41 protein-coding genes (2 of these 41 cut by a window edge) are annotated in these 57,671 nt (G+C 71.5%); 17 read left to right on the top strand and 24 right to left on the bottom strand.

The annotated features are described in order from the left end of the window. The 3 genes from pyk to pta all read right to left on the bottom strand — a co-directional run. Nucleotides 1–773, bottom strand: the 5' portion of a protein-coding gene (pyk, locus tag OG456_RS11700) for a pyruvate kinase (RefSeq protein WP_266559954.1). 658 nt of this gene lie to the left of the window's left edge; the window shows 773 of its 1,431 coding nt (coding positions 1–773); its start codon is at nt 771–773; its stop codon lies off the left edge, out of view. A gap of 73 nt (nt 774–846) precedes the next feature. Beyond that, nucleotides 847–2,079 (bottom strand): acetate kinase, encoded by a 1,233-nt coding sequence (locus OG456_RS11695; protein ID WP_266559952.1) that lies wholly within the window; start codon nt 2,077–2,079, stop codon nt 847–849. Between the two features lie 23 nt (nt 2,080–2,102). Beyond that, nucleotides 2,103–4,178: a phosphate acetyltransferase gene (pta, locus tag OG456_RS11690; RefSeq protein WP_266559950.1), complete on the bottom strand. Its 2,076-nt coding sequence runs from the start codon at nt 4,176–4,178 to the stop codon at nt 2,103–2,105. A gap of 284 nt (nt 4,179–4,462) precedes the next feature. On the opposite strand from pta, the gene OG456_RS11685 reads away from it, so the two are divergent. Next, complete coding sequence (locus OG456_RS11685; protein ID WP_100595810.1) at nt 4,463–5,488, top strand: ATP-dependent 6-phosphofructokinase; 1,026 nt, start codon at nt 4,463–4,465, stop codon at nt 5,486–5,488. Nucleotides 5,489–5,510: 22 nt separating this feature from the next. Here OG456_RS11685 and OG456_RS11680 read toward each other — a convergent pair whose 3' ends face one another. Next, nucleotides 5,511–6,200, bottom strand: a complete 690-nt coding sequence (locus OG456_RS11680) for a helix-turn-helix transcriptional regulator (protein WP_266559946.1) — start codon at nt 6,198–6,200, stop codon at nt 5,511–5,513. 135 nt (nt 6,201–6,335) lie between these two features. Here OG456_RS11680 and OG456_RS11675 point away from each other — a divergent pair, with 135 nt between their 5' ends. Then, nucleotides 6,336–6,962: a GntR family transcriptional regulator gene (locus OG456_RS11675; RefSeq protein WP_266559944.1), complete on the top strand. Its 627-nt coding sequence runs from the start codon at nt 6,336–6,338 to the stop codon at nt 6,960–6,962. Nucleotides 6,963–6,989: 27 nt separating this feature from the next. On the opposite strand, the gene OG456_RS11670 is transcribed toward OG456_RS11675, so the two are convergent. Together OG456_RS11670 and OG456_RS11665 are read right to left on the bottom strand one after the other, a co-directional pair. After that, nucleotides 6,990–7,781 (bottom strand): carbon-nitrogen hydrolase family protein, encoded by a 792-nt coding sequence (locus tag OG456_RS11670; RefSeq protein WP_266559942.1) that lies wholly within the window; start codon nt 7,779–7,781, stop codon nt 6,990–6,992. Nucleotides 7,782–7,828: 47 nt separating this feature from the next. Beyond that, complete coding sequence (locus tag OG456_RS11665; RefSeq protein ID WP_266559940.1) at nt 7,829–9,184, bottom strand: MFS transporter; 1,356 nt, start codon at nt 9,182–9,184, stop codon at nt 7,829–7,831. Nucleotides 9,185–9,319: 135 nt separating this feature from the next. Here OG456_RS11665 and OG456_RS11660 point away from each other — a divergent pair, with 135 nt between their 5' ends. Continuing rightward, entirely contained in the window at nt 9,320–10,006 is a 687-nt protein-coding gene (locus OG456_RS11660; protein WP_266559938.1) for a DUF2848 domain-containing protein, read from the top strand. Between the two features lie 64 nt (nt 10,007–10,070). On the opposite strand, the gene OG456_RS11655 is transcribed toward OG456_RS11660, so the two are convergent. From OG456_RS11655 to OG456_RS11635, 5 genes are all read right to left on the bottom strand, one after another. Further along, on the bottom strand, nt 10,071–10,901 hold the full coding sequence (locus OG456_RS11655) for a carbohydrate ABC transporter permease (protein ID WP_116509760.1): 831 nt from the start codon (nt 10,899–10,901) through the stop codon (nt 10,071–10,073). Then, entirely contained in the window at nt 10,902–11,780 is an 879-nt protein-coding gene (locus tag OG456_RS11650) for a carbohydrate ABC transporter permease (RefSeq protein ID WP_266559935.1), read from the bottom strand. Next, entirely contained in the window at nt 11,777–13,144 is a 1,368-nt protein-coding gene (locus OG456_RS11645; protein ID WP_266559933.1) for an extracellular solute-binding protein, read from the bottom strand. The genes OG456_RS11650 and OG456_RS11645 overlap by 4 nt, the downstream gene beginning before the upstream one ends. Before the next feature lie 120 nt (nt 13,145–13,264). Beyond that, a complete protein-coding gene (locus tag OG456_RS11640; RefSeq protein WP_266559931.1) occupies nt 13,265–13,963 on the bottom strand; it encodes a response regulator in 699 nt (232 codons plus the stop codon). Beyond that, nucleotides 13,960–15,591 (bottom strand): sensor histidine kinase, encoded by a 1,632-nt coding sequence (locus tag OG456_RS11635; RefSeq protein ID WP_266559929.1) that lies wholly within the window; start codon nt 15,589–15,591, stop codon nt 13,960–13,962. The genes OG456_RS11640 and OG456_RS11635 overlap by 4 nt, the downstream gene beginning before the upstream one ends. A 179-nt stretch (nt 15,592–15,770) precedes the next feature. On the opposite strand from OG456_RS11635, the gene OG456_RS11630 reads away from it, so the two are divergent. Next, a complete protein-coding gene (locus OG456_RS11630) occupies nt 15,771–17,147 on the top strand; it encodes a cation:dicarboxylase symporter family transporter (protein WP_266559927.1) in 1,377 nt (458 codons plus the stop codon). Nucleotides 17,148–17,153: 6 nt separating this feature from the next. Here OG456_RS11630 and OG456_RS11625 read toward each other — a convergent pair whose 3' ends face one another. Beyond that, nucleotides 17,154–17,750, bottom strand: coding sequence for a TetR/AcrR family transcriptional regulator (locus OG456_RS11625; RefSeq protein WP_266559925.1), 597 nt, complete (start codon nt 17,748–17,750; stop codon nt 17,154–17,156). A 169-nt stretch (nt 17,751–17,919) separates the two neighbouring features. Here OG456_RS11625 and OG456_RS11620 point away from each other — a divergent pair, with 169 nt between their 5' ends. Genes OG456_RS11620 through trxA form a run of 3 tightly spaced genes read left to right on the top strand, consistent with a single transcriptional unit; the run spans nt 17,920 to nt 20,458 of the window. Next, on the top strand, nt 17,920–19,683 hold the full coding sequence (locus tag OG456_RS11620; RefSeq protein ID WP_266569153.1) for an MFS transporter: 1,764 nt from the start codon (nt 17,920–17,922) through the stop codon (nt 19,681–19,683). A 42-nt stretch (nt 19,684–19,725) separates the two neighbouring features. Continuing rightward, nucleotides 19,726–20,130: a MerR family transcriptional regulator gene (locus OG456_RS11615; RefSeq protein WP_266559923.1), complete on the top strand. Its 405-nt coding sequence runs from the start codon at nt 19,726–19,728 to the stop codon at nt 20,128–20,130. 1 nt (nt 20,131) lies between these two features. Then, nucleotides 20,132–20,458: a thioredoxin gene (trxA, locus tag OG456_RS11610; protein WP_323136314.1), complete on the top strand. Its 327-nt coding sequence runs from the start codon at nt 20,132–20,134 to the stop codon at nt 20,456–20,458. Nucleotides 20,459–20,634: 176 nt separating this feature from the next. Here the strand turns inward: trxA and OG456_RS11605 are convergent, their stop codons facing one another. Together OG456_RS11605 and OG456_RS11600 are read right to left on the bottom strand one after the other, a co-directional pair. Next, nucleotides 20,635–21,573 (bottom strand): sigma-70 family RNA polymerase sigma factor, encoded by a 939-nt coding sequence (locus OG456_RS11605; protein ID WP_266559921.1) that lies wholly within the window; start codon nt 21,571–21,573, stop codon nt 20,635–20,637. A gap of 10 nt (nt 21,574–21,583) precedes the next feature. After that, nucleotides 21,584–22,783 (bottom strand): NAD(P)/FAD-dependent oxidoreductase, encoded by a 1,200-nt coding sequence (locus OG456_RS11600; protein ID WP_266559919.1) that lies wholly within the window; start codon nt 22,781–22,783, stop codon nt 21,584–21,586. 349 nt (nt 22,784–23,132) lie between these two features. On the opposite strand from OG456_RS11600, the gene OG456_RS11595 reads away from it, so the two are divergent. Then, the gene (locus OG456_RS11595) at nt 23,133–25,376 is read left to right on the top strand and encodes an AAA family ATPase (RefSeq protein WP_266559918.1); all 2,244 of its coding nucleotides are present in this window, start codon (nt 23,133–23,135) and stop codon (nt 25,374–25,376) included. On the opposite strand, the gene glgB is transcribed toward OG456_RS11595, so the two are convergent. The 5 genes from glgB to OG456_RS11570 all read right to left on the bottom strand — a co-directional run bounded on the left by glgB (nt 25,363) and on the right by OG456_RS11570 (nt 34,417). Further along, on the bottom strand, nt 25,363–27,600 hold the full coding sequence (gene glgB / locus OG456_RS11590) for a 1,4-alpha-glucan branching enzyme (protein ID WP_266559916.1): 2,238 nt from the start codon (nt 27,598–27,600) through the stop codon (nt 25,363–25,365). The genes OG456_RS11595 and glgB overlap by 14 nt on opposite strands. Next, nucleotides 27,597–29,018: a maltokinase gene (locus tag OG456_RS11585; protein ID WP_266559914.1), complete on the bottom strand. Its 1,422-nt coding sequence runs from the start codon at nt 29,016–29,018 to the stop codon at nt 27,597–27,599. Before OG456_RS11585 ends, glgB begins: the two co-directional genes overlap by 4 nt. Before the next feature lie 152 nt (nt 29,019–29,170). Then, nucleotides 29,171–30,868 carry a maltose alpha-D-glucosyltransferase gene (gene treS / locus OG456_RS11580; protein WP_266559912.1) on the bottom strand — a complete coding sequence of 566 codons (1,698 nt, stop codon included), beginning with the start codon at nt 30,866–30,868 and terminating at the stop codon, nt 29,171–29,173. After that, nucleotides 30,865–32,994 (bottom strand): alpha-1,4-glucan--maltose-1-phosphate maltosyltransferase, encoded by a 2,130-nt coding sequence (locus OG456_RS11575; protein WP_266559910.1) that lies wholly within the window; start codon nt 32,992–32,994, stop codon nt 30,865–30,867. The genes treS and OG456_RS11575 overlap by 4 nt, the downstream gene beginning before the upstream one ends. A gap of 217 nt (nt 32,995–33,211) precedes the next feature. Continuing rightward, entirely contained in the window at nt 33,212–34,417 is a 1,206-nt protein-coding gene (locus OG456_RS11570) for a S8 family peptidase (protein WP_266559908.1), read from the bottom strand. Nucleotides 34,418–34,794: 377 nt separating this feature from the next. Between OG456_RS11570 and OG456_RS11565 the strand changes: the two genes are divergently transcribed. The 4 genes from OG456_RS11565 to OG456_RS11550 all read left to right on the top strand — a co-directional run bounded on the left by OG456_RS11565 (nt 34,795) and on the right by OG456_RS11550 (nt 43,056). Beyond that, nucleotides 34,795–37,305 carry a protein kinase gene (locus OG456_RS11565; RefSeq protein WP_266559906.1) on the top strand — a complete coding sequence of 837 codons (2,511 nt, stop codon included), beginning with the start codon at nt 34,795–34,797 and terminating at the stop codon, nt 37,303–37,305. Nucleotides 37,306–37,331: 26 nt separating this feature from the next. Further along, the gene (locus tag OG456_RS11560) at nt 37,332–39,650 is read left to right on the top strand and encodes a protein kinase (protein ID WP_266559904.1); all 2,319 of its coding nucleotides are present in this window, start codon (nt 37,332–37,334) and stop codon (nt 39,648–39,650) included. 198 nt (nt 39,651–39,848) lie between these two features. Next, a complete protein-coding gene (gene glgP, locus OG456_RS11555; protein ID WP_266559902.1) occupies nt 39,849–42,461 on the top strand; it encodes an alpha-glucan family phosphorylase in 2,613 nt (870 codons plus the stop codon). 73 nt (nt 42,462–42,534) lie between these two features. After that, complete coding sequence (locus OG456_RS11550; protein ID WP_266559899.1) at nt 42,535–43,056, top strand: GNAT family N-acetyltransferase; 522 nt, start codon at nt 42,535–42,537, stop codon at nt 43,054–43,056. Between the two features lie 57 nt (nt 43,057–43,113). Here the strand turns inward: OG456_RS11550 and OG456_RS11545 are convergent, their stop codons facing one another. The 4 genes from OG456_RS11545 to OG456_RS11530 form a co-directional block, all read right to left on the bottom strand. Then, entirely contained in the window at nt 43,114–44,697 is a 1,584-nt protein-coding gene (locus OG456_RS11545) for a M4 family metallopeptidase (RefSeq protein WP_266559897.1), read from the bottom strand. 292 nt (nt 44,698–44,989) lie between these two features. Then, nucleotides 44,990–47,050 (bottom strand): M4 family metallopeptidase, encoded by a 2,061-nt coding sequence (locus OG456_RS11540; RefSeq protein ID WP_266559895.1) that lies wholly within the window; start codon nt 47,048–47,050, stop codon nt 44,990–44,992. Nucleotides 47,051–47,422: 372 nt separating this feature from the next. Next, nucleotides 47,423–49,297: an ABC transporter ATP-binding protein gene (locus OG456_RS11535; protein ID WP_266559893.1), complete on the bottom strand. Its 1,875-nt coding sequence runs from the start codon at nt 49,295–49,297 to the stop codon at nt 47,423–47,425. Beyond that, nucleotides 49,294–51,141 carry an ABC transporter ATP-binding protein gene (locus OG456_RS11530; protein ID WP_266559891.1) on the bottom strand — a complete coding sequence of 616 codons (1,848 nt, stop codon included), beginning with the start codon at nt 51,139–51,141 and terminating at the stop codon, nt 49,294–49,296. The genes OG456_RS11535 and OG456_RS11530 overlap by 4 nt, the downstream gene beginning before the upstream one ends. Before the next feature lie 174 nt (nt 51,142–51,315). Here OG456_RS11530 and OG456_RS11525 point away from each other — a divergent pair, with 174 nt between their 5' ends. Genes OG456_RS11525 through OG456_RS11510 form a run of 4 tightly spaced genes read left to right on the top strand, consistent with a single transcriptional unit; the run spans nt 51,316 to nt 54,971 of the window. Further along, complete coding sequence (locus OG456_RS11525) at nt 51,316–52,254, top strand: ABC transporter ATP-binding protein (RefSeq protein ID WP_266559889.1); 939 nt, start codon at nt 51,316–51,318, stop codon at nt 52,252–52,254. Further along, entirely contained in the window at nt 52,251–53,024 is a 774-nt protein-coding gene (locus tag OG456_RS11520) for an ABC transporter permease (protein ID WP_266559887.1), read from the top strand. The genes OG456_RS11525 and OG456_RS11520 overlap by 4 nt, the downstream gene beginning before the upstream one ends. 35 nt (nt 53,025–53,059) lie before the next feature. Beyond that, nucleotides 53,060–54,337 carry a sensor histidine kinase gene (locus OG456_RS11515; RefSeq protein WP_266559885.1) on the top strand — a complete coding sequence of 426 codons (1,278 nt, stop codon included), beginning with the start codon at nt 53,060–53,062 and terminating at the stop codon, nt 54,335–54,337. Further along, nucleotides 54,327–54,971, top strand: coding sequence for a response regulator transcription factor (locus OG456_RS11510; protein ID WP_266559883.1), 645 nt, complete (start codon nt 54,327–54,329; stop codon nt 54,969–54,971). The genes OG456_RS11515 and OG456_RS11510 overlap by 11 nt, the downstream gene beginning before the upstream one ends. A gap of 4 nt (nt 54,972–54,975) precedes the next feature. Here OG456_RS11510 and glgX read toward each other — a convergent pair whose 3' ends face one another. Next, nucleotides 54,976–57,276, bottom strand: a complete 2,301-nt coding sequence (glgX, locus tag OG456_RS11505) for a glycogen debranching protein GlgX (protein WP_266559881.1) — start codon at nt 57,274–57,276, stop codon at nt 54,976–54,978. Between the two features lie 174 nt (nt 57,277–57,450). On the opposite strand from glgX, the gene OG456_RS11500 reads away from it, so the two are divergent. After that, nucleotides 57,451–57,671, top strand: the 5' portion of a protein-coding gene (locus OG456_RS11500) for an Ig-like domain-containing protein (RefSeq protein WP_266559879.1). It continues 973 nt past the right edge of the window; 221 of the gene's 1,194 nt are visible here — the first part of the coding sequence; its start codon is at nt 57,451–57,453; the stop codon falls past the right edge of the window.

The raw sequence follows: 57,671 nt of genomic DNA, 5'->3' as shown, positions 1-57,671 counted from the left end.
TTCTGCACCAGCGGGACCTTCTCGAGCGGGTACTCGACGGCGAGGTCGCCGCGGGCCACCATCACGGCGTCGAACGCCGCGACGACGCCCTCCATGTTGTCGACGGCCTGCGGCTTCTCCACCTTGGCGATGACGGGGACCCGGCGGCCCTCCTCGTCCATCACCTTGTGGACGTCCTGGACGTCGTCGGCGTTGCGCACGAAGGACAGGGCGACCATGTCGCAGCCCATCCGCAGGGCGAAGCGCAGGTCGTCGACGTCCTTCTCGGACAGCGCGGGCACGTTCACCGCCGCGCCGGGCAGGTTGATGCCCTTGTGGTCGGAGATGACACCGCCCTCGACGACGATCGACTTCACGCGCGGCCCGTCGACCTCGACGACGCGCAGCTCGACGTTGCCGTCGTTGATGAGGATCTGGTCGCCCTTGGAGACATCGCCGGGCAGACCCTTGTAGGTCGTGCCGCAGATCGACTTGTCGCCCGGCACATCGTCGGTGGTGATGGTGAACTCGTCACCGCGCACCAGCTCGACGGGGCCTTCGGCGAAGGTCTCGAGACGGATCTTGGGGCCCTGGAGGTCCGCGAGGACGCCGACGGCGCGGCCGGTGCTCTCCGCGGCGGCCCGGACACGGTCGTACCGCCCCTGGTGCTCGGCGTGCGTGCCATGGCTGAAGTTGAAGCGGGCCACATTCATGCCGGCTTCGATCAGCGCAACGAGCTGCTCTTCGGAGTCGACGGCGGGGCCCAGCGTGCAGACGATTTTGGAACGGCGCATGGGGCGATCCTATCGGTTTGTTTCGCTACGGAATATTCCGTCTGGTGGAATCTACAAATGGGCGGTGGTGCGCTCAGTCGTTGCGCGACGCGGAGTCGTGCAGGAGGGCGTAGGTCTGCCGCGCGATCTCCAGTTCCTCGTCGGTCGGGACGACGGCGACCGCCACCCGCGCGTACTCCGGCGAGATCAGCCGCGGTTCGTCCGAACGTACGGAATTGAGCTCGCCGTCGACCGCGAGGCCCAGCTCCTCCAGCCCCGCGACGGCAGCTTCGCGCACCGGCGCCGCGTTCTCGCCGACCCCCGCCGTGAACACCACCGCATCCACCCGGCCGAGCACCGCGTAGTAGGCGCCGATGTACTTCTTCAGGCGGTGGATGTAGATGTCGAAGGCGAGCCGCGCCTCCTCGTCGTCCTCGTCGATACGACGGCGGATCTCCCGCATGTCGTTGTCGCCGCAGAGACCGACAAGACCGCTCTTCTGGTTGAGCAGTACGTCGATCTCGTCGGCGGACATGTTGCCCACCCGCATCAAATGGAAGATGACGGCCGGGTCCACATCGCCCGAACGTGTCCCCATCACCAGGCCCTCCAAGGGCGTCAGGCCCATGGACGTGTCCACGCACCGGCCGCCGCGCACCGCCGACGCCGAGGCGCCGTTGCCCAGGTGCAGCACGATGACGTTGACCTCCTCGGGGGCCTTGCCGAGGAGCTCGGCCGCCTTGCGGGACACGTACGCGTGCGACGTGCCGTGGAAGCCGTAGCGGCGGATGCGGTGCTCGTCGGCGGTCTTCACGTCGATCGCATAGCGCGCCGCCGGCTCCGGCATCGTCGTGTGGAACGCCGTGTCGAAGACGGCGACCTGCGGCAGGTCCGGGCGCAGGGACATCGCGGTGCGGACGCCCGTGAGGTTGGCCGGGTTGTGCAGCGGCGCGACCGGGATCAGCCGCTCGATCTCCGCGAGCACCGCGTCGTCGATGACGGTGGGCTCGGTGAAGAACATGCCGCCGTGCACCACCCGGTGGCCGATCGCGGCGAGCTCGGGGGAGTCCAGGCCCATCCCGTCGCGGGCCAGCTCCCCCGCGACCGCCTTCAGGGCCGTGTCGTGGTCGGCGATCGGGCCGTTCACCTCGCGCGCCTCGCCGCCGCCCGCGGTCAGCGGCGTGTGCTTGAGGCGGGACGTCTCCTCGCCGATGCGCTCGACCAGGCCCACGGCGAGCCGGACGCCGCTCTCCATGTCGAGCAGCTGGTACTTCAGCGACGAGGAACCGGAGTTGAGGACGAGAACTCGGCTGGGCGTGGCGGTCACAGGTGCTTACCTCTTCGTAGGGGTCAGGAGGCCGGCGTCTGGGCCTGGATCGCCGTGATGGCGACCGTGTTGACGATGTCCTGCACGAGCGCGCCGCGCGAGAGGTCGTTGACCGGCTTGCGCAGACCCTGCAGGACCGGACCGACGGCGATGGCGCGGGCCGAGCGTTGCACGGCCTTGTATGTGTTGTTGCCGGTGTTCAGGTCGGGGAAGATCAGCACGCTGGCCTGGCCCGCGACCTCCGAGCCCGGAAGCTTGGTCGCCGCCACCGACGGCTCGACCGCCGCGTCGTACTGGATGGGGCCCTCGATCTTCAGGTCGGAGCGCCGCTCGCGCACCAGCTCCGTGGCCTTGCGTACCTTGTCGACGTCCGCGCCCGAGCCCGACGTGCCCGTCGAGTACGACAGCATCGCGATCCGCGGGTCCACGCCGAACTGCTCGGCGGTGGCGGCCGCCTGGACGGCGATGTCGGCGAGCTGCTGCGCGTCCGGGTCCGGGTTCACCGCGCAGTCCCCGTACACGAGGACCTTGTCGGCGAGGCACATGAAGAAGACGGACGACACGATGGCGGCGTCCGGCTTCGTCTTGATGATCTCGAAGGCGGGGCGGATCGTCGCGGCCGTCGAGTGCACGGAACCCGACACCATGCCGTCCGCGAGACCGCCCTGCACCATCAGCGTCCCGAAGTAGTTCACGTCCGCCACCACGTCGTACGCGAGCTCGACCGTGACGCCCTTGTGGGCGCGCAGCTGCGCGTACTGGGCGGCGAACCGGTCCCGCAGCCCGGACGTGACCGGGTCGATGAGCTGCGAGTCCACCAGGTCGACGCCCAGGTCGGCGGCCTTCTTGCGGATCTGCTCCACCGGGCCGAGCAGCGTCAGGTCGCACACCCCGCGGCGCAGCAGGACGTCCGCCGCGCGCAGGACGCGCTCCTCGGTCCCCTCGGGCAGCACGACGCGACGCTTGTCGGCGCGGGCCCGCTCCAGGAGCTTGTGCTCGAACATCATCGGGGTCACGCGGTCGCTGCTCGGCGCCGAGACGCGCTCCAGCAGGCCGGTCGTGTCGACCCACCGTTCGAAGAGGCCGAGCGCCGTCTCCGCCTTGCGGGGCGTCGCCGCGTTCAACTTGCCTTCCATGGCGAAGAGTTCACCTGCGGTGGGGAAGGAACCGCCCTTCACCGCCACCACCGGCGTGCCGGGCGCGAGGCGGTCGGAGAGCGTCAGGATCTCCTCGCCGGGCCGCTCGTCGAGGGTCAGCAGGACGCCCGCTATCGGCGGGGTGCCGGCGCTGTGCGCGGCGAGCGAACCCACCACGAGGTCCGCGCGGTCCCCGGGTGTCACGACCAGACAGCCCGGCGTCAGCGCCTTGATGAACGCCGGCAGCATGGCGCCGCCGAACACGAAGTCCAGCGCGTCGCGCGCGAGGCCCGCGTCGTCGCCGAGCAGCACCTCGCCGCCGAGCGCCTGCGCGATCTGGGAGACCGTCGGCGCGGACAGGGCGGGCTCGTCCGGCAGTACGTAGGTGGGGACCGGGAGATGGGCCGTCAGGCTCTCGCGTATCTCCTCGCGGTCCTGCGCCGCCACCCGGTTCACGACCATCGCGAGCACGTCGCAGCCGAGGACCTCGTACGCGCGGTACGCGTTGCGGGTCTCGGCGTGCACGGACTCCGGGGTCTGCTTGCGGCCGCCGACCACGGGGATGACGGACGCTCCGAACTCGTTGGCGAGGCGGGCGTTGACGGCCAGCTCGTCGGGGAGCTGCGTGTCGGCGAAGTCCGTGCCGAGGACGAGGACGACCTCGTAGTCGCGGGCGACCTGGTGGAAGCGTTCCACGAGGCGTGAGACCAGTTCGTCGGTGCCCTGTTCGGCCTGCACGGCGGACGCCTCGTGGTAGTCGAGGCCGTAGACCGTCGCCGGGTCCTGGGAGAGGCGGTAGCGCGCCCGCAGCAGATCGAAGAGCCGGTCGGGACCGTCGTGGACGAGCGGGCGGAAGACTCCCACCCGGTCGACCTGCCGGGTCAGGAGCTCCATGACTCCCAGTTCCACGACCTGCCGGCCGTCACCCCGGTCGATGCCGGTCACGTACACGCTGCGCGTCACGCGTGCTCTCCCTTTCGCTGGACGGGCCGCAGAGAAGGGGCCTCTGCCGCAGAGATTCGGCCGCTGAACCGGCCTCTGATGAAAGTCGTAGCCGTGCCCTCTTGACAATACCTCCGGGGGTGGCTAAGTCGCCCGCCGGACAAAGGCCCTGGTCCGGGGGCCGAAAGAGCCCCGGAACACCCGCCTCACGGGCCCCGCGCCCGGCGGTGTCCCGCATCGCCCCCACGGCCGTGAAAGAATCGGAACGGCTCACAAGTCTCAACAGCGAGCAGGAGACACGCACGATGCGTATCGGAGTTCTCACCGCCGGCGGTGACTGTCCTGGCCTGAACGCAGTGATCCGGTCGGTCGTGCACCGCGCCGTCACGCACCACGGCGACGAGGTGATCGGCTTCGAGGACGGATACGCGGGACTGCTCGACGGGCGCTACCGCACCCTCGACCTGAACGCCGTGAGCGGCATCCTCGCCCGTGGCGGCACCATCCTCGGCTCCTCCCGGCTCGAGCGCGACCGTTTCCGCGCCGCCTGCGAGAACGCCAAGGAACTCGCCACCGAGATCGGCTTCGACGTCCTCATCCCCATCGGCGGCGAGGGCACGCTGACCGCGGCCCGGATGCTCGCCGACGCGGGCCTGCCCGTGGTCGGCGTCCCGAAGACCATCGACAACGACATCTCCGCAACGGACCGCACCTTCGGCTTCGACACCGCCGTCGGCGTCGCCACGGAGGCCATGGACCGGCTGAAGACCACCGCCGAGTCCCACCAGCGCGTCATGGTCGTCGAGGTGATGGGCCGGCACGCGGGCTGGATCGCCCTGGAGTCCGGCATGGCGGGCGGCGCGCACGGCATCTGCCTGCCCGAGCGCCCCTTCGACCCGGCCGACCTGGTCAAGATGGTCGAGGAACGCTTCGCGCGCGGCAAGAAGTTCGCCGTCATCTGCGTGGCCGAGGGCGCGCACCCCGCCGAGGGAACGATGGACTACCAGACCGGCGCGATCGACCGCTTCGGCCACGAGCGCTTCCAGGGCATCGGCACGGCTCTCGCGTTCGAGCTGGAGCGCCGCCTCGGCAAGGAGGCGAAGCCGGTCATTCTCGGCCACGTCCAGCGCGGCGGCACCCCGACCGCGTACGACCGGGTCCTGGCCACGCGCTTCGGCTGGCACGCCGTCGAGGCCGCGCACCGGGGCGTCTCCGGCCGCATGACGGCGCTGCGCGGCACGGAGATCGAGATGGTCCCCCTCGCCGAGGCCGTCGCCGAACTGAAGACGGTACCGAAGGACCGCATGGACGAGGCGGAATCGGTCTTCTAGAGCTCCACGGTCCGGCTACCGCCTACGACGTGTGCATCCTCGACCAGAACTCGTCGAGGATCCCTTCGAGGAACTCCCGCCCGGCCTCGCCCGACTCGCGCCCCGGCCCGCCGCCCCAGCTGAGCGTCGCGGCCATCAGTGCCTGGTACTCGAGCTGCATCTCCTGGAGCGCTGCCTCCAGTTGTCCCTTGTGCACGGGGACGAGCTTGGTGATCGGGCGCGTGTACGCCTGCCAGCGCGTGGTCACCGCGCTGCGCAGGAAGTCCGCCAGCTGCTCGTTGCGGCCCGTGACGGTCGCGAAGTCCGGCGGCGCGAGGCCGAGCACCTCGGCGAGGGTGGCCGACTGGCGCTCGTTGCCGCGCCACTCGCCGGTCTCCTCCATCCGCAGATACGAATGGATCTCCACCCCCACCGTGCGCGCCACGTCCTCCGGCGCGATCCCGCGGGCCATCCGGTGCTCGCGCAGCGTCCGCGCCGCGCCTATGAGATCACCCGGCGAGCACCACAGGGCACCCGCGAGCGCGGTGAGCTCCGCCGATGTCGGCGAGGTGAGCCCACGCTCCCAGGCCATGATCGTGTCGGGCGTGACGTGATGCTGGCCGTACGAGGCGCGCATGCCGTAGGCGACATGCCCGGGCGCCATCCCGAGGGCCTCACGGAGGCGTCGGGCGGCCGGAGCGTTGAACGGCGGGGCGGAGTCGCTTGGGTGCACGGGCACACGGTAGGTGTGGGAATTGCCGGTGGCTACGGTCTGTTCGCACCGGGTTACTTGTCGTAGGAACCTACGGAGACGGGACTCCCGGTAACCAGATCCGTATACTCCTTGTATGCAACTCTGGGGGCGGTCGTGACGTCGGGACGGGACAAGGCATACGCGTTTCTCAAGGAGAACGTGCTCGCGGACCCGGACAGACAAGGAGAGTTCCTCTCCGAGCAGGAGCTCGCCGACCGGATCGGCGTCTCCCGCACCCCGATCCGCGAAGCGCTCCTGCTGCTCGCCGCCGAGGACCTCGTACGGCTGGTCCCCAAGCGCGGGGCGCAGGTCGTGCCGCTGTCGGGGCGGGAGATCACCGAGCTGATGGAGCTGCGCGGCATTGTCGAGCGGTACTCCGCGGAGCGGGTCATCGCCGGGGGCAGGGCCCCCGTGCCCGAGCTGACCGCCCTGCTCGACCGCCAGCGCGCGCTCAGCGGGGCCGAGCACGCCAAGGAGTTCATCGCGGTGGATCACCTCTTTCACGCGACGATCGTGGCGGCGGCGGGCAACGCCCTGCTCGACCGCCACTACGACGGGCTCCGCAGCCGCCAGATCCGGGCCGGGGTGGTGGCGCTGTTCAATCAGCACGGCCGGCAGGAGTCCGTGCTCCATGAGCACGAGGCGATCCTCGACGCGATCGCCTCCGGGGACCGGCAGGCCGCGTGCACCGCGATCGACAGCCACCTGGAGTCGACGCTCAAGGTGCTGCTCGCGGGATAGCCGGCCTGCCGTACGTCCGGCTTGTCGTCAAAGGCGGCGGTTGGCCAGTACCGGAATGGAGCGGCGGACGGAGGCGACCTCGTCGAGGTCCAGGTCCGCGATGAGCAGCCCCGGTCCCTCGTCGAGGTGCTTGCGCACGGTTCCGTCCGGGCCGACGACGGCGCTGTGGCCGATGCCGGTGGGGGCGTTCGACGCGGCGGGGACGCCGGAGGCCGCCGGGTCCGCCTGGTCCACGGCGGCGAGCCAGAGCGTGGCGTCGAGCGCGCGGGCGCGGATCAGCAGTTCCCACTGCTCCCGCTTGCCCGGGCCCGCGCCCCACGAGGCGGGGAGTACGGACACGACCGCGCCCGCGTCGGCGTGGGCCCTGAACAGCTCGGGGAAGCGGATGTCGTAGCAGGTCGCGAGGCCGATGCGGGTGCCGTCGACGTCGAAGGTGACGACCTCGGACCCGGGTGCCACCGTGTCGGACTCGGCGAAGCCGAAGGCGTCGTAGAGGTGGATCTTGTCGTACGCCGCCTCGACGCCGGGGCCGGTGGCGAGCAGGGTGTTCGCCACCTTTCCGTCCGGGGCGGGCGTGAACATACCCGCGACGACGACGAGTTCGGCCTCCTTGGCGATCTGGCGCACCGCCGTGGCCCAGGGGCCGTCGAGCGGTTCGGCCAGCGGCGCCAGCGGGGTCCCGAAGCAGGCCATCGCGGCCTCCGGGAAGACGACGACGCGGGCGCCCGCGTCCGCCGCGAGCCGGGCCTGCTCGCGCAGGAGCGTGAGGTTCCCCTCGGGGCGGGGGCCGGTGGTGATCTGGCTCAGCGCGATACGCATGAGACGTTCCTCCTCGGGTGGGGGTTCGGGAATGCGTGGTCCGGGGGTCAGGATGCCGTCGACGCGGCGGGGGAGCGGGCCGGTTCACCGCTCAGCGGCTCCTCGTCGCTCCGGTCGCCGTCGCGGCCCAGGCACAGCCCGGCGATGGTGACGATCGCGGTGCCCGCGACGTAGAGGGCCAGCGGGATCCACGAGTCGTACGCGTCGAGCAGCGCCGTGAACAGCAGGGGCGCGACGGCGCCGCCGATGACACCGGCCAGCGTGTACGCGAGCGAGGAGCCGGTGTAGCGCAGCCGCGGGGAGAACTGCTCGGCGATGAAGGCCGCCTGCGGCCCGTACATCGCGGAGTGGAAGACAAGGGCCACCACGACGCCGAGTGCGAGCAGCGGCCAGCTCCCGCCGCCGATCATCGGGAAGAACAGGAACGGCCACACACCGGCGGCCGCGGCCGAGGCGCCGTACAGGACGCGGCGGTTGACGCGGTCGGACAGGGCGCCGGCCAGCGGGATCAGGAAGACCTGGAGGGAGGAGCCGATGAGGACGGCGGCCAGCGCGGAGCCGCGGGACATGCCGAGCTCGCCGGTCGCGTAGGTCAGGACGAAGACGGTGAACAGCGCGTACAGGACGTCCGGGGCCACGCGGCTGAGGATCGCGGCCGCCAGGGCGCGCGGGTGCGTCGTGAAGACCTCGCGGATCGGGGCCTCGGGGCGCTTCTGCTCGGCCTCCATCGCCTTGAAGACGGGGGTCTCCTCGAGCTTCGCGCGGATCCACAGGCCGAAGAAGACGAGCACGCCGGAGAGCAGGAACGCCACGCGCCAGCCCCAGGACGTGAACTGAGCCTCCGTCAGGAGAGCGCCGAGGGCGGCGAGTACACCGTTGGCGAGCAGGTTGCCGACCGGCGGGCCGATCTGGGCGGCCGAGGCGTAGAAGCCGCGCCGGCGCGGATCGCCGAACTCGCTGGACAGCAGCACCGCCCCGCCCCACTCGCCGCCGACACCGACGCCCTGGGCGAAGCGGAGTATCACGAGGGTGAGCGGAGCGGCGACGCCGATCGTGGCGTAGGAGGGCAGCAGGCCGATCGCGAGGGTGGCGGCCCCGATCAGGACGAGGGTCGCGATCAGGACCTTCTTGCGGCCGAGCTTGTCGCCGAGGCGGCCGAAGACGAAACCGCCGAGCGGGCGCGACACGTAGCCGACGGCGTACGTGGAGAACGCCAGCAGGGTGCCGGTGGCGGGGTCCTCCGAGGGGAAGAAGACGTCGCCGAAGACGAGCGCCGCCGCGACGGAGTAGATGGCGAAGTCGTACCACTCCAGTGCGGTTCCGGTCAGGCTGGCGAAGAAGGCGCGGCGGACCGCGGACCCGCCGAGCGGGGTCTTTTCCGTGCTCGTGCTGGTGTGGTTCACGACGTCCGTCCCTGAGGTTCCTTGGGTGAGGTTAACTGTCGACCTTCCGGCATACTTCTTGTATACAGGTCGTATGCGCAAGCCTTCCGCGCAAAGTTAACCTCGCCGATACCGCGAACGATGTGGAGAAACCCCATGGCGCTGCTGACCTTCGAACTGCCCGACGGCACCACCCGCAAGGTCGATGTCGTGCAGGTGCTCAACGCCGGATACGCCGGGCGCAGCCAGGACGACGTCGCCGCCCACGTGGCGGAACTCGCCGAGCTGGGGGTGCCCGCGCCGTCCGTGACCCCCGCGCTCTACCCCGTCTCCCCCTACCTCGCCCAGCACACCGACCAGGTCCGCGTCCAGCACGGGCGCACCTCCGGCGAGGCCGAGTGGGCGCTGGTCGTCGACCAGGACGGCGACCTGCTCCTGACGGCCGCCTGCGACCACACCGACCGCGAGCTGGAGGTGCACGGCGTGGCCTGGAGCAAGAACGCGAGCCCCGACGTCCTCGCCCGCCGCGCCTGGCGCCTCGCCGACGTGCAGGAGCGCCTCGACGACCTGACCCTGCGCGCCTGGGTGACCCACGACGGTGAGGAGACCCTGATCCAGGACGGCACCCTGGCCGAGCTGCTCACGCCCGCCTACTGGGCCGACGTCCTGCGCGAACGCGGCGACCTGGTGCCCGGCACGGTCCTGATCTCCGGCACGATCCCGATGGCCGAGGGCGTCGACCAGTTCGCCCCCCACTGGCGCGTGGAACTGACCGACCCGGCCACGGGCGAGACGATCGACCTGGCGTACGACGTGGTGAGGATGCCGGTGCCGATCGGCTGAGGGGGCGGCCGGGCGGCCCGTCGATCAGTGCGGGGCGCGAGGGTGCGGTATGCGGCTCGGCCGGTCAGCCCTTGACCGCACCCCCCAGCGCGAACCCCCCGCCGAAGCGCCGGGCCACCAGGACGTACAGCAGGATCACCGGCGTCGAGTAGATGATCGAGAAGGCTGCCAGCTGACCGTAGACGACTGTGCCCCGGTTGCCGAAGAAGTCGTTGATGCTCACCGAGGCCGGCATCTGTTCGGGAGTGAGCAGGAGCATGAAGGGGACGAAGAAGTTGCCCCACATCATGACGAACGAGAAGACCGTGACCACTGATATGCCGGGTCCCATCAAGGGGAGCACTATGCGGATCAGGGACTGGAACGAGGACGCTCCGTCCGTCCAGGCCGCTTCCTCCAGCTCCTTCGGGACGCCGTCCATGAAGTTCTTCATCAGCCAGATGGCGAACGGGAGTTGGGACGCCGCGAAGAAGAAGATCGTGCCCTGCATCGTGTCGATCAGATTGACCTGCACGAAGAGCGCGTAGACCGGGACCATGATCGCCGTGATGGGGAGGCACGTCGCGAACAGGACCGTCGCCAGGAACGGGTTGTTGAAGCGGGAGCGGTAGCGGGACAGCGGGTACGCCGCGAGGGCCGCGCTCGCCACCGTCAGGAGGGTCGCGCCGCCGCACAGCAGCAGGCTGTTGAGGAGCGGCGTGAAGGTGATGTCGGGGGTCAGGACCGCGTCGAAGTTGTCCAGGGTGACGCCGTCGGGGATCTTCACCTGGAGGTTCGCGTGCGCGTCGAGGGCGGAGAGGACCACCCACGCCAGCGGCAGCACGAACGCCGCGGCGACGATCAGGAGTCCGGCGTCGGCCGCGAGGCGGTGGCGGACGGTGCGGGGTGAGGACACTCAGGCCTCCGAGCGCAGCAGGCGCATATAGACCAGCGAGAAGAGCGAGCCGACGACCAGGAGGAGCAGGGCGACCGCCGTGCCGTAGCCGATCATGCTCTTCTGGAAGGCCTGCTCGTACATGAACAGGGGCAGGGTCTGGCTGCGGTTTCCGGGCCCGCCTCGCGTCATCACCCAGATCAGACCGAAGACGGACAGCGTCTGCAGGGTGTTCAGCATGAGGTTCGTGCCGATGGAGCGGCGGATCATCGGCAGCGTGATGTGCCACATGCGGCGCCAGCCGCCCGCGCCGTCCATCTCCGCCGCCTCGGTGATCTCCTTGGGTATCTCGCCGAGCGCCGCCGAGTAGACAAGCATGGAGAACGCCGTCCCGCGCCACACGTTCGCGAAGGACACCGCGAGGATCGGCAGTGTGAACAGCCAGTTCTGGGTGGGCAGATGGAGCCAGTCCAGGATCGCGTTGAGCGTGCCCTCGCGGCGGAAGAACGCGTAGAGGAGGAAGCCGGCGACGACTTCCGGCAGGACCCACGCGCAGATCACGACCGCGCCCGTGACCGTGCGGACCGGCTTCGACGCGCGCTGCATCAGCGCGGCGAGGGCGAGGCCCAGCGTGTTCTGGCCGATGAGCGAGGACAGGACCGTGAAGACGAGGGTGAGCCAGACCGCGTTCAGGAACGCGTCGTCCTTGAACGCGGCCGTGAAGTTGTCGAAGCCCACGAAGGAGGAGTGGGCCTGGCCCGTCAACTGCAGGTCCGTGAAGGCGATGTACGCGCAGTACGCGATCGGGCCGGCGAGGAAGAGCAGCAGCAGGACCAGGGAAGGGGCCAGGGGCAGGGCGCGTGTCAGGGGGCGGCGTGCACCGCCCCGCCCCACCTTCACTTGGTGATCACCTTGCCGTCCGTCGCCGTCTTGAGTTGCTCGTCATACGTACTCGCCGCCTTCTCGACCGAGCTGTCGCCGGTCGTGACCGACTCCATCGCCTCCTGGATCGCCGTGGAGACCTTCGGGTACGCCGGGTACGCGGGCCGGTAGTGGGTCGACGCCACCAGGTCCGTGAAGAACTTGATGCCGGGCTGCGCCTTCACGTACGCCGGGTCGGCCGCGACGTCCTTGCGCACCGCGATGCCCGAGTTGGCGATGTACCACTTCTGGGCGTTGGCCTTGGTCTGCATGGTCTTGATGAACTCGAAGGCCAGGTCGGGGTTGGACGCCTTCGACGGGACCGACCACGTCCAGCCGCCCGACATGCTGACCTTGCCCGGCGCCTGGCCGTCCTGTGTCGGCATGTGCGCGAGGCCCAGCTTCTGCGACCACTCGGGCCACTCGTGGCCGCTGCCCTTCAGCCAGTCCTGCGGGAGCCAGGAGCCGTCGAGGTTGATCGCCAGCTTGCTCTTGGGGAGCAGCTCGCCGCGGACCCGGGTGCCGATGTTCGGGTCGAGGGCGTCGGAGACGTCGGGGCCGAGCTTCTCGCCGTAGACCGTCTTCACGAAGCTCAGCGCGTCCTTGAACGGCTTGCCCGCGGTGATCCACTTGTTGGACGACCTGTCGTACAGCGGATCCGCCGTGCCCGGCCCCGTCCCGTACAGGAGCATCTCGAAGCCCTGCATCGCGGACTGCTCGCCGCCGGGCTTGCCCGTGTAGACGTTGAGCGGGGTGACGGAGGGGACCTTCTTCTTGATCGTGCGGGCCGTGTCGAGGACGTCGTCCCAGGTCTTCGGCTGCCAGGGGGTCTTGATGCCGGCCTTCGCGAAGATGCCCTTGTCGTACCAGAGTCCGCGGGTGTCCGTGCCGTCCGGGACGCCGTACGTCTTGCCGTCCTGGGCCTTGGCCGCGTTCTTCGCCGTGTCGATGAACTGGTTCCAGTCGGGCCACTTGGCGAGATACGTGTCGAGGGGCTTCAGGTAGCCGCTGGTGATGTCCGAGTTGATGAGGAACGTGTCCTCGTAGACCAGGTCGGGTGCCGTCTTCGGGGAGCGCAGCATCTGCTGGAGTTTGGTGTAGTACTCGGAGTCCGGCGCCTTGATCGGCACCAGCTTCACCTTCTTGCCCGGATGGTCCTTCTCGAACTGCGTCTTCATCGACGCCAGGTACTTGTCCATGACACGTATCTGGTTGTCGGTCGACTGCTTGAAGGAGATCCTGACGGTGTCCGGGTCGTCCCCGGAGCCGCTGCTGCAGGCCGTCAGGCCGGTCGCGGCGATGAGCAGAGTGGCGCTGAGGAGCACTGGAGCGGTGGGGCGCACGGGCACGACCTCCTACGGGCCGCCGCCGGCCGGCTTGCCGAGCGGGGCTGCCCGGTGAACGTACGGGCGGGGTCGGACCAAGGTCAATCCCCGTGCAGGGGTGGGTGGTTGACCAATGGTCTAGACCGCTGTGAGCCAGCGGTAGTGCAGTTCGGGTCGGCCCACCTGGCCGTACTGAGGGCTGCGGGCGGCCCGGCCCGACTCGACGAGATGCTCCAGGTAGCGGCGGGCCGTGATGCGCGAGATGCCCACGGACTCGGCCGCCGCCGCGGCGGTCAGACCCTCGGGGGCGGCGCGCAGCGTCCGCGTGACGCGCTCGAGGGTCGGCGCGCTCAGCCCCTTGGGCAGCGCGGCCGGACCGGGGGCGCGCAGCGTGGCCAGGGCGCGGTCGACCTCGTCCTGGCCGCCCGCCTCGCCCGCCGCCGCCCGGAACTCCGCGTAGCGCACGAGCCGGTCGCGCAGCGTCGGGAACGTGAAGGGCTTCAGTACGTACTGCACCACGCCGAGCGAGACCCCTTCGCGGACCACCGTGAGGTCGCGGGCCGAGGTCACCGCGATGACGTCCGTGTGATGGCCCGCCGCCCGCAGTGAGCGCGCCAGCTGGAGACCGTGGCCGTCCGGGAGGTGCAGGTCGAGGAGGAGCAGGTCGACCTGGGTGCGCTCCAGGGCGCGGTGGGCCTCGGCGGCCGTGTGCGCCTTGCCGATCGCGGTGAAGCCGGGGACCCGGTTCACGTACAGGACGTGGGCGTCGGCGGCCACCGGGTCGTCCTCGACGACCAGTACGCGAATGGTGCCGCCGGTGGCGTCGGGACCGGTCACGCGGTGCCTCCCGTGGGCGTGGTCGCGCTCGTGCGCTGGAGGGGCAGGACGACGGTGAACTGTGCGCCGCCCGTGGGGGATTCGGCCAGGGTCAGGGTGCCGGAGTTGCGGGCGACGGACTGCTGGACGAGGGCGAGTCCGAGGCCGCGCCCGCCGGGACCGGCCGGCTTGGTGGACCACCCCCGCTCGAAGACCGCGTCCGTGTGGCTGTCGGCGACACCCGGACCGGTGTCCGTGACCCGGAGCAGCAGGGTGTCGCCCTGCGCGCGGGCCGTGACCGTCACCTTCGCGTGCGGGGAGCCCTGCGCCGCGTCGACCGCGTTGTCGAGCAGGTTGCCGAGGATCGTCACGAGGTCGCGGGCCGGCAGGGTGGGCGGCACCAGGCCGTCGTCGATGCGGCTGTCCCCGGATATCTCCAGCTCCACGCCGTGCTCGTTGGCCTGCGCCGTCTTGCCGAGCAGGAGCGCGGCGAGCACCGGTTCGCTCACGGCGGCGACGACCTGGTCGGTGAGGGTCTGTGCCAGCTCCAGCTCGGCCGTCGCGAAGTCGACCGCCTCGTCGGCCCGGTCCAGCTCGATCAGCGAGACGACGGTGTGGAGCCGGTTCGCGGCCTCGTGGGCCTGCGAGCGCAGCGCCTGTGTGAAGCCCCGCTCCGAGTCCAGCTCACCCATGACCGCCTGGAGTTCGGTGTGGTCGCGCAGGGTCACCACGGTGCCGCGCCGGTCGCCGCTGGAGACGGGGGAGGTGTTGACGACGACCACGCGGTCGGTGGTGAGGTGCACCTCGTCGACGCGGGGCTCCGCCGCGAGGAGCGCGCCCGTCAGAGGGGTGGGCAGGCCGAGCTCCGCGACATTGCGCCCGACCGTCTCGTCGCCGACGCCGAGCAGCTCGCGCGCACCGTCGTTGATGAGCGCGATCCTGCGCTGCCCGTCGAGCATCACCAGACCCTCGCGCACCGCGTGCAGCGCCGCCTGGTGGTAGGCGTGCATGCGGCTGAGTTCGGTCGCGTTCATGCCGTGGGTGTGCCGCCGCAGCCTGGCGTTGATGACGTACGTGCCGATGCCGCCGAGCACGAGGGCGCCCGCCGCGACGCCGGCCACCGCCATCACCTGGCCGCGCGCCTGCGCGCTGATCTCCTCGACCGTGATGCCGGCGCTGACCAGGCCGACGATCCGCTGCCCCGACATGATGGGGGTCACCACGCGCACGGACGGGCCGAGGGTGCCCGTGTACGTCTCCGAGAAGGTCCTGCCCCGCAGGGCGGGCCCGATGTGGCCGAGGAAGCGCTCGCCGATGCGGCGCTCGTCGGGGTGCGTCCAGCGGATGCCGTGCGGATCCATGATCGTGACGAAGTCCACGCCGGTGTGGCGCTGGACGTCGCTCGCGTACGGCTGGAGCGTGCGGGTCGGGTCGCCGTCCCCCGTGATCGCCCCGCGGACGGAGGGCGCGTCCGCGACCGCCCGGGCCGCCGCCGTCGCCTGACGCGTGGCGGCCTGCTCGGCCTGGTTGCCGTCGCTGATGTACGTGAACAGCGCGCACCCCGCGACCACGACGGCGACCAGGACGACCTGCATCGCGAAGAGCTGGCCGGCCAGGCTGCGGGCGCGTGGCAGGAGGGGGAGGCGCATGGGCCCAGTGTGCCTCTCGGTACGAGCTGAACGTATAAGCGTGAACTAAATGAACGGAAGGGTGACGGCCTTCACAAGCCGGGAGATAGTCACCGTGATTCGCCAGACGTGAGCCGCACGCATGGCGCGTACGTGCAGGTTTCCCGTACTACGCCAGACACCGTCGTCAGGAGGCACCCGTGGCCGAGACCCAGGTGGCAGCCGCCACCAAGAGAGACCGCACCCACTATCTGTACATCGCCGTCATCGGTGCCGTCCTTCTCGGCATCGCGGTCGGCTTCATCTGGCCGGACTTCGCCAAGGAGCTCAAGCCGGTCGGCACCGGTTTCGTGGCCCTGATCAAGATGATGATCTCGCCGATCATCTTCTGCACGATCGTGCTCGGTGTGGGTTCCGTACGCAAGGCCGCCAAGATCGGCAAGGTCGGCGGGCTCGCGCTCGGCTACTTCCTGGTGATGTCCGTGGTCGCGCTCGCCATCGGCCTGGTCGTCGGCAACATCCTGCACCCGGGCGACGGCATGCACCTCACGCAGGCCGTGAAGGACGTCGGCCACACCGCGGCCAAGGACGCCGCCGAGGGCCCCGTCGACTTCGTCCTCGGGATCATCCCGACGACCCTCGTGTCGGCGTTCACGGAGGGCGAGGTGCTCCAGACGCTCCTGGTCGCCCTGCTCGTCGGCTTCGGACTCCAGGCCATGGGGCGCGCGGGTGAGCCGGTCCTCAAGGGTGTCGAGCACATCCAGAAGCTGGTCTTCCGCGTTCTCGGCATGATCATGTGGGCCGCGCCCGTCGGCGCGTTCGGCGCGATGGCGGCCGTCATCGGCGAGACCGGTGTGGACGCCCTGAAGGCCCTGGCCACGATCATGCTCGGCTTCTACGTGACCTGCATCCTGTTCGTCGTGGTGGTCCTCGGGAGCGTGCTGCGCCTGGCCACCGGATACAACCTGTTCGCGCTCCTGAAGTACCTCGGCCGCGAGTTCCTGCTGATCCTTTCCACCTCGTCCTCCGAGTCCGCGCTGCCGCGGCTCATCGCGAAGATGGAGCACCTGGGCGTCAGCCGTCCCGTCGTCGGCATCACCGTGCCGACCGGGTACTCGTTCAACCTCGACGGCACGATGATCTATCTGACCATGGCCTCGCTCTTCATCGCGGACGCCATGGACCAGCCCCTCGCCATCGGCCAGCAGATCGGCCTGCTGCTGTTCATGATGGTCGCGTCGAAGGGCGCCGCGGGTGTCTCCGGCTCCGGAATCGCGGTGCTCGCCAGCGGACTCCAGTCGCACAAGCCCGCGCTCGTCGACGGCGTCGGCCTGATCATCGGCATCGACCGCTTCATGAGCGAGGCCCGCGCCCTGACCAACTTCGCGGGCAACGCCGTCGCCACGCTCCTCATCGGTACGTGGACGGGCGAGGTCGACAAGGACCGCGTCCAGCGCGTGCTCGCCGGTGACCTGCCCTTCGACGAGCGCACGCTCGTGGACGACGGGAACCACGCTCCGGCGGCCGACGTTCCTGACCAGCGGGGCGGCGGCGACAAGGAGCTGGCGAAGGCCTGACCTCGGTCAGCCGATCCCGGCCACCAGTTCGGTGGCGCGTGAGGCGGGTACGCCCGCCGCGGTCAGTACGGTGACCGCGGCGGAGCGGCCCGCCTCTTCTGCTGGGATCAGCCCGTCGTTGACCGCTTCGAGCAGCCCGAACAGGACCTGCTCATGGACGTACGCGAGGGCCGGCGGCGGCAGGGGAGAGGTGAACTCACCCGATTCCAGGCCCTGTTGGAGCAGTTCGGCGCAGCTGTCGCGGACCGGGGTCAGCCGGGTGCGGATGCCCTCGACGGTGACGGCGCGCTGCGCGAGCGCGACCAGCAGGCGGTAGCGGTCGGCGACCTCCCACACGGCGAGCAGCGAGCGGGCCACGGCCTCGGCCGGGTCGGTCACGCCCGCGCGCCCCTGGGTCTGCGCGGCCTCGACCGCGAGGACGGCGTCGTCGACCAGCGCGGCGACGAGCGCCTCGCGGCTGGGGAAGTGCCCGTAGACCGTGCGCCTGACGACGCCCGCGGCCCTGGCGATCTGGTCCATGGACGCGTCCGGGTCGCGCAGCAGTTCGGCGAGCGCGACGTCGAGGATGCGGCGGCGGTTGGTGTCGGCTCGGCCTGAAGTCACGCGCCCATTCTGCACCCCGGCCCCGACCCCGTTCACGTGTGGTTTTGCACAGTGCTGTGCAATGACGTAAATTGCACAGTGTTGTGTAATTGCACAGTGCTGTGCAATGTCCGTGGACACATGGACCCGTGGACTGTGGGGGCCGAGCGCCCCGGAGGGTGGCAAGGGAATGCGCCTCGTCATGAAGGAACCGGTCGAGGGGATGGACCGGCCGTACGCCCGTCGCTGGTGGGCCCTGATCGTGCTGTGCCTGAGCCTGCTGATCATCGTCATGGCGAACACCGCGCTCACCGTCGCGGCGCCCGACATGACCAAGGACCTCGGCCTGACCAGCGCCGACCTCCAGTGGGTCATCGACGGTTACACCGTCCCGTACGCGGCCCTGATGCTGCTGCTCGGCGCGATCGGCGACAAGTACAGCCGGCGCGGGGCGCTCGTCCTCGGCCTCGTCGTCTTCGGCGGCGGCGCCGTCGCGGGCTCGCTCGTCGACAGCTCCACCGGGGTCATCGCGGCCCGCGCGGTCATGGGCGTCGGCGCTGCCATGATCATGCCCGCCACGCTGTCGCTGCTCGCGGCCACCTTCCCGCGCGCCGAGCGCGCCAAGGCCATCGTGCTGTGGACCGCCACCGCGGGCCTCGCCATCGCGGCCGGGCCGCTGGTCGCCGGCGCGCTCCTGCGCGACCACGGCTGGTCGTCGACGTTCCTGATCAACGTGCCTGTGGCCGCCGTCGCCCTCGTCGGCGCCCTCGTCCTCGTACCGCCGTCCAAGGCCGCACACCAGCACCGCATCGACTACGTCGGAGGACTCCTCTCGGTCGTCTGGGTCGGCGCCCTCGTCTACATGATCATCGAGGGGCCGCACTTCGGCTGGGGCGCCAAGGCGATCGGCGCCGCGGTCGTCGCGGGCGTGGCCCTGGTGGCCTTCGTCCTGTGGGAGCTGCGCCATCCGCGCCCGGTCCTGGACGTCCGCCGCTTCACGGACCGCCGCTTCTCCGGCTCGAACCTCGCGGTCGCCCTCTTCTTCCTCGCGGTCTTCGGCGCCTTCTACTACCTGACCCAGCACCTCCAGTTCGTCCTCGGCTACGACGCGCTGGCCACCGGCGTCCGCATGCTGCCGCTCGCCGGAGCGGTCTTCGTGGGCTCGGCGCTCACGGGGTACCTCACCCCGCGCATCGGCATGAAGATCACGGTGACGGCCGGCATGGTCGGCGGCACCGCGGCCCTCGCCCTCCTCGCACGCGTCGACGCCACGTCCTCGTACGGGGACTTCGTGCTGCCCCTCGTCATGCTCGGCCTCGCCATCGGCCTCGCCCTCTCGCCGTGCACCGACGCGATCATGGGCTCGTTCCCCGAGTCGGAGCTGGGCGTGGGCGGCGCGGTCAACGACACGTCGCTCGAACTCGGCGGCTCGCTCGGCATCGCGATCCTCGGCTCGGTCCTGGCCGGTTCGTACTCGTCACAGCTGGCGGACAACACGGCGGGCACGAAGCTGCCGGGCGACGCGCTGTCGACGGCGCAGGACTCGGTGGGTGCGGGCTACGCGGTGGCCCAGGGCATCGGGGACCAGGCCCACAAGATCGCCGAGAAGGCGGCGGGCGCGACCAGTCCCGAGCAGGCGGCCCAGCTCAAGGCGCAGGCCGAGCAGCTCGCGGGCGGCGCGCGGCAGATGGCCGACGCGGTCGGCTCCGCGTTCTCGGACGCGGTGGCGCACACGAGCGGCGTCGGCGCGGTGATCCTCGGCGTCGGGACGGTGCTGGTGGCGGTACTGCTGCCGCGGCGGGGGGAGCGGGTGGCGGAGGCGGACGCCGCTGCCGAGCCATCCGGCGCCACTGAGCCGGACGCCGCTGCCGAGGCGGATCCCGCTGCCGAGCCGGGCGCCGAGGTCGCGTCGGACGTCCGTGAGAAGGAGTCGGCCGCGCAGAGCAACGCGTAATCGCTGGCCTTTCCGTCGGCGTCAACGTTTACCGTCGACGACATGCGCATCGGAGAGCTGGCGGAGCGGGCCGGGACGTCCACGCGGACGCTGAGGTACTACGAGTCGCGCGGGCTGCTGCCCGCGCGGCGCGGGGGCAACGGCTACCGCACGTACGACGAGGCGGACCTGCGGGCCCTGCGGCAGATCAGGACGCTGCAGGACTTCGGGTTCGAGCTGGAGGAGACCCGGCCCTTCGTGGAGTGCCTGCGGGCCGGGCATCCGGAGGGCGACTCGTGCCCCGCCTCGCTCGCGGTGTACCGCCGCAAACTCGGCGAACTCGATGCGCTGATCGGCGAGTTGACCGCCGTGCGGGAGAAGGTCGGCGCGCAGCTGGAGCGCGCCGAAGAGGCCATGGGCGCGCTGGTGGGCGAGGACCCGTCGCCGCGCTGCGAACTGGGAGGGTGATGTGAGCACGGATCTGAGGGACGTCACGGACGCGGACTTCGACGCAGCGGTGCTGGGGGCGGGGCGGCCGGTCCTGGTGGAGTTCACCGCCGAGTGGTGCGGGCCGTGCCGGCAGCTCGCGCCGGTGCTTCGCTCCATCGCGGACGAGGAGCGGGAGCGGCTCGACGTCGTGGTGATCGACGTGGACCGCAACCCGGAGACCGCGGTGCGTTACGGGGTGCTGTCGATGCCGACGCTGATGGTCTTCAAGGACGGCGAGCCGGTGTGGTCGCGGGTCGGGGCACGCCCGAAGCGGCGGCTTCTCGAGGAGTTGTCGGACGTGGTCTGACAGGGCCGAATATCCGGGAGATCGAGGCCAAAGGGGCGGACACGCGACAAGAGTGGTCGCCCAAGGCCGTCAGCCCGCGCGACATCTGCCCGGACACCGGGTTCGCCCCGCTGTCGTACGGCCGGGCCCGAGCCGTCCTCGCTCCGACTCAGGTCACTGGATTCCGGTGGCGCCGGTCACCATGCCGCGATGGCCGGCGCGTCGGGCTCGTGCTGCCGCCAGGCCCCGCTGAGGCGCGCGAGCCGGTCCGCGGCGGCGATGCCGCGCAGGGACGCGACCTTGCCGTCGCTGACCTCGAACGCCACGGCGCCCACGACCCGGTCCTCGATCACGGCGAGGACGGCCGGTGAGCCGTTGACCAGCGCGATGTGGAACGCGGGGGAGCCTCCGGCCAGCCGCCGCTTCGCCTCAGTGGGCTTGAAGCCGGCCCGCACGTAGGAGGCGACGCGCTCGCGCGTCGTGTACCGCAGCAGCCGCCTGGCCAGTCCGGCGCCGTCCGAGACCGCCGTCACGTCGGCGGTGAGCATCGCCACCAGACGTTCGGTGCGCCCCGACATGGCGGCGGCGAGGAACTCCTCGACGATCCGGCGCGCGGAGGCGGGGTCCACCTCGTCGCCGCCGCGGCGCTCGGCGACGACCCGGCGCCGGGCCCGGTGGACATGCTGCTGGCTCGCGGACTCGCTGATGTCGAGGATCCCGGCGATCTCGGCGTGGGGGTACGCGAAGGCCTCGCGCAGGACGTAAGCGGCCCGCTCGACGGGCGAGAGGCGCTCCATCAGGGTCAGTACGGCCAAGGACACCGATTCACGCTGCTCGAAGGTGTCGGCAGGGCCGAGCATCGGGTCGCCCTCGAGGAGCGGCTCGGGCAGCCAGGCCCCGGCCGCGCGCTCGTGGCGCGCCCGCGCCGAGCGCAGCCGGTCGAGGCAGAGATTGGTGACGACCTTGGTCAGCCACGCCTCCGGCACCTCGACCCGTTCGCGGTCTGCGGCCTGCCAGCGCAGGAACGTGTCCTGCACGGCGTCCTCGGCGTCGGCGGCCGAGCCGAGCAGACGGTACGCGAGCGAGGCCAGCCGGCACCGGCTGGCCTCGAACCGATCGATGGCTGCACTGTCCATGCGCAGCAGCCTAGGCGGCGGCCCTCACACCGGCCCGGTCGGGCGCGGTGGCCAGGCGGCGCTTGCGCTTCGGCATGCCGAAGGTCGGGTGGACGATGCTCCACCCGGACCCCTTGAGCACGCCCGACTTGAGCCGCGCGGCAGTCCGGCCGCCCAGGTACCAGGACTTCGACCGGACGTCCCCGTCCACCATCTGGAAGATCGCGTCCCGCCGTCCGAGGCTGATGTGGTTGCCGTAGTACTTCAGCGCGCTGGTCGGGACCTCGCTGCCCGTCAGGCGCGCGATGATCGCGGCGGTCGCCTGCATGTTGGTGAATCCGGCGGAGCCGCAGGACATCGGCAGCGGCCGGCCGTTGTCGCCGATCGCGTAGGCGCAGTCACCGGCGGCGTAGACGTCCGGGTGCGAGACCGAGCGCATGGTGCGGTCGACGACGATCTGGCCGGTCTCGGCGACCTCCAGGCCGCTGACGGCCGCGATGGGGTGAACGGCGAACCCGGCTGCCCAGACGGTCACTTCGGCCGGGATGCGCGTGCCGTCGGCGGCGATCGCCCGCGTCGGCTCGACGGCTTCGATGCGGGTGTGCTCGTGGACGGTGATGCCGAGCCGGTCGAAGGCCCGGCGCAGGTGGCGGCGGGCCTTCGGGGAGAGCCACGCGCCCAGCTCGCCGTGGGCAGCGAGGGCGACCGAGAGGTCGGGCCGGGACTCCGCGAACTCGGTGGCGGTCTCGATGCCGGTCAGCCCTTCGCCGACGACCAGCACGGTGGCGCCCTCGCCCAGGCCGGCCAGGCGCTCGCGCAGACGCAGCGCCGAGGAGCGGCCGGTCACATCGAAGGCGTACTCGGCCACGCCGGGGACGTCGTGGTGGGCGACGGAGCTGCCGAGCGCGTAGAGAAGCGTGTCGTACGCGAGCTCGCCGTCGCCGACATCGCCGTCCGGGCCCGTCACGGCGACGGTCCTGCGCTCGGGGTCGACGCCGGTGACGCGTGCCAGGCGCAGCCGCACCCCGGTACCGGCGAACACGTCGGCGAGCTTGCGGAACGCGAGGTCCTGGCCGATCGCGAGCTGATGGAGCCGCATCCGCTCGACGAAGTCGGGCTCGGCGTTGACGACGGTGATCTCGGTGTCGGCGGGGGAGAGCCGACGGGCCAGGTTTCCGGCGGCGAAGGCCCCGGCGTATCCGGCGCCGACTACGACGATGCGGTGCTTCATGGCGTTGCTCCTGTCTCGTTCGCGTGCTCCTTGAACGAGACGGCGCGCCGATTGCTGACAGGACGCGAGTGTGACGCGGGTCACCGGATCGAGCTGAGCGGCCGAGGCTCCGGCAGGCGGTGCTCGGTGCTGCCTCGGGCAGTCGAAACGGGGCGCCGGCCAGCCAGGGATCGGTGCACCCGGCGAGAAAGGCGGCGAAATCCCCGAGGGTAGAATTGGGTCCTGCCAAGGGGTATATTCGATGTTTCTGTGTGCCCACAGAAAAGGCCCCTCACGAGGGGCCGAATAAACACACCGTACCTGGCAGGGAGCCGCTTTGTCAACCCGTGAAGCGCGTGAAATCGCTGAATTGCAGAAAGAGCAGGAATTCATCGACCGGCTTTACGCGCGCGTCGATGTGCTGCGCGGCGATGCCGCGGAGTCGGTCACGGACGCCCTGACGCCGGTCGGCACCGGCCAGCAGGCGCGGCTCGAAAGGGATCTCCTCGTCGTCGAGCGTTCCGGCCTGCTCGCCGCGCTGAACGCGGTCGACGGTTCGCTGTGCTTCGGCCGGATCGATCTCACCGAAAAGGCGGGCGGCACCGCGCATCACATCGGGCGCATCGGAATTCGCGAGGACGACAGCGAGCACACCCCGATCCTGATCGACTGGCGCGCGCCGGTCGCCCGCCCCTTCTATCTCGCCACCGGGCACACGCCCATGGGCATCAGGCGGCGCCGCCACCTCACCACCGAGGGGCGCACCGTCACCGAGCTGCACGACGAGATCCTCGACCTGGGTGACGAGGAGCGCACCGGGTTCGAGGACCCGACCGGCGACGCCGTACTGCTCGCCGCCCTGAACTCGGCCCGCACCGGCCGCATGGGCGACATCGTGCAGACCATCCAGGCCGAGCAGGACCGGATCATCCGCCACTCGCACCGCGGCGTGCTCGTGGTGGAGGGCGGCCCCGGCACGGGCAAGACCGCGGTGGCACTGCACCGCGCGGCGTTCCTCCTGTACGAGCAGCGGGAGCTTCTCGCCAAGCGGGCCGTGCTCATCGTCGGCCCGAACCCCGCCTTCCTCGGCTACATCGGTGAGGTCCTGCCCGCGCTCGGCGAGACCGGCGTGCTGCTCGCCTCGCTCGGTGAGCTGTTCCCCGGCGTGCACGCCACCGCCGAGGACACCCCGCACGCCGCCGCCGTCAAGGGCGCCGAGGCCATGGTGGACGCCCTCGCGCTCGCCGTGCGCGACCGGCAGCAGCTCCCCGAGCCCGGCGCCCCGATGGTCGTCCGGCACGACGACGGTGACCTGATCCTCGACTGGGAGATCGCCTACGAGGCCCGGCAGGCGGCTCGCGACACGCTCCTGCCGCACAACCTCGCCCGCCCCCACTTCGCCTTCCGGATCATCGACGCGCTCACCGACCAGCTCTCCGAGCGCATCGGCGCCGACCCGTACGGCGGACCCAACTTCCTCGGCCCCGACGACCTCGCCCTGCTCGGCAAGGGAGTCGCCGCCAGCAACGAAGTGCACGCCGCCATCGAGGAGTTGTGGCCCCGGCTCACCCCGCAGGACCTCGTCGCGGACTTCCTCGCCGAGCCCGTTCACCTGGCCGGCGAGGACGCGAAGGCGATCCGGCGCGACGTGACGGGGCCGGCGGACTGGACTCCCGCCGACGTTCCGCTCCTCGACGAGGCCGCCGAGCTGATCGGCGTCGACGACAGCGCCGAGCGCGCCCTGGCCGAGGCGGCGCGCCAGGAGCGGATCGGCTACGCGCAGGGCGTGCTCGAACTCTCTCGCGGCTCGGAGACGTACGAGTTCGAGGACGAGGAGGACTCCGAGGTCCTCGCCGCGCACGACATCGTCGACGCTGAGCGGGTCGCCGACTGGTACGAGGAGGAGGACCACCGCAGCGCCGCCGAGCGCGCGGCGGCCGACCGGACCTGGGCGTTCGGGCACATCATCGTCGACGAGGCGCAGGAGCTGTCGCCGATGGCGTGGCGACTGCTGATGCGGCGTTCGCCCACGCGGTCCATGACGCTGGTCGGCGACCCCGCGCAGACCGCCGAGGAGGCCGGCGTCGGATCGTGGGAGAAGATCCTCGCGCCGTACGTCGAGGACCGCTGGGAGCACACCCGGCTCGGCGTCAACTACCGCACGCCGTCCGAGATCATGGACGTGGCGGCGGCCGTGCTGCGCGCCGAGCACCCCGGCTTCGAGCCGCCGTCCTCGGTCCGTTCGACGGGCGTGCGCCCCTGGGCGCGCGCGGCCGACGACGTCGTGAAGGCCGTGGCCGAGGAGGCCGTCGCCGCGACGCCCGAGGAGGGGCGGCTCGCGGTGATCGCCCCCCGCCGGCTGCACGCGGCGCTCGCCGCCGTGCTGCCGGACGTGGTGGCGGGCGGCGAGCCCGATCTCACCAAGCACCTGGTGCTGCTCGACCCCCGCCAGGCCAAGGGGCTCGAGTTCGACCGCGTACTGGTCGTGGAGCCCGGCGAGTACGGCGTCAGTGACCTCTACGTCGCATTGACCCGGGCCACCCAGACCCTCGGCGTCGTGCACGGCGGGGAGCTGCCCGAGTCGCTGCGCGGCGTGCTGGTCACGCGGGCCTGAGCCACACCGTCGCGAGCGGCGGCAGCGTGAGCCGGACACTTGCCGGACGCCCGTGGGCACCCTGGGCGTCCGGCTTGACCGGGTCCGGGTTGCCGACGTCGCCGCCGCCGTAACGGGCCGCGTCGGTGTTGAGGACCTCGTGCCAGGCCGGTACGTCGTCGGGGGCGCCGAGCCGGTACTCGTGACGGACCACCGGCGAGAAGTTGGACACTGACATGAGCGGGCTGCCGTCGGCGGCGCGCCGCAGGAACGCGAACACGTTGTCCTGCGCCGCGTCACCGACGATCCACTCGAAGCCCGTCGGGTCCGTGTCCCGCTGCCAGAGCGCCGGTTCGCTACGGTAGACGGTGTTCAGGTCGCGGGTGAGGTCGCGGACGCCACGGTGGTCGGGCTCCGCCGGGTACGACGGGTCGAGCAGCCACCAGTCCGGGCCGTGCGCCTCCGACCACTCGGCTCCCTGCGCGAACTCCTGCCCCATGAACAGGAGTTGCTTGCCCGGGTGGGACCACATGAAGCCCAGGTAGGCGCGATGGGTGGCGCGCTGCTGCCACCAGTCGCCGGGCAGCTTGGACACCAGGGCCTTCTTGCCGTGCACCACTTCGTCGTGCGAGATCGGCAGGACGTAGTTCTCGCTGTACGCGTACACCATCGAGAAGGTCATCTCGTCGTGGTGGTAGCTGCGGTGGACCGGGTCGTGGGACACATAGCCGAGCGAGTCGTGCATCCAGCCCATGTTCCACTTCAGGCCGAAGCCGAGACCCCCGAAGCCGCCGGGCCCGATGTGATGGGTGGCCCGAGTCACGCCGTCCCACGCCGTCGACTCCTCGGCGATCGTCACCACGCCGGGGATCCTGCGGTACAGCGTCGCGTTCATCTCCTGGAGGAACTCGACCGCGTCCAGGTTCTCCCGGCCGCCGTGCTCGTTCGGCGACCACTGGCCGTGTTCGCGCGAGTAGTCGAGGTAGAGCATGGAGGCCACGGCGTCGACCCGCAGGCCGTCGATGTGGAACTCCTCGCACCAGTACACGGCGTTGGCCACCAGGAAGTTGCGGACCTCCTTGCGGCCGTAGTCGAACTCGAGGGTGCCCCAGTCGGGGTGGGCGGCGCGCAGCGGGTCCTCGTGCTCGTACAGGGTGCGGCCGTCGAACTCGGCGAGGGCCCAGTCGTCGCGCGGGAAGTGGGCCGGCACCCAGTCCATGAGGACGCCGATGCCTGCCTGGTGCAGCGCGTCGACCAGATGCCGGAAGTCGTCGGGCGTGCCCATGCGGGCCGTCGGGGCGTAGAAGCCGGTGACCTGGTAGCCCCACGACCCGCCGAAGGGGTGCTCGGCCACCGGCATCAGCTCTACGTGCGTGAACCCCAAGTCGGCCACATAGCGGGGAAGTTGTTCGGCGAGCTGGCGGTAGGTGAGGCCCGGGCGCCAGGACGCGAGGTGGATCTCGTAGACCGAGAACGGGGCTTCGTGCGCGGGCGGCGTGCCGCGGCCGGCCATCCACTCGTCGTCGTGCCAGATGTGGTGCGACGCATCGATGACGGAGGAGTTGGCGGGCGGCACCTCCGTGCGGCGGGCCAGCGGGTCCGCGCGCATCGTCTTCGAGCCGTCCGGGCGGGTGATCTCGAACTTGTACAGCTCACCCTCGCCGAGCGAGGGGACGAAGAGCTCCCAGATCCCCGTGGAGCCCAGCGAGCGCATCGGGTGGCCCGTCCCGTTCCAGTAGTTGAAGTCGCCCACGACGCGCACCCCTCGGGCGTTCGGTGCCCAGACGGTGAAGCGGGTGCCGGTGAGGCCCTGATGCGTCATGGGGTGCGCGCCGAGCGCCTGCCACAGCTGCTCGTGCCGGCCCTCGCCGATCAGGTGCAGGTCGAACCCGGAGAGCGCGGGCAGCAGCCCGTACGGGTCCGGGGTCTCGTGGTCGGCTCCCTCGTAGGTGACCAGGAGGCGGTATTCGTCCGGGGGTGCGGGCAGGTCGACGAGGCCCGAGAAGAAGCCGTCGCCGTCGTCGTGCAGCAAGGCCCTGAGGCCGTCCGCCACGACCGTGACCGTGCGGGCGTGCGGGCGCAGTGCCCGGAACGCCGTGCCGGTGGACGTGGGGTGCGCGCCCAGCGTGGAGTGCGGGTCGTGGTGGGTACCGGCGAGGAGGCGGTCACGGTCGGCGGCGGGGGTGGGGGCCGGGGTGGCGGTGACGGGTGTCGGAGGTGTGGAGCGGGAGGGGTCGTGCGTCACGGGGTGGCCTCCTGGCTCGGGGTCGACATGGGGTGCTGCGGTGCCGCGCCTCCGGGGCGGGGGCGTGGCATGCCGGAGGCCTCCGAGGCGAGGCGCTCGATCGCCGAGAGGGGGATCGAAAGCCAGTCCGGGCGGTGATGGGCCTCGTAGACGGCTTCGTAGACCGCCTTGTCCGTCTCGTAGGCGCGCAGCAGGACCGGGTCCGTGCGCGGGTCGTCTCCGGCGGCCTGCGCGTAGCCCGCGCAGTACGCGTCCCGGCACCGGCGCGCCCAGTCCGGAGCCCACGGCCGGTTCGTGCGGGCCGCGTAGTCGAAGGAGCGCAGCATGCCGGCCACGTCCCGGGCGGGCGGGTGCGGCAGCCGGCGTTCGGGCAGGGGGCGGGAGGGCTCGCCCTCGAAGTCGATGACCGACCAGGCGCCGGCGGGCGAGCGCAGGCACTGGCCCAGGTGCAGGTCCCCGTGGACGCGCTGGGCGGTGCGGGGGGTCGTGTCGGCCGCGAGGGCGTCGAAGGCGGTGTGCAGCGCGGGTGCGTAGGGATGGAGCGCCGGTACGGCCTGGACGGCCTTGTCGAGACGTTCCTTCATCGACTGCGCCAGCTGCACGGTGTGGGCGCGGCCCAGGGTGACCGTCGGCAGGGCGTGCGCCAGGGCGAGGTGGATCTCGGCCGTGGCGCGGCCGAGTTCGAGGGCCTCGTGGCGGAAGTCCTGCCCCTTGGACAGTTCGCCGAGCGCGAGGTCCCAGCCGTCCGTCGCGCCGGTGAGGTAGGGCTGGAGCAGGCCGAGCGAGAGCGGGTCGCCGTCCGTCGTCTCGAACCACGCCACCGGGGCGAGCGCGCGTTCGCAGCCCTCGTCGGCCAGCGCGCGCTGGAGTTCCAGGTCCGGGTTGAGGCCCGGCGTGACACGGCGGAACACCTTGAGGATGAACGTATCTCCGTAAATGATCGAGGAGTTGGACTGCTCCGCGTCGAGGGGGCGGGGGGTGAGGCCCGGCGGGATCGGGGTCTCGCCGTCGTGCGCGAAACGGAGTCCGTCCAGGCGGCCCGGGTGGCGCAGCCGTTCCAGGAGGAGGTCCGTCAGGCGGGGGTCGAGCAGGGCCTCGTAGACCGTGCGCCCGGCGAGGGGTCCCTGGGTGACGTGGCCGATGAGGGCCGGCGCCAGGTACGGGGGCAGTGACTCCCTTACGCCCAGCAGGAGTTGGTACGTGTCCTGGGTGGGCGCGATGCGCAGGAGGGCGTGGATCAGGCCCGGCTGCCGTGCCGTGGCCGGCAGCAGGTCCGTCGCGGCGAGCAGGGTGAGGGCGGGTGCTGTTCTGCCCGCGAACCAGCGTTGCCGGGGCAGCCACGCGCGCAGGAGCGGATCGAGCGAGGCGAGCAGCTCGGGTCGCGCGGTCGGGCCGGTTCGGGTGACGGCATCCGGCATGGCGTCACGTCCTTTCCCCGGGGCGGGCCGCGACTGGGTGCGGGGCGGCGTCCCGGAAATGCGGCAGAGGCAGTACGTGCGGGACGTGTCGGGGTGTGTGGTGATGGGTGCCCAGGGAGGGGCGGTGGAAACCGGCCCTCCCTGGGCGACGGTCAGGCTTCGTCGCGCAGCCGGAACCAGTAGAAGCCGTGACCTGCGAGGGTGAGGAGATAGGGCAGTTCACCGATGGCCGGAAAGCGCACCCCGCCGATCAGCTCGACCGGGTGGCGGCCGCTGAAGGCCTGGAGGTCGAGTTCGGTGGGCTGGGCGAAGCGCGAGAAGTTGTGCACGCACAGCACGAGGTCGTCCTTGTACTCGCGCAGGAACGCGATCACCGCCGGGTTGGACGAAGGGAGTTCGGTGTACGAGCCGAGGCCGAACGCCTCGTTCTGCTTGCGGATCTCGATCATGCGCCGGGTCCAGTGCAGCAGAGACGACGGCGAGGTCATGGACGCCTCGACGTTGGTCACCTGGTAGCCGTAGACCGGGTCCATGATCGTGGGCAGGGAGAGCCGGCCCGGGTCGCAGGAGGAGAAGCCCGCGTTGCGATCGGGTGTCCACTGCATCGGCGTGCGCACCGCGTCGCGGTCGCCGAGCCAGATGTTGTCGCCCATGCCGATCTCGTCGCCGTAGTAGAGGATCGGCGAGCCCGGCAGGGAGAGCAGGAGCGCGGTGAACAGTTCGATCTGGTTGCGGTCGTTGTCGAGGAGTGGCGCGAGGCGGCGGCGGATGCCGATGTTGGCGCGCATCCGCGGGTCCTTGGCGTACTCCGCGTACATGTAGTCGCGTTCTTCGTCGGTGACCATTTCGAGCGTGAGTTCGTCGTGGTTGCGCAGGAAGATGCCCCACTGGCAACTCGACGGAATGGCGGGGGTCTTGGCCAGGATTTCCGAGACCGGGTAGCGCGACTCCCTGCGCACGGCCATGAAGATGCGTGGCATGACGGGGAAGTGGAAGGCCATGTGGCATTCGTCGCCGCCGGAGGCGTAGTCGCCGAAGTAGTCGACCACGTCTTCAGGCCACTGGTTGGCCTCGGCGAGCAGCACCGTGTCCGGGTAATGCGCGTCGATCTCCTTGCGAACCCGCTTGAGGAGCTCGTGCGTGGCCGGCAGGTTCTCGCAGTTGGTCCCCTCCTCCGCGTAGAGGTAGGGCACCGCGTCGAGCCGGAAGCCGTCGATGCCGAGGTCCAGCCAGAAGCGCAGGGCCGCGATGATCTCCTCCTGGACGCGCGGGTTCTCGTAGTTGAGATCCGGCTGGTGGGAGAAGAAGCGGTGCCAGTAGTACTGCTTGCGCACCGGGTCGAAGGTCCAGTTCGACGCCTCGGTGTCGACGAAGATGATCCGCGCGTCCTCGTACTGCTTGTCGTCGTCGGCCCAGACGTAGTAGTCGCCGTAGGGGCCGGTGGGGTCCTTGCGGGACTCCTGGAACCACTCGTGCTGATCGCTCGTGTGGTTCATGACGAAGTCGATGATCACGCGCATCCCGCGCTGGTGCGCGGCGTCGACGAACTCCACGAAGTCGGCCAGGTCACCGAACTCCGGCAGGACCGCCGTGTAGTCCGAGACGTCGTAACCACCGTCCCGTAGCGGGGACTTGAAGAACGGTGGAAGCCAGAGGCAGTCCACGCCGAGCCACTGGAGATAGTCCAGTTTCGCGGTGATGCCCTTGAGGTCGCCCACGCCGTCGCCGTTGCTGTCCTGGAAGGAGCGGACGAGGACCTCGTAGAAGACGGCACGTTTGAACCAGTCGGGATCCCGGTCCTTGGCTGGGGTGTCCTCGAAGGTGTCCGGGACGGGTTCATTGACGGTCATGGTGTGGGTGACCCTCCGATCAACGGTGAGGACGGTCGCAGGACGGTGAGGATGTGCGCGGGCGCACGGCCCGGCTCGAGGCGCACGTAGTTGGCCCTGCCCCAGTGGTAGGTCTCACCGGTGAGCTCGTCGCGCACCGGCGCGGACTCGTGCCAGCCGAGTCCCAGTTGCGGCATGTCCAACGACACCGTCGCCTCCTGGGTGTGGTGAGGATCGAGGTTGGCGACCACCAGAACCGTGTTCGAACCGTGCGCGCCTGCGACCGACTTGGAATACGCGATCACCGAGTCCTGGTCGGTGTGGTGGAAGTGCACGTCACGCAGCCGGCGCAGGGCGGGGCTGCGGCGCCTGATGTCGTTGAGCCGGGTGATGAGAGGCGCGATCGAACGCCCTTCGAGCTCGGCCGACTCCCAGTCGCGCGGCCGCAGTTCGTACTTCTCCGAATGGAGATACTCCTCGCTACCGGGGCGTAGCGGGGCGTTTTCGCACAGTTCGTAGCCGCTGTAGACGCCCCAGGTCGGCGAGAGCGTGGCAGCCAGGACCGCGCGCACCTCGAACGCGGGGCGCCCGCCGTTCTGAAGGTAGGCGTGCAGGATGTCCGGGGTGTTCACGAAGAAGTTGGGCCGCATGTACGCGGCCGTGTCCTTCGCCAACTCCGTCGCGTACTCGGTGAGTTCCTGCTTCGAGTTCCGCCAGGTGAAGTAGGTGTACGACTGCTGGAAGCCGGCCTGCGCGAGGGTGCGCATCATCGCGGGGCGCGTGAACGCCTCGGCCAGGAAGATCACGTCGGGGTCGGTGCGGTTGATCTCCCTGATGACCCGTTCCCAGAAGACGACGGGCTTGGTGTGCGGGTTGTCGACGCGGAAGATGCGCACGCCGTGGTCCATCCAGAAGCGCAGGACGCGGGTCGTCTCGGCGACCAGGCCGGGCATGTCCTGGTCGAAGGCGATCGGGTAGATGTCCTGGTACTTCTTCGGCGGGTTCTCCGCGTACGCGATGGTCCCGTCAGGCCGGTGGTGGAACCACTCGGGGTGCTTCTCCACCCACGGGTGGTCGGGCGAGCACTGGAGCGCGAAGTCGAGGGCGATCTCCAGGCCCAGGTCCGCGGCCCGGCGCACGAAGGCGTCGAAGTCGTCGAGGGAGCCGAGGTCGGGGTGGATCGCGTCGTGACCGCCCTCCGGGGAGCCGATCGCCCAGGGGACGCCCACGTCGTGCGGCCCCGGGGAGAGCGAGTTGTCGGGACCCTTGCGGTACGTGGTGCCGATGGGGTGGACCGGCGGCAGATAGAGGACGTCGAAGCCCATCGCGGCGATGGCCGGGAGGCGCTTCGCCGCGGTGTGGAACGTGCCGGAGACCGGCGGTTCCCCCTCACGCACGATCGCACCCTCCGAGCGCGGGAAGAACTCGTACCACGCTCCGTACAGCGCCCGTTCGCGCTCCACGAGGAGCGGCAGCGGGTCGGAGCTGGTGACCAGCTCGCGCAACGGGTGGCGGGCGAGGACCTCGTCGACCTTCGGCGTGAGCGCGGCGGCCAGGCGAGCCGCGGCGGGGCGTGCGGTGTCCCGGAGCGCGGCGGCGGCGCGCAGCACGGTCTCGCGCTGCCCCTTGCGCTGCGGCACGCCCTCGGCGGCGCGCTCGTGCAGCAACGCGCCCTCCTCCAGGACGAGTTCGGTGTCGATGCCCGCCGGGACCTTGATCTGCGCGTGGCGGCGCCAGGTGGTGACGGGGTCGCCCCACGCCTCGACGGTGTAGGTCCAGCGCCCCTCCGACGTGGGCGTGACCTGCGCGCCCCAGCGGTCGGTGCCAGGGGCCAGCTCGCGCATCGGGGTCCAGGGGCCCGTGCGGCCGCGCGGCGAGCGCAGCACCACGTTCGCGGCGACCGCGTCGTGGCCCTCGCGGAAGACCGTCGCGCTGACCTCGAAGGACTCGCCCGCCACCGCCTTGGCGGGCCTGCGGCCGTGGTCCACGAGGGGCTGGACGTCCAGGACAGGTATCCGCCCGAGCGTGGTGGCGGCGGTGGTGGCCGGTGGGCGCCGCCGGCCCGGTGGTTTCTGCGATTTCGCGCTTCTGGCCGACTGCTTCGCCGGGTCCGTGTGGGGCTTCGGCGAGGGACTCTGTGCGGGCATGACCGCTCCTGACCGCGGGTGTTCGGTTTGCGGAAACGGGGGTGAGGAAGAGGGTCGCGCAGTGTGTACGAAGGGGGTCGCGCAGTGTGTACCGGGGGAGCCTTCCACGGTCGCAGGGCGGGCAATCCGGTGCTTTGTTAACTACTCGCGCGTAAGCACACAGACAAGTCCGGCCCCGCCGTGAACGACGGGACCGGATCATGAACTCACCCTTCGGTTACGGGTTGTTGACCTGGAGCAGCTTGTTCGGCGAGCCGGGCAGCGTGTCCGTGACCCGGCCTGTTGCCGCGCGCTTCGTCAGCGCCCGGCTCACCTCGGCCGGCGTGGCCGAGGTGTGGCCGGACAGGTACAGCGCGGCGGCGCCCGCCGCGTGCGGTGACGCCATCGACGTACCGGAGTAAGTCGCCTTCCCCGTGTCGCTCGCGTTAGACGCCGAGGTGATGTCGACGCCGGGGGCGAACAGGTCGAGCCGGGTGCCCCAGTTCGAGAAGTCGGCGCGCCGGTCCGTGCGGTCGGTCGCGCCGACCGTGACGGCCTCCTTCACACGGGCCGGCGAGCACAGGCTCGCCGGGAGTCCGTCGTTGCCGGCCGCGACCGTGTACGTGACGCCGGAGGCGATGGAGCCCCGCACCGCCGCGTCCAGCTGCGCGTTGGCGTGGCCGCCGAGGCTCAGATTGGCGACGGCCGGTTTACGCGCGTGCTTCGTCACCCAGTCGATGCCCGCGATGACCTGGGCGGTCGTCCCGGAGCCCGCGTCGTCGAGCACGCGCACCGCGACCACGTCCGCCTTTGTCGCGACGCCGTGGCCCGCACCGGCGACGGTTCCGGCCACGTGGGTGCCGTGGCCGTTGCCGTCCTGCGCGGTGGCGTCGCCGTCGACGAAGTCCCAGCCGTAGCGCGCCCGGCCGCCGAAGTCCCGGTGCGAGATCCGGATGCCGGTGTCGATGACGTACGCCGTGACGCCCGAGCCGTCCGACTCGGGCCAGGTGTAGGAGTTGTCGAGCGGCAGATCACCCTGGTCGATGCGGTCCAGCCCCCAGGACGGCGGGTTCTTCCGGGTGTGGTCGAGCGACACGCGTGAGTCCTGGACCACCGCGGCGACCGACGGATCGGCCGCGAGCCTTCTGGCCTGCGCCTCGCCCGCGCGCACTGCGTAGCCGTTCAGCGCCGTGCTGTAGGTGTGGCGTATTTTCGCCCCGTACTTCTCGGCGAGGCCCTTGCCCATGTCGGACGGCGCCTTCGTTCCCCCCTTGAGCGTCACGATGTAACTCCCTGCGACGGCGCCGGGCTCACCGGCGCCGAGTATGCGCCCCAGCGGAGGCGCGGCATGCGCGGGCAACGTGACGGCCGAGAGCACCGCCGCCGTGGTCGCGGCGGTGAGCGCGCCCGCCCAGCGCAGACGCCTCTTGCGCGTCAGTGTCATGTCGTGAGTTCCCCCTCCTCGACTCGGCGCGCGAGGACCGGAGTTGCGCGGCCGCCGGTCCTGACGGCCGGGGATCCACGCACACCGCTTGGCAGCCTCTCGTGCGGTGGCAGGCCCTACAAGACCGCATGAGGGGGTGGAATCGGCCATATCGCCCGTGGGGGAACCCGTGACGATCGCGGTGAGGGTTGCGGCGAAAACCGGACTTCCTCCGGCCGGTACGCGGGCCTCGGCCCCCGTGGTCTGCGACGCACCCAGTAATCTGCCGGAGCGTCACAGAAGGTGCGCACGCGCACAGTTGGGGTGCGTGATCCGGACAACGGCACGGGGGGACGGGGCGGATGATCGGTCGGCTGCGGGAGGGGTCGCCCGCGCGCATGGGTCCGCACGAGACGCTGGCCAGACTCGGGGCGGGCGGCATGGGTGAGGTGTTCCTCGCCACCGACGGGCCGCGCGTCCCGGAGTCGCTCGTCGCCGTGAAGGCGATCCGCCGCGAGGTCGCGGGGGACCCGGCGTTCCGCGCCCGGTTCCGGCGTGAGATCGCCGTCGCCGCGTCGGTGGCGAGCCCCTTCGTGGCGCGGCTCGTCGCCGGTGACGCCGACGCGGAACAGCCCTGGCTCGCCACGGAGTACGTCCCCGGCCCGACCCTCGCAGAGGCGATGCGCCGGCACGGGCCGCTGCCCGCCCCCGCCGTCCTCGCGCTCGGCGCCGGGATGGCCCGGGCACTGTCCGCGGTGCACGCCGCGGGCGCCCTGCACCGGGACCTGAAGCCGGCGAACGTCCTGCTCGGCGCCGACGGGCCCAAGCTGATCGACTTCGGCGTGGCGCGCACCCCCGGCGCCACCACGATGACCTCGACCGGGCTGCTGGTCGGGACGCCCGGCTTCATGTCGCCGGAACATGTCGCGGGCGGGAGGCATGTGGTGGCCGCCTCCGACGTGTTCTGCCTGGCCTCGGTCCTCGCGTACGCGGCGGCCGGGCGCGACCCGTTCGGTGACGGCCCGGTGGCGGCGGTCCTCTACCGGGTCTCACGCGCGGAGGCCGAACTCGAAGGCGTTCCGCAGGAGTTGAGGGAAGTCCTGGCCGACTGTCTCGTTCAGGACCCCGGGGCGCGGCCCGGGCCGGAGGCACTCGCGGAGCGGTTCGCCGCCCTGGCCGGTGCGAGCGGGCCCGACGCCGGCTGGCCGGACCCCGTGGTGGAGTCGATCGCCGAGACGCGGCGGGACGCGGCGCACCTGTGCGCCGCCGGACAGCCCCTGGTACCGCTGCCGCAGGACAGCGCGCCGGACGGCCGTACCCCCACCCGCACCCCGACGCAGCGCTCGACCCCGCCCGCCCTCACGCCGCACGACCTGCCCACCATGAGCGCGGCCCCGCCGGCCATCCCGGCAGCCACACCCGCGCGCCGGGCCCGGAGCCGCCGTACCCTCCTCGCCACGGTTCTCGCGGTGGCCGTCGCGGGCGGAGCCGTCGGAGCACTGCTCGCGCTGCGTGGCCCCGCTCAGGGCGACGAGGCCGGCGGTCCCGGCGGCAAGGGTGCCGGACCCACGCCCTCCACCACGCTCCCGCCCGCCGCACTCGTCGCGCGGGCCGGGGTGGACGAGGCCGGGACGGACGACCGGAGCGGCTACGTACCGCAGTTCCGGGAGCAGCGGCCCAAGGGCTGGAAACCGTGGCGGGGCAGGCTCGGGCACGCGCCCATGAGCTGCGCCGCCGACACCCGGGCCGTCGTCTGCCTGCTCACCGACGGGACGTACGAGGCGCTCGACGCAAGCAGCGGCCGGCGGCTGTGGACGTCGGACGGGCGCTCACCCGCGGACGGCGACGTCGGCGACGAGGCCTACATCAGCCCCTCGGGCAAGCTGTTCATGCCCGGCGACTCGCTGGCCCCGACGGTGCGCGGCGGCACCACGGTCATCGCCCACAAGGGCCGCCTCCAGGTGCGGGACTCCCGCTCGGGCGGTGTGCGCTGGTCGGCCGCGCCCGACGACGGCACGCACTTCACGGCGGCCCTGCTCACCGACAAAGGCCGCCTCGTCACGTCCCAGGAGGGCTCGGCGGACGGCGTGGACGGGCCGGCGGGCGCGAGGCTGAGGGCGTTCCGCCTGAAGGACGGCGCTTCCGGCTGGACCCACACGCTCAGCACCGGCGAGCTCGCCGGTGCCGAACTGGGCGCCTACACAGCCGACCTGGCCCACGACGGCCTCGTCTACGCCGACGCGAAAGAAGGCGTCGTCGCACTCGACGAGCGGACCGGCACCCGGGTCGGCACCCCGTACGACAAGGGGCAGTGCCGCACCCTCATGACGCAGGACGGGCAGGTGCTGTGCACCCAGGTCCTGGCCGGCGACGGCTCCTTCGACGACCCCAACACCACGCCCCAGACCCGGGTCACCCGCCTCAACCCCCGGACGCTCGCGGTCGAGGGCACCTTCGGATTCAAGGCGCCGGCGGTGCAGGCGGACGGCTTCCCGGGGCTTGATGTCGTCGTGAGCGCGGTCGGGTCCGGCGCCGCGGTCGCCTACGACACGACGAACGAGAAGCTCCTGGTCGCCGACGCGCGCCACGGCCGCGTCACCCGCAGGGAACCCCTCACGACCCTCACCGACGTGATCAAGCGGCCGGTCTCGTCGGGACCTCTGATCACCGGCGACCGCGCCCTGACCGCCGACAACACCACGCTTCGGTCCGTGCCACTGGGGGCGAAGGGCAAGGCCCGTGCCACCGTCGTCCCAGGGGCACCCGGAAACCCGCAGATCAAGGCGCACACCGACCCCGGTACGGTCATCGCCGACTCGCCGCGGCCCCCGACGCTCCTGCTGCTCGGCGGGGTCGTGACGCTCGTCTACGACCAGGGGACCGTCGTGTCCCTGGAGATCCCGGCGTAGTCACGCGTCCCGCACCGCCCCGGTCCTTGGAGGATCCGTTGCTCGACCCGCTGCCCGGGCCCCCGCGGCACATCGGCCCCTACCGGCTGCTCGCCCTCATCGGCGCGGGCGGCATGGGCGAGGTGTACCTGGCGCGGGAGCACCGGCCGGGGGCACCGCTCGTCGCCGTCAAGACGGTCAGGGCGGACGTCGACGTGGACCGCGAGTTCCGGATCAGGTTCCGCCGCGAGATCGCCGCCGCGCGTGCCGTCTCCGGTCCCGGCACGGCCGCGCTCCTCGACGGGGACGCCGACACCCAAGTGCCCTGGCTGGCCACGGAGTACGTGCCCGGGCCCGCGCTCGCCGAGACGGTTGCCCGCTGCGGTCCGCTGCCCGTCCCCGCGGTGCGGGCCCTCGGCGCCCGGCTCGCCCGCGCCCTCGCCGCCGTGCACGCGGCGCACGTCCTGCACCGGGACCTCAAACCCGGCAACGTCCTGCTCACGCCCGAGGGCCCCAAGCTCATCGACTTCGGCATCGCGCAGGCCTTCGAGGCCACGGCGCTCACGGCCGCGGGGATGGTCGTCGGCACCCCCGGGTTCATGGCGCCCGAGCAGATCGAGGGCAGCCACGCCGTCGTGCCCGCCTCGGACGTCTTCGCGCTCGGCGCCGTGCTCTGTCACGCCGCCACGGGCCGGGGCCCCTTCGACGACCCCGAACTCGCGTCGGTCATCTTCCGCATCACCCGGGGGGACGCGGACCTGTCGGCGGTCCCGGAGGCGCTGCGCGAGACGGTCGCCGCGTGCCTGCGGGTGGCGCCGGGGGAGCGGCCCGGCGCGGCGGAGCTCGCGCGGCGGCTCGACCCGGGTCCCGCCGACGCCCAGGTGCCCTGGCCCACCGAGGTGCTCTCGCTCTTCGCCGAGCACCGGGAGGCCGTGGCCCGCTGCGAACAGGACGTGGCCGCTCGGTCGTTCGCGGCGGCCGACACGGCGACGGGGACCGGACCCACGCCGCCCGCCACACCTTTGATGCCTGAGGCACCCCCCGCCCCGCCCGGCCGCGGGACACCCCGCCGCTGGCCGTGGCTGGTCGCGGCGGCGGTCGCCGGAGCCGCGGTGGCCGTGGCGGCAGTCGTCCTGCCGGGCGGGGGCGGCGCGGGCGCGGGCGGTGGCACGTCACCCGGACACGGAGGCTCCAGGACCCCCGGCGGCCCCCGCGTCGTCACCGCCTACGGATCCGCCGACCGCTCGGGAGAGTTCGGCACGGCCGGCACCCGCGCCTCCGCCCGCCCCGACGGATGGAAGCCCTGGTCCGTGGACCGCCCCGCCGCCCTGGACGACCGCGGCCGCGGCTGCGTGCTGGTCCTGCCCCGGCTGATCTGCCGCGACGGCAAGGGCGCGGCGGCCGCCTTCGACGCCGCGAGCGGCCGGGGCGGCTGGACGTCCCGCGGGTTCACGGCGGGACCCGACAACCTCCAGGGCATTCAGGAGCTGCCGCCCGAGAGCGACGGCACCCGCGTGTTCGTACCCAGCGAGCTCGGAGTCACCGGGGTCGACGCCACGACCGGCACCGTCCGCTGGCGCCACCGCCTGCCCCGGTACACCGGTCTGCTCGCCCTGACGTACGCGAAGAACGTCGTCTACACCGCCGAGTTCACCATGACTCCCGGAACCCGCATGTCCCGCAGTACGGTCGTGCGGGCCCGGCGCGCCTCCGACGGCCACGAGCTGTGGCGGACCGCCCCGCTGCCCAAGCCGCAGGGCCCGCTCCTGACCGGCGACGGCCGTGTCTACCTGGCAGCCGAGGGACGCGGAGTGCTCGCCCTCTCCACGAAGGACGGCTCCCGCGCCGCCTCCGCGCCCACCGCGACCTGCTTCGCCCTCCTGCGCCACGCGTCGTCCGTCCTGTGCTGGGACCTCGAACACCCGGGCGTGCGGGAACTCGACGGCCGCACCCTCGCCACCCGGCGCACCGTCGCGGCCGACGTGCGGCCCACGTTGCCCGGACCCGTCGTCGGCGCGAACGGCGTGCTCGTCGTGCCGGCCGGCAACGAGGACGCGTCGGACCCCGTCGACCACTTCCTCACGGCGTACGACTGGCGCACCGGCCGGCGCCTGTGGCACTACGGCGCGCCCCAGGAGACCGCCGGCCTCGCCCTCGCGGGCGAACGGGTGCTGTCCTTCGGCGCGTACGCCCTCGAAGGGCGGAACATCTCGGGAGACGTCAACACGCTCCGCAGGAAGGACACCCCGCGCACTGGGTCGGGGACCGGGGCGGTGGCCGTGCACCTGGGCCAACCCCTCTATCTGGGCGGCGCGTTGTTCGCCGACACCGACGAGGGCAAGGTCGTCTCCGGCTACGCCCCGTGACCCCGCTCGGGCCGCCTCTGGCCCCCGCGTACCGCTGGGAACCGCGTGACACGGGGGTCTTTGCGACTCCGTGCGCCGTGGTAGCCGGGGCCTGGTGGCCGTACCGTCGGAGGTGACAGCCGGGGGCCGCTCGACGGAGCGCGTCCCCCTCGCACGTGTGCGCGTATGCCCGCCGCGTCCCCCTACAGAGGTGAGAACGTGAAGGCCATCCGTCGAATCACCGTTCGTCCCGTCCTGCCCGAGCCCCTCGCCCCCCTTCACGAACTGGCCCGTAACCTGCGCTGGTCCTGGCACACCGGGACGCGCGACCTCTTCCAGGCCGTGGACCCCGGGCGCTGGGCCGCGTCCGACGGGGACCCGGTGCGCCTCCTCGGCGCCGTGCCGCACGCGCGGCTCGCCGAACTCGCCGCCGACGCGGGGTTCCTGCGCCTGCTCGGCGAGGCCGCGGACGACCTCAGGTCCTATGCGGAGGGCGACCGCTGGTACCAGAAGCAGAGCGGTGGCCTGCCCGCCGCCGTCGGATACTTCTCCCCCGAGTTCGGCATCACCGCCGCCCTGCCGCAGTACTCCGGCGGCCTCGGCATCCTCGCCGGAGACCACCTCAAGGCGGCCAGTGACCTCGGGGTGCCGCTGATCGGCGTAGGACTCCTCTACCGGCACGGCTACTTCCGGCAGTCCCTGTCCAGGGACGGCTGGCAGCAGGAGCACTATCCCGTCCTCGACCCGCACGAACTGCCGCTGACCCCGCTGCGCGAACCGGACGGCACCGACTGCCGTGTCGCGCTCGCCCTGCCCGGCGGCGGCCGGCTGCTGGCCCGCGTCTGGCAGGCGCAGGTCGGCCGTGTGCCCCTGCTTCTCCTCGACTCGGACGTCGAGGAGAACGGCCCCGGCGAACGCGATGTCACCGACCGGCTCTACGGCGGCGGCAGCGAGCACCGGCTCCTCCAGGAAATGCTGCTCGGCATCGGCGGGGTGCGGGCCGTGCGCGCCTACTGCCGCCTCACCGGTCACCCCGAGCCCGAGGTGTTCCACACGAACGAGGGACACGCCGGATTCCTCGGGGTCGAGCGGATCCACGAGCTCGCCGGACGCGGCGTGGACTTCGACGCCGCCATCGAAGCCGTACGCGCCGGGACCGTCTTCACCACGCACACCCCCGTCCCGGCCGGTATCGACCGTTTCGACCGGGAACTCGTCGCCCACCACTTCGGGCCCGGCGCCGAACTCCCCGGCATCGACGCCGCACGCATCCTCGGCCTCGGCACGGAGACGTACGCGGGCGGCGACCCGAACGTCTTCAACATGGCCGTGATGGGCCTGCGCCTCGCCCAGCGCGCCAACGGCGTCTCCACCCTGCACGGCAGGGTCAGCCGCGAGATGTTCTCGGGCCTGTGGCCGGGCTTCGACCCGGAGGAGGTCCCCATCACCTCCGTCACCAACGGCGTGCACGCCCCGACCTGGGTGGCCCCCGAGGTCCTGCGGCTCGGCGCCCGCCACCTCGGTGAGCAGCGCACCCTGGAAGCCCTGGCCGTCGGCGGCTCCGACCGCTGGGACGCCGTCGCCGAGATCGCCGACCGGGACATCTGGGAGCTGCGCCGCGAGCTCCGCGGCCGCCTCGTGGACGAGGTGCGCGAGCGCCTCGCCGCGTCCTGGCGCCAGCGCGGCGCGGGCGCGGCGGAACTCGGCTGGATCGACGGGGTGCTCGACCCCGACGTCCTCACCATCGGCTTCGCCCGCCGCGTCCCCTCCTACAAGCGGCTCACCCTGATGCTGCGTGACCCGGACCGCCTGAGGCGCCTCCTCCTCGACCCGGACCGGCCCGTCCAGATCGTCGTCGCGGGCAAGGCGCACCCGGCCGACGACGGCGGCAAGCGCCTCGTGCAGGAGCTGGTGCGCTTCACCGACGACCCGCGGGTGCGCCACCGCATCGTGTTCCTGCCGGACTACGGCATGGCCATGGCGCAGAAGCTCTACCCCGGCTGCGACATCTGGCTCAACAATCCGCTGCGTCCCCTGGAGGCCTGCGGGACGTCCGGCATGAAGGCCGCCCTGAACGGCTGCCTCAACCTCTCCGTACTCGACGGCTGGTGGGACGAGTGGTTCACGCCCGACTTCGGCTGGGCGATCCCCACCGCGGACGGCACCGCGACCGACGAGCAGCGGCGCGACGACCTGGAGGCCGCGGCCCTCTACGACCTGGTCGAGCGCAGGGTCGCGCCCCGCTTCTACGAGCGCGGCCCCGAAGGGCTGCCCGACCGCTGGATCGAGATGGTCCGCCGTACCCTCACCCACCTGGGCCCGAAGGTCCTCGCCGGGCGCATGGTCCGCGAGTACGTCGAGAAGCTGTACGCCCCCGCGGCCCGCTCCGGCCGCGCCCTCACCCCCGACGCGGCGCGCGAACTCGCCCGGTGGAAGTCCAAGGTCCGCGCGTCCTGGCCACAGGTGGCCGTCGACCATGTGGAGGCGTCGACGGCCACGGCCGAGCTCGGCGCGACACTGGTGCTGCGCGTGCGGGTGGCGCTCGACGAGCTCGGCCCCGAGGACGTCGAGGTGCAGGCGGTGGCGGGCCGCGTCGACTCCGGCGACCGCATCACCGACGCGACGACGGTGGCCCTGAAACCGGCCGGCGGCCCGGATCTGGACGGCCGCTGGGCGTACGAGGGTCCGCTCTCCCTCGACCGCACGGGCCCGTACGGCTACACGGTCCGTATCCTGCCCGCTCACCGGCTGCTCGCCTCACCGGCGGAGACGGGCCTGGTGACCGTCCCCTCGGAGGCGACCGCGGAGGCCGCGGGGGTCCTCATGCGCTGAGGACGCGCTGAGGACGCGTTGAGGGGCGGCCGGATTGGTCGGCGGCGTCGCGGGTCTCGGCGAAGATGGACCCATGACCGAGATCCAGACGCCCCGCCTCCTGCTCCGCCGCTGGTCCGACGACGACCTCGTGCCCCTCTCCGAGATCCAGGCGGACCCGGAGGTCATGCGCCGGGTCGGCGACGGCGGGCCGCGCGACCTGGAGCGGACGGCCGAGGACATCGAGCGCTGGGAGGAGGAGTGGGACGAGGAGGGCTTCGGCCCGTTCGCCGTCGAACTCCTCGCCTCCGGCGAGCTGGCCGGCGTCGTCGGCCTGTCGGTGTCCGAACTCCAGCCCGGCATCGAGATCAACTGGTGGCTCGGCCGCCAGTTCTGGGGCCAGGGCTACGCCTCCGAAGCCGCCCAGGCCACCTTGGAGTTCGCCCTCCAGGACCGCGGCGTCGACCGGGTCGTCGCCCTGATCCGTCCGGGCGACACGGGGTCGGAGAACATCGCCCGCAAGCTGGGCATGACGGAGGGACACGAGTTCGCGCACCCGAAGCACGGCCACCCGCTCCAGGTGCACGAGATCGACCTGACGGAATACGAGAGCTGACGCGCGAAGGGGGCGGCACCGAAACCGGCGCCGCCCCCGACGTGCTGACGTCCTACGTCACTTGACGTTGACCGCGGCCCACGCCCGGTCGACCGCCTTGTACTCCGCCGAGTCGGCGCCGTACAGGTCGGTCGCCGCGCTCAGCGTGCCCTTGCGCGCGTTCGCGTAGTCCGTGTTCGTCGTGAAGTACGAGGTCAGGGCCTTGAACCAGATCTTCTCGGCCTTGTCGCGGCCGATGCCCGCGGCCGGCTGGCCGTCCGCGGTCGGGGAGTCGTAGGAGACCCCGTTGATCTCCTTCTTCCCGCTGCCCTCCGACAGCAGGTAGAAGAAGTGGTTCGCGATGCCCGACGAGTAGTGCACGTCGACGTTGCCCGCGCCGCTCTTCCAGTTGTCCAGGGACGCGCCGTCCTTGCTGGGCTTGTCCATGTAGCGCAGCGGGGTGCCGTCGCCGTTGATGTCGATCTTCTCGCCGATGAGGTAGTCGCCGACGTCCTTGGCGTTGTTCGCGTGGAACTCGACCGCGGTGCCGAAGATGTCGGACGTGGCCTCGTTCAGACCGCCGGACTCACCGCTGTAGATGAGGCCCGCGGTCGCCGCGGTGACGCCGTGCGACATCTCGTGGCCCGCCACGTCGATCGACGTCAGGGGCTTCTTGTCGCCCTCGCCGTCGCCGTACGTCATGCAGAAGCAGCTGTCGTCCCAGAACGCGTTGACGTACGCGTTGCCGTAGTGGACCCGCGAGTACGCGCCCTTGCCGTCGCCCTTGATGCCGCTGCGGCCCTGGACGTCCTTGTAGTAGTCCCACGTCACCTGGGCGCCGTAGGCGGCGTCGACCGCGGCCGTGGCCGCGTCGTTGGTGGTGCCGTCGCCCCACTTGTCGTCCGCGTCGGTGAACAGCGTGCCCTTGCCGGACGACCCGTGCTTGAGGTCGTACGTGCTGTGGCCGCCGCGCTCCGCGTCCGTGAGGGCGTACGAGGAGCCGGACTTGGTGGAGCCGACCGTCACGCTGCCGCTGTACTGGCTCTCGCCGGCGCCGGTGTGGATCGCGTCCCACTCGAAGATCTTCTTGCCGGTCGCGGCGTCCGTGACGACGTGCAGCTTGCGCGGCGTGCCGTCCTTCTGCGTGCCGGTGACGACCTTCTCGTAGGCGAGGCGCGGGGTGCCCGACGCCGCCCAGACCACCTTGCGGGCGCCCTCGGGGGCGGCCTTGAGGGAGGCGGAGGCCGTCGTCACCGCGATTCTCTTCGAGGTCGCGCGGGTGACGCCCTCGGACTTGCCGGCCTTGGACTCGTGGACGACCAGGTCGCCGCCGAGGACCGGGAGTCCGTCGTAGGTGCGCTCGTAGCGGGTGTGCGTCGCGCCGTCGCGGTCCTTGACCACGTCACGGACGACGAGCTTCTCCTTGGAGCCGAGCTTCAGCTCCTTCGCCGTCTCGGCCTTCTTCGCGTCGGCGTCCTGGAGGAGGCCGGCGCGGGCGGCGCCCGAGAGCTTCATGGGCGCGCCGCCCGGCGTCGCGTCGACCGCGGGCTGCGCGGACGCGCCGGTGGTCATTCCGGCGGTCAGCAGGGCTCCGGCGGCAACGGCGGTGGCGATGGCCAGAGTCGAACGCTTCTTGGTGAAGCGCGATATGTGGGGGGTCACGCAAGCTCCTTGTATGTGGGGTAAGAGAGCTGTGTGGTGCTGAAGTGGGTGGTGCTTAGCTGTGTGTTGCGTGTGGTGCGTGGGGGAAGCGTGCCAGTTGAGGCTTGTACATGTCAGGAGGGCGATCGCAGGTTGGCCGGAAATCGTCCGTTGAGCGATGTCTCTTGTACGTATTGCGAACGGAACATGAACGGGCGCGCCGTCCAGGGGAGTTCACTCACCCGGGGCGACGCGCCCAGACCGTGCGGGCCGAACAGCTCTCGATCGGCCTTGGGTCACCTCTGCGTGCGGTTTACGGGAAGGTGAGCTTCCAGCTGTTGATGTAGCCGGTGTCCTGCGCGGCCACGTCCTGGACCTTCAGCTTCCAGGTGCCGTTGGCCACCTCGGAGGACGCGTTGACCGTGTAGGTCGCGTTGACGTTGTCCGCCGAGTCGCTGCCGCTGGAGTTCTTCAGGCGGTACGTGGACCCGTCCGGGGCCACCAGGTCGATGACCAGGTCACCGCGCCAGGTGTGCACGATGTCCACGGCGACCGAGAGGTTGCTCGGCGCGTTGCCCGTACGGCCGGTCACGGCGATCGACGAGGTGACCGCGGCGCCGGCGTCCGGGATCGCGACGTCGGTCGTGTTCTCGAACGACGTGCCACCGCCACCGCCGCCACCGGACCGCGCGCCGACGGCTATGCCGGCCCAGGCGTCCTGCACGGCCTTGTACTCGGCGCTGGTGGTGCCGTAGAGCTCACCGGCGGCCGCGAGGGTGCCGGTGCGCGCTGCCGCGTAGTTCGTGGTCGAGGTGAACTTCGTGGTGAGCGCCCGGTACCAGATCGCCGCCGCCTTGTCCCGGCCTATGCCGGTGACGGGAAGGCCGTCCGCCGTCGGCGAGTTGTAGCTGACACCGTTGATGACCTTGGCGCCGCTGCCCTCGCTGAGCAGGTAGAAGAAGTGGTTGGCGGGACCCGACGAGTAGTGCACGTCGAGGTTGCCGACGCCGGAGTACCAGGAGTCCGCGGACCCGCCGTCCTTGCTCGGCTTGTCCATGTAGCGCAGCGGGGAGCCGTCGCCGTTGATGTCGATTTTCTCGCCGATGAGGTAGTCGCCGGGGTCCGAGGCGTTGTTGGCGTAGAACTCGACCGAGGTGCCGAAGATGTCGGAGGTGGCCTCGTTGAGACCGCCCGACTCACCGCTGTAGTTGAGACCGGCCGTCGCGGCGGTGACGCCGTGGGTCATCTCGTGGCCCGCCACGTCGAGCGAGGTGAGGGGTTTGAGGTTGCCCGAGCCGTCGCCGTACGTCATGCAGAAGCAGCTGTCGTCCCAGAACGCGTTGACGTACGCGTTGCCGTAGTGCACCCGCGAGTACGCGGCGACACCGTCACCGCGGATACCGGAGCGGCCCATGACGTTCTTGTAGAAGTCCCAGGTCTCCGCCGCGCCGTAGTGCGCGTCCGCGGCCGCGGTCTCGGTGTTCGAGGCGCTGCCGTTGCCCCACACGTCGTCCGTGCCCGAGTAGAGCGTCCCGGTGCCGGACGAGCCGTGGTTCAGGTTGTACGTCTTGTGCCCGCCGCGCCCGGTGTCGTTGAGCGTGTACGACGATCCGGACAGGGCGGTGCCGAGCGTCACGGTGCCGCTGTACTGCGTGTTGCCCGTGCCGTTCTCGATGCCCTGCCACTCGTACAGCTTCTTGCCGGTCGCCGCGTCGGTGACGACGTGCAGCTGGTTCGGCGTGCCGTCTTCCTGGAGACCGCCGACCACGGTCTCGTACGCGAGGGTCGGCTTGCCCTGCGCCATCCACACGACCTTGCGCGGCGCGCGGTCCGCCCCGGTCTTCTTCGACCCGTCGGCCGCCGCGGCCTTGACCGCCTGCCGCTCCGCGGTGGCCGGCTTGACCGCCGCGGTCGTGGCGACGCCCTTGAGCGCCGACTTCGCGGCGCGCGTCACGCCCTCGGTCTTCCCGGACTTGGCGGTGTCGACGACCATGTCGCCGCCGAGGACGGGCAGCCCGTCGTAGGTGCGCTCGTAGCGGGTGTGCGTCGTGCCGTCACGGTCCTGGAGGACGTCCCGTACGACGAGCTTCTCCTTGGCGCCGAGGCCGAGGTTCTTGGCGGTGTCCGCCTTGGTGGAGTTGGCCTCGCGCAGCAGCTCCGCGCGCTTGGCGGGGGAGAGCTTCACGGGGAGGGCGCCGGGGTCGGCGCCCTTCGCGACGGCCTTGGCGGCCGCCGCGGCCGGCTGGACGTCCGCCGAGGCCGTGGCGCCCGCCTGGACGGCGCCGGCGAGCAGGGCGGTGGCTGCCGCGAGCGCGCCGTAGGCGGTCGCTCGCTTGCGGGAGGCGGATCTGTGGGAGGTGTCGGACGATCTCAAGGCTGACTCCTTCTGCGGGCCGCGGATCGCACGGCCGGGGAAGACCGGACGGCGAATGACCGTCCGGGCAGAACAAGGCAGAACAAGGCAGAACAGGGCTGTGCAGGGTGCAAGGCGGTACGAGGTGGAACTGCGAAGCCGGGCACAACTGGGCACATCTGGGCACAACAGGTCGTGCTGCAGTTCACGAACGGGCCGCGCCAGTTCGGCTGTGGGACAGCTGTGCGAGACCGAGGGAAGAGTGGCAGCAGAGAGCGTTGTCTGTCAGGAGCGCGTCATTATGTTGGCCGGAAATGGTTCGTTGCCCGGATGTTCACGTTCGATATACGGAGCTGTCGCCCGGGCGTGGAGAGGCCGCGTCCGGGCGGCGGCTCAGCCGACCACGCTCTCCCGCCAGGCACGATGCAGATCGGCGAACGCTCCTGTACCGCAGATCAGTTGGTCCGGTGTGCCGTCCTCGGCGATCCGCCCGTGTTCCATGACCAGAACACGGTCGGCGATCTCCACCGTCGACAGCCGGTGCGCGATGACGACCGCGGTACGGCCGCGCAGCACCGTGAGCATCGCGCGCTGCACCGCCCGCTCGCCGGGGATGTCCAGGGAGCTCGTCGCCTCGTCGAGGATCAGGACCGCCGGGTCGGCGAGCAGCGCGCGTGCGAACGCGACCAGTTGTCGCTGCCCGGCCGAAATTCGACCCCCGCGTTTGCGCACATCCGTGTCGTAGCCGTCCGGGAGCGCCGTGATGAAGTCGTGCGCGCCGATCGCCTTCGCCGCGCGCTCGATCTCCTCGCGGCTCGCCTCGGGCCGGCCGATCGCGATGTTCTCGGCGACCGTGCCGGAGAACAGGAACGCCTCCTGCGTCACCATCACCACGCCCCGCCGCAGCTCGGCCGTGCCCAGGTCGCGCAGGTCGACGCCGTCGAGCAGGACCCGGCCCGCAGAGGGGTCGTAGAAGCGGGCCAGGAGCTTGGCGAGCGTCGACTTCCCGGCGCCCGTGGAGCCGACCACGGCGACCGTCTGTCCCGCGGGCAGCGTGAGGTCGAAGCGGGGGAGCACCTCGCCGCCGGTGCGGTAGCCGAAGGAGACCTGGTCGAAGACGACCTCGCGGCCCGGGCGGTCGCCGGCGAGCTCGGGCAGATCCCGTGGCGACGACGGCTCCGGCACGGTCGGCGTCTGGTGCAGCAGCCCCGCGATCTTCCGCAGTGAAGCGGCCGCGGACTCATAGGAGTTGAGGAACATCGCGAGCCGGTCGATGGGGTCGTACAGACGGCGGATGAACAGCACGGCGGCCGCCAGGACGCCGAGTTCGAGCGTCCCGTCGGCGACACGGTAGGCGCCCCACAGGACCATTCCGGCCACCGCGGTGTTCGCGAGGAGGCGGGATCCGATGACGTAGCGCGCCATCTCGAGCAGCGCGTCACCGTTGACCCGCTCGTGGCGGTGGTTCAGCCCGGCGAAGTCCGCGTCGTTGGCGCGCTCGCGGCGGAAGGCCCGCACCGGCCTGATCCCGTTCATCGTCTCGGCGAACTTCACGATGACGCGGGCGATCGCCGATGACCGCTCCGCGTACACCCTGGCCGCGCGCCGCCGGTACAGCTGGATGAGGACGGCGAGCGGCAGGAACGACAGGGCGGCCACGGCGCCGATGCCGACGTCGAGCCAGAGCAGCATCGCCGTGATGTACACGGAGGCCAGGATGATGTTGATGAGCTCCTGGAGCCCCTCGGCGAGCAGCTCCCGCAGGGACTCGACGTCCGTCGTCGCGCGGGAGATGAGCCGCCCGGACGTGTAACGGTCGTGGAAGTCGACGCTGAGGGCCTGCGCGTGCCGGAAGATCCGGCCGCGCAGATCGAGCAGCACGTTCTGGTTCACCCGCGCCGACACCTGCACGAACGCGAACTGGAAGAGGCTGGAGCAGGACGCCGCCAGGAGATAGCCGACCGCCACCGCGATCAGCGGGCCGTGGCCGCCGGCGCGGAAGGCGGGCACCGCGCTGTCGATGGCGTACGCGACGAGCAGCGGCCCCGCCTGCACGGCGGCCTGCTGGAGCAGCAGACACAGCACGGCCAGCCACACCGTGCGCCGGCTCGGCGCGAGCAGGGAGCGCAGCAACGCGCCGGTCGCGCCCTTGGGGGTGGGCAGGTCGTCCTGGTCGAAGGGGTCGCCGGGGGAGGGGAGCCGCAGTTCCTCGCCGTCCTCGGCGGCCGGATCCTGCGGCGTACGGTCCGGCTTCGTCGTCGTGGTCATCGCGTGCCCTTCCCCTCCGGCCCGAGCGGCCCGTCGTCTTCCCTCTGCAGGTCCGCACCGGACATGAGATGCCGGTACTCCGCGTTCGCGCGCAGCAGTTCCTGGTGCGTGCCCACGGCGGTGATCCGCCCGCCCGACAGGAGGGCGACGCGGTCGGCGAGCAGCACCGTCGACGGCCGGTGCGCGACGACGAGCGCCGTGCTCGCGGCGAGCACCTCCCGCAGGGCCGCCTCCACCAGGGCCTCCGTGTGCACGTCGAGCGCGGACAGCGGGTCGTCGAGCACGAGGAAGCGCGGGCTCCCCACGACCGCGCGGGCGAGCGCGAGCCGCTGCCGCTGCCCGCCGGAGAGGCTGAGACCCTGCTCGCCGACCTGCGTACCGGCCGCGTCCGGCAGTGCCTTCACGAACCCGGCCTGCGCGACGCCGAGCGCCCGGTCGAGCTGCGCGGCGTCCGCTTCGACCGCACCCATCAGCACGTTCTCCGCGACGGAGGCCGAGAAAAGCGTCGGCTCCTCGAAGGCCACGGAGACGAGGGTGCGCAACTCCTCGCGCTCCATCGATCCGATGTCCCGCCCGTCGAGGGTGATCCGCCCGCCGGTGAGCTCGTGCAGCCGGGGCACGAGCGCGGTCAGGGTCGTCTTGCCGCTGCCGGTCGCCCCGACGAGCGCCATGGTCTCCCCGGAGCGCACATGCAGATCGATCCGCTCCAGGACGGGCTCGGACGCGTCGGGGGCGTCCGGGTACCGGAAGCGGACCCCCTCGAACCGCAGCCCGCCCGCACCGTCCTCCGCCGCGGGGGCACCCGCCGCCGAGACCCCTTCGCTCTCCTCCGGCTCGTCCATGACCTCGAAGAACCGCCGGGTCGCCGTCGCCGCCTCCTGGCTCATGGCGAGCAGGAACCCGATCGAGTCGATCGGCCAGCGCAGCGCGAGGGCCGTCGACAGGAAGGCCACCAGCGTCCCCGCGGACAGCTTCCCGTCCGCGACCTGCACGGACCCGAGCACCAGCGCGGCCCCGAGCGCCATCTCCGGCAGCAGCGTGATGACGCCGAGGATCCCCGCGAGCAGCCGCGCCTTGGTGAGCTCGGTCCCGCGCAGCGTGTGCGACAGGTCACGGAAGGCCCGCGCCTGGCTGCGGTGCCGCCCGAACCCCTTGATGATCCGGATCCCGAGAACGGACTCCTCGACCACCGTGGTCAGATCCCCGACCTGGTCCTGGGCGCGGCGCGCGGCCGACGCGTACGTCGACTCGAAGCGGTAGCAGAGCACCATGAGCGGCAGCGCGGGCGCCAGCAGGACGAGGCCGAGCCCCCAGTCCTGCGCGATGAGCAGCACGAACCCGGCGACGATCGTCACGCCGTTGACGATCAGGAACGTCAGCGGAAAGGCCAGGAACATGCGTACGACCATGAGGTCGGTCGTCCCGCGTGACAGCAACTGGCCCGAGGCCCACCGGTCGTGGAACGCGACGGGCAGCCGCTGGAGATGCCGGAACAGATCCCCCCGCATGGCCGCCTCGACGCTCGCCAGCGGACGCGCCACCAGCCACCGTCTCAGCCCGAAGAGCAGCGCCTCCGTGACCCCGAGTGCCAGCAGCATGCCCGCGCCCAGCCACACCCCGCCCGGGTCGTGGTCCGTGACCGGCCCGTCCACGATCCACTTCAGGACGATGGGGAAGACGAGTGACAGACAGGAGGCGACCACGGCGACCGCCGCCGCCCCCGCCCAGCGCGCCCGCACCGGCCGTACGTACGGCCACAGGCGCAGCAGCGTGCGCACGGCGGACTGCTCTGCCGCCGGGACGAGTTGGTCGGGGTCCGTGGCCGGTGCATGTGTAGTGGGCATCAGGAGTGAGACTACGGATCGGCACTGACAACGCCCACCGGGTTTCCGGCGAATCCGCCCCCGCGCCATGGCCCGCCCCGCAGGGGTCGTAGCGCCGTATCAACCGATCGGCTGATGCCCTTTCGAGCGCGATGGGCGATGCCGCCGAGGGGCCCGCGCGGGGATTCTCGGAGCATGACGACGACACACAGCGCAGTACGGGGCGACAGGCCCCTGATCGAGGTCGCCGGGCTCCGCAAGGTCTACGCCGGGCGGGCCGTCGTCGACGACGTCTCGTTCACCGTCGGGGAGGGCGAGATCTTCGGCATCCTCGGTCCGAACGGTGCCGGCAAGACGACCGCGGTCGAATGCGTCGAGGGGCTGCGCGTCCCCGACGCCGGCCGCGTCCGCGTCGCGGGCCTCGACCCCGTCGCCGACCACGACCGTGTCACCGAAATCCTCGGCGCCCAGCTCCAGGAGAGCGAACTCCAGGCGAAACTCACCGTCCGCGAGGCGCTCGAACTGTACGCGGCGTTCTACCCGAACCCGGCCGACTGGCGACCCCTGGCCGAGCGCCTGCGCCTCACGGACAAGCTCGGCACCCGGTTCGCGAAGCTCAGCGGCGGCCAGAAGCAGCGCCTGTTCATCGCGCTCGCGCTGATCGGGAACCCGCGGGTCGTCGTCCTCGACGAGCTGACCACGGGCCTCGACCCACGCGCCCGCCGCGACACCTGGCAGCTCATCGAGGACGTCCGCGACAGCGGCGTCACCGTCCTGCTCGTCACGCACTTCATGGAGGAGGCACAGCGCCTCTGCGACCGGATCGCCGTGATCGACAAGGGCAGGATCGCCGCGCTCGACACCCCGGCGGGCCTCATCAGCCGGGCCGCGGGGTCCACCGTCATGTCGTTCACGCCGTCCGCACCCCTCGACGAGGAGGCGCTGCGGGATCTGCCCGCGCTCGCGTCCGTGGAGCACCGGGACGGCCGCGTCACCCTGGGCGGCACCGACGAGACGGTCAACGCCGTCATCACGCTGCTCGCCCGCCACCAGATCACGGCACACCAACTCCGCGTGTCCGACGCCACGTTGGACGACGCGTTCCTGGACCTGACGGGAGCCGCCCAGTCATGAGCACCACCACCGCCACCCTTGTACGTGGCCGCGGAGCCAACTCCGCCGTCCTCAGGAGCGAGGTCCGCCTCTTCCTGCGCGAACCCGGCAGCCTCTTCGGAGTCATGGTCTTCCCGCCGGCCCTGCTCGTGATCCTCGGCTCCATCCCCGCGTTCCGGGAGGCCGACTCGGGCCCGGCCGGTCTGCGCCTCATCGACGCGTACGTCCCCATCACCGTGCTGCTCCCGATGATCGTCGCGGGCCTGCAGGCGATGGCACCGGTCATCGCCGGCTACCGGGAGCGCGGCATCCTGCGCCGCATGTCGACCACGCCGGTGCAGCCGCCCGCGCTGCTCGGCGCGCAGATGACCATCCACGGTGTCGCCGCGCTCGCCTCGTCGCTGCTCTCGCTCGCCATCGGGCGGCTCGCGTTCGACGTGAAGCTGCCGCAGCAGGCCTTCGGGTATCTGCTCGCCCTTCTGCTGTCCGTCGTCGTCGCCCTGTCGCTCGGCGCGCTGGTCTCCGCCCGCGCCCGCACCGCGAAGGTCGCGAGCGCCATCGGCTCCACCGTGTTCTTCCCGAGCATGTTCTGCGCCGGGGTGTGGCTGCCGGTGCAGTCGATGCCGACGGCACTGGCGAACATCGTCGAGCTCACGCCGTTCGGCGCCGCGGCCCAGGCCATGAACCAGGCCGCGGCGGGTGACTGGCCGTCCTGGTCCCACCTGGCCGTGCTCGCCGCCTGGGCCGTGGTCCTGACCGCTGCGTCCGCGCGCTGGTTCCGCTGGGAGTGAGCGTGTGCCGAGTCCGGCCCGTGCAGACTGGAGCCATGGAAATGCAGGGCACAGGCGCGATGGACACCACCATCCGGCAGCGGTGGGCCGCTTTCCACCGCTACGGCCCCTACGCCCTGCTGGCCTTCAGCATCCCCTTGGTCCTGGCGACGTCGGACATCGCCGGCATGGGCCGGGATCGGTTCCAGTGGTATCTCGCCGGCGGCCTCGTCGCGGCGGCGCTGCTCCTGGAGAGCGTGTGGGGCAGGAGGGCGCTGCGCCACCCCGGCCCCTCCGCGGCGGGAGCCGGCTACTACACGGTGCGCTGGGCCATCGCCTTCGTCCTGGCCTGGCTCAACCCGTTCTTCGTGTTCTACGCCGTCATCGGCTACTTCAGCGCCGACCGGCTGCTGCCGCGCCGGTTCGTGCGCACCGGACTGTTCGCCACAGCCGTCGTCATGGCCGGTTCCGAGGCCGGTGGGTTCCCGCCGAAGGGCCCGCTCACCTGGGCCGTCTTCGGTGCGCTGCTCGCCGTGAACATGGGTCTCGTCTCCGTCATGATGCACATCAACGTCAAGGAGGAGGAGCGCAACCGCGTCCAGGCCGAGACCATCGCCGAACTGGAGCGCACGAACAAGGCCCTCCAGGACGCCATGAGCGAGAACGCCGCCCTGCACACCCAACTCCTTCTCCAGGCAAGGGAAGCCGGTGTCGCCGACGAGCGCCGCCGGCTCGCCGCCGAGATCCACGACACCATCGCGCAGGGCCTGACCGGGATCATCGCCCAGCTCCAGGTCGTCGCGGGCACCGCCGACCCGGAACAGGCCCGCCAGCACCTCGACCGCGCCGCCGACCTCGCCCGGCACAGCCTCGGCGAGGCCCGCCGCTCCGTGCACAACCTCTCCCCGGCGGCCCTGGAGAACGCCTCCCTGTCCGAGGCGCTGAAGAAGACCGTCACGGAGTGGGCCCGGCGTACCGGCGTACGCGCCGAGTTCACCGTCACGGGCACCACGGAGCAGCTGCACGACGAGATCGAGGCGACCCTACTGCGCATCGCCGAGGAGGCCCTGTCGAACGCCGCCCGGCACGCCCACGCCGGACGGCTCGGCGTGACGCTCTCCTACATGGCGGGCGAGGTCACCCTCGACGTACGCGACGACGGCCGCGGCTTCGACCCGCTGGAGCTGCCCGCCCGCACCGGCACCGGCGGGTTCGGCCTCGACGGGATGCGGGCCAGGGCCGAACGCATCGCGGGCGCACTGACGGTGGAGTCGGAGCCCGGCGGCGGCACGGCCGTCTCGGCTCGCGTACCGTTGGTCCGCCATGACCAGTGACTCCCTCATCTCCCTGCTGATCGTCGACGACCACCCCGTCGTACGGGACGGCCTGCGCGGCATGTTCGAGTCGGCCGCCGACTTCACGGTCCTCGGTGAGGCGTCGAACGGCGCCGAGGCCGTCGAACTGACCGCCCGCCTCGACCCGGACGTCGTCCTCATGGACCTGCGCATGCCCGGCGGGAACGGCGTCGACGCCATCAAGGAACTCACCCACCGCGGTGCCCGCTCCCGCGTCCTCGTCCTGACCACGTACGACACGGACTCGGACACGCTGCCCGCGATCGAGGCGGGCGCCACCGGCTACCTCCTCAAGGACGCCCCGCGCGAGGAGTTGTTCACGGCCGTACGCGCCGCCGCCGACGGCCGCACCGTGCTGTCCCCGGCGGTCGCCTCCCGCCTGGTCACCGCGGTCCGCACCCCGGCCGCCCCCGCCGGCGAACCCCTCTCGGCCCGTGAGCGCGAGGTCCTCGCCCTGGTCGCCAAGGGCACGTCGAACAAGGAGATCGCCCGCGTCCTGTTCATCAGCGAGGCGACGGTGAAGACCCATCTCACCCATGTCTACGGCAAGTTGGGCGTGAAGGACCGCGCGGCCGCGGTCGCCGTGGCGTACGACCGGAAGATCCTCGGCTAGAGGCTCAGCCCTCCCCGTTGTCCGAGGGGAGCACCCGCAGCAGCAGGACCGTGCGCCCCGGCACGGTGATGACCGCCCCCGCCGCGTGCGTCACCGCCGGTGCGCCCCGCTGCTCCTCCAGCGACGTGTCCACCACGACCTCGTACGCCCGTGCCCACGGTCCGCCGGGCAGGACACAGCTCACCGGCCGGTCCCCGGCGTGCAGGACCGCGAGGAAGCTGTCGTCCGTGACGGGCGTGCCCAGTGCGTCGCGACCCGGGATGTCGCGCCCGGAGAGGTACATCCCGAGCGTGGCCGCGGGCGCGTACCAGTCCCGCTCCGTCATCTCCGTGCCGCCGGCCGTGAACCACGCGAGGTCCCGCAGCCCGTCCGCCGAGTGGGCGCGCCCCGAGAAGAACGCGCGCCGCCGCAGCACCGGATGCGCGTGCCGCAGTGCGATCAGCCGCGACGTGAGGTCGAACAGGGCCCGCCAGCCCGGCTCCTCGAGGAGCGACCAGTCCACCCAGCTGATCTCGTTGTCCTGGCAGTAAGCGTTGTTGTTGCCGCCCTGTGTGCGCCCCAGCTCGTCACCGGCGACGAGCATCGGCACCCCGGTGGACAGCAGCAGCGTCGTCACCAGATTCCGCAACTGCCGCCTGCGCAGGGCGAGTACAGCCTCGTCCGCCGTCTCGCCCTCCGCGCCGCAGTTCCAGGCCCGGTTGTCGTCGGTGCCGTCGCGGTTGCCCTCGCCGTTGGCCTCGTTGTGCTTGCGGCCGTACGACACCAGGTCGCGCAGCGTGAACCCGTCGTGGGCGGTGACGAAGTTGACCGACGCGTACGGGCGGCGCCCGCCCCACGCGTACAGGTCGCTCGACCCGGACAGGCGGTAGCCCAGGTCCCGCACATCGGGCAGGGCGCCACGCCAGAAGTCCCGTACGGCATTGCGGTAGCGGTCGTTCCACTCGGTCCACAGGGGTGGGAAGGCGCCGACCTGGTAGCCGCCCGAGCCCACGTCCCAGGGCTCCGCGATCAGCTTCACCCGCCGCAGGACCGGGTCCTGCGCTATCACCGCGAGGAACGGCGACAGCATGTCCACGTCGTGCATCGAGCGGGCGAGCGCCGCAGCCAGGTCGAAGCGGAAGCCGTCCACGCCCATCTCCGTCACCCAGTAGCGCAGGGAGTCGGTGAGCAGGCGCAGCACGTGCGGCTGCACGACGTGCAGGGTGTTGCCGCAGCCCGTGTAGTCCGCGTACCGGCGCGCGTCGTCCTGGAGGCGGTAGTAGCCGCGGTTGTCGATGCCCTTCAGGGACAGCGTCGGGCCGAGCTCGCCCGCCTCCGCCGTGTGGTTGTAGACCACGTCGAGGATGACCTCGATGCCGGCCTCGTGCAGCGCCCGCACCATCCGCTTGAACTCGCCGACCTGCTGCCCGCCCGTCCCCGACGCCGCGTACGCCGCGTGCGGGGCGAAGTAGCCGATGGAGTTGTATCCCCAGTAGTTGCGCAGGCCCCGCCTGAGCAGGTGGTCCTCGTGTGCGAACTGGTGCACGGGAAGCAGTTCGACCGCCGTCACACCCAGCTTCACCAGATGTTCCACGGCCGCGGGATGCGCGAGCCCCGCGTACGTCCCCCGCAGTTCCTCGGGTATCCCCGGGTGCCGCTGGGTGAACCCCTTCACATGCAGCTCGTAGATCACCGAGTCCGCCCACGGCGTCTTCGGCCGCCGGTCGTCGGCCCACTCGTCGTCGGGTGCGTCGTCGTGCACGACCACCCCCTTGGGGACGTACGGGGCCGAGTCCCGGTCGTCGCGCACGGTGTCGGCCACATGCTGCTCCGGCCAGTCACGCACATGGCCGTAGACCTCGGGCGGCAGCGCGAAGTCCCCGTCCACGGCCCGCGCGTACGGGTCGAGGAGCAGCTTCGCCGGGTTCCAGCGCGCGCCCGTCCACGGGTCCCAGCGGCCGTGCACCCGGAACCCGTACCGCTGCCCCGGCAGCACGTCCGGTACGAAGCCGTGCCAGATCTCGTGCGTCAGCTCGGTCAGCGGGGCGCGCCGCTCGCGGCCCGCGTCGTCGAAGAGGCAGAGGTCGACCGACTCCGCGCCACCCGCCCAGAGCGCGAAGTTGGTGCCCGCCGTGCCGTCCGGCCCGACCCGGAAGCGCGCGCCCAGCGGGGTCGGGGCGCCCGGCCACACCGGCTCGACGGGCGGCGGCGGCCGCTCTCTCGTGCGGCGGCCCTTCCGTTCGGTCGCGGAGCGCGCCTGCGGAAGCCCCGCGGGCCGTTCCACCAGGGCATCCTGTGGTGCCTCCTGCTCGGGTGCGCTCGCCACCTGTCATGCCTCCCGCGGCTCGGTCGGGCCGGCGCCATCGGCAGGGGAAGGGCGTGCGGCGTCCCGGCCGCGGCTCCCCGTCGCGTCGTCCTCCCCAGTGTTCTGCCCAGAGCTTGGGTCGCACTCACGTTTCCCCGGCGGGGTGACGGTCGTTGATCGGGTGTGAGAACAACTGTGAGGCACGCAGGGGCCACGCTGGCCGCCGCACTGACCTGGGCGGTGGTGCTGACCGGAGTCACCGGATGCAGCGCCGCGCAAGATCTGCTCGGCAAGCCGCGGTCCCCCGAGGAAGCGATCAAGGTCGTCCCGGCCAACGGGACCAAGAACGTAGGGGTCGACCGGCCGATCGAGGTGAAGGTGCCGGACGGGCGCCTGGAATCGGTCAAGGTCGTGAA

Source organism: Streptomyces sp. NBC_01446 (genome assembly GCF_026340095.1).
Lineage (GTDB): Bacteria > Actinomycetota > Actinomycetes > Streptomycetales > Streptomycetaceae > Streptomyces > Streptomyces aureus.
The sequence above is the reverse complement of the archived record's forward strand: the minus strand, read 5'-3'. Positions and strand labels throughout refer to the sequence as shown.

Coding starts and splice junctions, on each gene's coding strand:
- OG456_RS11530 (WP_266559891.1), bottom strand. CDS start 51,141: ATGCCCACTACACATGCACCGGCCACGGACCCCGACCAACTCGTCCCG.
- OG456_RS11635 (WP_266559929.1), bottom strand. CDS start 15,591: ATGCGCCTCCCCCTCCTGCCACGCGCCCGCAGCCTGGCCGGCCAGCTC.
- treS (WP_266559912.1), bottom strand. CDS start 30,868: ATGACCGTCAATGAACCCGTCCCGGACACCTTCGAGGACACCCCAGCC.
- OG456_RS11525 (WP_266559889.1), top strand. CDS start 51,316: ATGACGACGACACACAGCGCAGTACGGGGCGACAGGCCCCTGATCGAG.
- OG456_RS11510 (WP_266559883.1), top strand. CDS start 54,327: ATGACCAGTGACTCCCTCATCTCCCTGCTGATCGTCGACGACCACCCC.
- OG456_RS11585 (WP_266559914.1), bottom strand. CDS start 29,018: ATGCCGGATGCCGTCACCCGAACCGGCCCGACCGCGCGACCCGAGCTG.
- OG456_RS11670 (WP_266559942.1), bottom strand. CDS start 7,781: ATGCGTATCGCGCTGAGCCAGATCACCACCGGCCCCCGCCCCGAGGGG.
- OG456_RS11575 (WP_266559910.1), bottom strand. CDS start 32,994: ATGCCCGCACAGAGTCCCTCGCCGAAGCCCCACACGGACCCGGCGAAG.
- OG456_RS11660 (WP_266559938.1), top strand. CDS start 9,320: ATGGCGCTGCTGACCTTCGAACTGCCCGACGGCACCACCCGCAAGGTC.
- OG456_RS11620 (WP_266569153.1), top strand. CDS start 17,920: ATGCGCCTCGTCATGAAGGAACCGGTCGAGGGGATGGACCGGCCGTAC.
- OG456_RS11570 (WP_266559908.1), bottom strand. CDS start 34,417: ATGACACTGACGCGCAAGAGGCGTCTGCGCTGGGCGGGCGCGCTCACC.
- OG456_RS11605 (WP_266559921.1), bottom strand. CDS start 21,573: ATGGACAGTGCAGCCATCGATCGGTTCGAGGCCAGCCGGTGCCGGCTG.
- OG456_RS11520 (WP_266559887.1), top strand. CDS start 52,251: ATGAGCACCACCACCGCCACCCTTGTACGTGGCCGCGGAGCCAACTCC.
- OG456_RS11535 (WP_266559893.1), bottom strand. CDS start 49,297: ATGACCACGACGACGAAGCCGGACCGTACGCCGCAGGATCCGGCCGCC.
- OG456_RS11615 (WP_266559923.1), top strand. CDS start 19,726: ATGCGCATCGGAGAGCTGGCGGAGCGGGCCGGGACGTCCACGCGGACG.
- OG456_RS11600 (WP_266559919.1), bottom strand. CDS start 22,783: ATGAAGCACCGCATCGTCGTAGTCGGCGCCGGATACGCCGGGGCCTTC.
- OG456_RS11550 (WP_266559899.1), top strand. CDS start 42,535: ATGACCGAGATCCAGACGCCCCGCCTCCTGCTCCGCCGCTGGTCCGAC.
- OG456_RS11515 (WP_266559885.1), top strand. CDS start 53,060: ATGGAAATGCAGGGCACAGGCGCGATGGACACCACCATCCGGCAGCGG.
- OG456_RS11685 (WP_100595810.1), top strand. CDS start 4,463: ATGCGTATCGGAGTTCTCACCGCCGGCGGTGACTGTCCTGGCCTGAAC.
- OG456_RS11565 (WP_266559906.1), top strand. CDS start 34,795: ATGGGTCCGCACGAGACGCTGGCCAGACTCGGGGCGGGCGGCATGGGT.